Here is a 47,334-nt window from a genome sequence, read left to right as displayed (position 1 = left end):
TGGGCGGGGCGCGTTTTCCCGACCTGTCGGGGGGTTCGCCCCACCGCCGGGGGCTATTTTAACCCCCCCGGGGGGCGCCCCCGCCCCCCCCGCGGGGGGGGGGGGGGCCCCCCACCGGGGGGCCCCCCCCCCCCCGACGGAACCGGCCTCAGGAGGTCAGCGAGGTCTTGCGGGTCGAGATGATCTGGTCCACCAGGCCGTACTCCAGGGCCTCCTCGGCGGTCAGGATCTTGTCGCGCTCGATGTCCTCGCGCACCTGCTCCACCGGCTTGTTGGAGTGCTTGGAGAGCATCTGCTCCAGCTGCTCGCGCATCCGGAAGATCTCCTTGGCCTGGATCTCCAGGTCGGACACCTGGCCGCGGCCGGTCTCGGTGTACGGCTGGTGGATCAGGATGCGGGCGTTCGGCAGCGCCATCCGCTTGCCGGGGGTGCCGGCGGCGAGCAGCACGGCCGCGGCGGAGGCCGCCTGGCCCATGCAGACCGTGGTGATGTCCGGCTTGACGTACTGCATGGTGTCGTAGATGGCCGTCAGGGCCGTGAACGAGCCGCCGGGCGAGTTGATGTACATCTGGATCTCGCGGTCCGGGTCCATCGACTCCAGGCACAGCAGCTGCGCCATGATGTCGTTCGCCGAGACGTCGTCGACCTGCGAGCCGAGGAAGATGATGCGCTCCTCGAACAGCTTGGCGTACGGGTCGTACTCGCGGATGCCCTGCGTGGTGCGCTCGACGAAGCGCGGGACGATGTAGCGACCCTCGGCGCGCATGTCCTCGACGCGGGCCTTGGCGGCCGACAGGCTGGGGATGTTCATGGGGGTTCTTGTCCTCCGGGGCGTTGTGGCTGTGGTCTCGTGGGCCGGGCCGAGGCTCAGGCGCCCGTGCCGCCGCCGCCGGGGACGTCCGCGGCGCTGTGCATGATCGCGTCGATGAGGCCGTACTCCAGGGCCTCCTCCGGGGTGAACCAGCGGTCGCGGTCGGAGTCCCGGGTGATCTGCTCGAAGGACTGGCCGCTGTGGAAGGCGATCAGCTCGGACATCCGCTTCTTGGTGCGGAGCAGCTGCTCGGCCTGGATGCGGATGTCCGTGGCGGAGCCGCCGAGGCCCGCGGAGGGCTGGTGCATCAGGATGTTGGCGTTCGGCAGCGAGAAGCGCTTGCCCTTGGCGCCGGCGGTCAGCAGGAACTGACCCATCGAGGCGGCCATGCCCATGGCGATGGTGACGACGTCGTTCTTGATGTACTGCATGGTGTCGTAGATCGCCATGCCCGCCGAGATCGAGCCGCCCGGGGAGTTGATGTAGAGGAAGATGTCCTTCTCGGGGTCCGCGGCCAGCAGCAGCAGCTGCGCGGTGATCTTGTTGGCGATGTCGTCGTCGACCTGCTGGCCGAGGAAGATGATCCGCTCGTTGAGCAGCCGGTTGTAGACCTGGTCACCCAGGCCGCCGAGCACGTCACCAGAGGCGGCGTGCGGCGCCATCGGGCCCATCTGCATCTGCGGGAACGTCACTTAGCCACCTGCTCAGTCGATGTGGACGGTCGCCGGGCGGCCGTCACGGTGTCGCACAGCTTCCGGGTATCACGTCGTGATTGTTGCTGTCCAAGGACCCTAACGCGCAGGCCCGGCCGCAGAATCCCTCACGCAGAACTGTTCGCTGTGAGCGCAGGGTCGCGGGGGCACCCGGGTGCGCGGTGGGACGACGACGGGCCCGGACGCCGTAGCGGCGTCCGGGCCCGTTGCAGCGCCTCAGGGGGCTACCGGGGCACTCAGGCCTCGGTGCTCTCCTCGGTCTTCTCCTCGGCGGCGGCCTCGACGGTCTCGGCCGTCTCGTCCTCGTCGTCGAAGTTGATCTCGTTGCCCTCGGTGTCGACGACCTTGGCGGCCTCGACCACGGTGGCCAGCGCCTTGCCGCGGGCGACCTCGCCGACCAGCAGCGGAACCTGACCGCCCTGGACGACCTGCTGGGCGAACTGGTCCGGGGTGAGGCCGGAGCCGGCCGCACGGCGGATGAGGTGCTCGGTGAGCTCCTCCTGGTTGACCCCCAGCTCCTCGTTGGCGACGATCTGGTCCAGGACGAACTGGGTCTTGATGCCCTTCTTCGCCTGCTCCTCGATCTCCGCCTCCCACTCCTCGCGGGACTTGCCCTGGGTCTCCAGGTAGGTGTCGATGTTCAGACCCATCGGCTCGAGCTGGTGGTGCTCGAGGTTGTGCTTGCGGGTCTCGATCTCGTCCTTCAGGAGCTTCTCGGGGTACTCGATCTCAACCAGCGTGAGCAGCGCGTCGAGGACCTTCTCCTGGGCCTGGGTGGCCTGGTCGTACTCCTTCATGCGCTCCAGGCGCTTGCGGGAGTCGGCACGCAGGTCCTCCAGGCTGTCGAACTCGCTGGCCAGCTGGGCGAACTCGTCGTCCAGCTCCGGCAGCTCCTTCTCCTGGACGGCCGTGACGGTGACGGTGACCTCGGAGGTCTTGCCGGCCTGGGTGCCACCCTTGAGCTCGGTCTCGAAGGTCTTCTCCGCGCCGGCCGACAGGCCGAGCACGGCCTCGTCGATGCCGTCGATGAGGCGGCCCGAGCCGATCTCGTAGCTGACGCCCGTGGCGGTGCCGTCGTCCGGCACCTCGCCGTCGACCTTGGCGATCAGGTCGACGACCACGATGTCGCCCTCGGCGGCGGCGCGCTCGACGTCCTTGACCGAGGAGAAGCGCTCGCGCAGCTGCTCGAGGGACTTCTCGATGTCCTCGTCGGAGACGACGATCGGGTCGACGGTCACCTCGATGGAGGAGAACTCCGGCAGGGTGATCTCCGGGCGGATGTCCACCTCGGCGGTGAACTTGAGGTCACCACCGTCGGCGATCTTCTCGACACCCTCGATGTTGGTGATGTCGGGCTGGCCGAGGACCTCGATCTTGCCCTCGTCGACGGCCTGCGTGTAGAAGCGCGGCAGGGCGTCGTTGACGGCCTCCTCCAGCACGGCACCGCGGCCGAAGCGCTGGTCGATGACGCGAGCCGGGATCTTGCCCTTGCGGAAGCCCGGAACCGTGACCTGCTGGTTGATCTTCTTGTACGCCGCGTCGAGGCTGGGCTTGAGCTCCTCGAAGGGCACCTCGACGGTGAGTCGAACCCGGGTCGGGTTCAGAGTCTCGACGGCGCTCTTCACGGTTAGGTCTCCTAGGGGCTTGCGGTCAGGTTGTCTCCGCCCGGCCCGCACGCCCGGCCGGAGCCGGTACGGGTGGGTCGGACGAGACGGGCGATGGGCGGTTGGAGCTGCATCTCCCGTGTGGGTGGACGGTGAGCTTGACTCCTCGCCCTCGGGCGGTTGACCTGGGTTGACGCCACAGGGACTACCGCCAGCGCCCCATCCTACCGGTACCACGAAAGGCGGACGCCAGGCGCCACCGTACCGCCCGAACAGAACAGGGCCCCGCCCCGGTGGGCGAGACCCTGCCGCACTGTCGGGGTGACCGGATTCGAACCGACGGCCTTCCGCTCCCAAAGCGGACGCGCTACCAAACTGCGCCACACCCCGTGGTGCCGAGAGGAAGCGTACACGCCGGGCCTGTACGGCTCGTCGACTTATTCGGGGCACGGCGGGAGCATCGCGGAAGGGGGTGCGCGCGGAGTGCGGTGTGCACGGAAGGGACCGGAGCGGGTACGCTGTCCCCCGAACTTCCGACCGGGAACGGTCGGCGGCTTCGCGCGGGTGTAGCTCAATGGTAGAGCCCTAGTCTTCCAAACTAGTCACGCGAGTTCGATTCTCGTCACCCGCTCTTCCGGCCCGGCCCCGGTGCGCCCAGCGCACCGGGGCCGTCGGCGTTCCCGGGCCCGTGCGGCGCCTCAGAGCCCCAGCCGGGCGGCCCGGGCGGCGGCCCGGTCGAGCAGCAGGTGGACGTCGCCCTCCCGGGTGGCGGGGCGGTCGTTGTACTCGTCCGGGGAGCGCGCCGGGCGGCCGGTGGCGTGCAGCACCTCCATCAGCTGGACCCGGCCGGCCCGCACGGTCGCCGGGGTGCCGTAGCCGTACGCCAGGACGGCGGCCTGGGCGCCGAGCAGGCAGACCCGCCCGGTGGCGTCCCACATCGCGCCCTGCAGCCAGCCGTGGACGCCGATGTAGCGGGAGGCGAGCCGCAGGTGGTCGGCGGCGGTGACCGGGACGGGCCGGGCGGGGCGGCGCAGCGCCCGGTCGAGCAGGGTGGCCCGGGGCTCCGGGTGGCCGGCGTGCCAGGGGCGCAGGACGCTCCCGTAGCGGCAGACGTACGGTCCGGGGGTGCGCGCGGGGGCGGGCAGCGAGGCGAGGTAGGCCTCCACCTCGGCGACCAGGCCGGAGCCGTCCGGGCCCGCGAGCAGGTCCGCCAGGGCGGCCGGGTGGGGCACGGGGGGCGTCGGGGCGGTGCGGGCCATGCGGGCTCTCCAGGCGGGCGGCTGTCGGGTTCCGCTCCCCAAAGTGGGGCATTCCGGACAAATCCGCGACCGCAGGGAGAAGGCGTCCGCACGGTTTCCCGCACGGCGGTCGGGCCGATAGCCTCGGCGGCGTTCGAGCGCAGTTCGAGCGCGACCCGTGGCGCCGCGCTCCCGGAGTGGAGGAGTCCCGTGGGTCCGCAGGAGCGACTGGCGGTCATACAGCGCTGTGTGGTCCGGGAGATGGCACGACTGGGCCAGGACTTCCACCCGGACGGCGAGGTGGTACGCGGCCCCGGGACCACCGCGGTGGCGGTGCGCGAGCACCCCGGGGAGGACGGCGGCGCCGGGCACGTGGACCTCGGCTTCGTGCTCCACCTGGGCCGGGCGGACGCCCCGGTGGTGTGGGACTGCGCACCCGGCCTCGGCAAGACCGAGGAGGAGAAGCTCGCCAACGCGGTGAAGATGTGGGCGACCACCACCGCCTCGGTGCTGGTCGAGCTGGCCGACGGGCGCGGGATCCACGCCGACCGCCCGAACCTGCCCGAACTCCCGGGCTGGCGGGCGGTGCAGGGGCCGGCGGCGGTGTTCGGCTTCGGCAACGAGCACCTGGCGGCCTGGCTCGCCGAGCACCGGGTGCTGCCCGCGCTGGCGCCGGCCCTGGAGCGGGAGCTGACCGGGCCGGGACCGGTCGGGGTGAAGCTCTTCCTGGGCGGGAAGGCGGGCGACGACGTCGCCGAGGTCCGGGTGGGCGGCGAGGTGTCGGAGGCGGCCTCCGCGGCGCTGCGCGCGCTGGACTGGCCGCGCGGCGAACGGCTGTGCTGGGCGCGGCTGTTCGTGCTGCTGACGGCGGAGCGGGCGGCACCGGCCCCGGCCGCGCCGACGGGCGCCCCGGCACCCGTGCCGGCGCGTGCCCCGGCCCCGGCGGCGACGCGCCCCCGGGGACTGTTCGCCCGCTGGCGGGAGGCCCGGAGGGCCGGCCGGTAGCTGCTGCTCGCCCGCTCGCCTCCGGGGCGCGAGGGATCCGTCCGGCCCGGCCGGGTCAGCCCCCCGTGATGCTGGAGATGCTGTGCGCCAGGTTGGCCAGCAGGGAGTTGATGGAGGTCGCCATCGTGGTCTCGTGCAGCATGAAGCCGAACAGGGCGGCGACGATCGCGTGCGGGATCTTCAGCTGCTTGTTCCGGATGAAGATGATGCACAGGATCGCGAACAGGACCAGCGCGGAGACGGAGAGTGCCACCCGGACTCACTTCCTCGTTTCATAGCGTGGCGCCGCCGCCCGGCGGCACCTGCGAAGCCGGACCCCGGCCTGTCCGACGGTCCCGAGGCGGAATCGCGGACCGTCCGGCACAGCGCCGGCCGAGGAACGCGCACCGGCCCGCTGTCTGGTGTGCCGCACGTGTCGCCCCCCATCCCCCGAATCCTGAACAGTCCCGCCCGGACTCAGTGTGGTCGACCGTGCCGATTGCGTAAAGGTCTGACAGTCGGCCCGACGTCGACATCCTGCGCTGCGGGACGAGTTTCCGCCGACCGGGACGATAGCGGAGCCGTTCTGACGAATCGTCGGCGGGGCGCTGCTGAGCGGCCGGGAAACGCCCGGGGACGTGGAGCGGAGGTCGCGGATCCGCTCAGCCGACGGGCCGTCCGATATGGCCGAAGATCAGCTGCCAGGCTTGACACGACGGCCCTGCCGGTGGCACATGACGCGGACAGCCGCCTCAGTCGCGCCAGAGCAGCAGTACGGCCCGGTCGTCGTTGATGTCCCGGGCGACCGTCTCGATCAGCGCGCCCGCCGCGCCCGCACCGCTGCCGGGGGCGCCGCCGGGGACCAGCCGGTCGGCCTCCCCCATCAGCCGGTCCATGCCCTCGGCGAGGTCCCGGCCGGGCTCCTCGACCATGCCGTCGGTGCACAGCATCAGCACGTCGCCCCGGTTCAGCCGGCCGCGCACGCCGTCGAACTTGGCGCCGTCGTAGATCCCGAGCAGCGGGCCCTCGGCCTCCTTGATCTCCCAGCGCCCCTCGCCGGCCAGCCGCTGCATGCCCGGCAGGTGCCCGGCCGAGAGCAGTTCGTACTCGCCGCTGTCCAGGTCCAGCACCAGGTGGACGGCGGTGGCGAAGCCCTCCTCCCAGGACTGGCGCAGCAGGTAGCCGTTGGCGGCGGGCAGGAAGTCGTGCGCGGGCAGCGAGCCGACCAGGCCGCCGAAGGCGCCGGACAGCAGCAGGGCCCGCGAGCCCGCGTCCATGCCCTTGCCGGAGACGTCCGCGAGGACCACCTCCAGCAGCCGCTGGCCGGGGCCGGTGCGGGCGGCCACCACGAAGTCGCCGGAGAAGGACTGGCCGCCGGCCGGGCGCAGCGCCATGTCGGCGTGCCAGCCGGCCGGCAGCTCGGGCACCCGGCTCTGCACCCGCAGCCGCTCGCGCAGGTCGAACAGCATGGTGGAGCCGCCCCACCAGGGGACGCCGACCCGGGCCCGGAACTGGGCCAGCAGCAGGCCGCCGACCCCGGCGGCGCCGACCACCAGGGCCGCGCCGGGGGTGACGCCGTAGACGTAGGCCTCCGGGTTGTCGCTGGCGACCCGCTGGCCGGTGTGGATCACGGACTCGGCGGACAGCCCGAGGGCGGCCAGCGCGTACAGCACCACCAGGGAGCCGGGGCGCAGCAGCAGCGCGCCGGCCAGGATCGGCAGGACCAGGGTGGTGGGCGGGGCCCAGTCCGGGATCCAGATGTTGAGCAGGATCATCAGCGGGACGAGCAGGGCCAGCGCGCAGAGCACCGGCCAGTCGGCGGCGCCGCCGCGGAAGTAGTCGACACCGGCCGTGCGCAGCCTTCGGCGGGCCCGGCGGAGCCTCTTGCGCAGCCGGGCCGTCACGGGCTCGGACGCCGGGGCGGCGCCGGGCCTCGTCGCAGTCGTCTGGGGCGGTGCGCCCGGCGGTCTGCCAGCCATGGGGTCCGACCCTATCCACGGGTGCGGCCCGGCGTCGACGGTCCGGGGGCGGGCGGCGGCCCCGGCGCGCGGGCCGCTCAGCGGGTTTCGGCCGATCGGGCCGGTGGCGGGCACGCCGTCAGGAGGCGTGCGCCGGTTGGGCGTACGGCGCCGGCGGGCGGCGCGTGCGCCCCGCGTGCGCAGCTGCGGGCGCGCGGGCGCCTGTGGCCGACGACACAGCCGCCGGGGGCCGCGCGGACGGCGACGGCCGGCCGCACGGGAGGGTGCGGCCGGCCGTCGGTGGCGGGTGGATCAGCCCTGGGGGTGGTGGGCCGGGATCGGCGGGAGCTCGCCGGTGGTCTCGTACTCGCTCAGCATCTCGATCCGGCGGGTGTGCCGGGCCTCGCCGCTGTAGGGGGTCTTGAGGAAGACCTCGACGAACTCGGTGGCCTCGTCCTCGGTGTGCATCCGGCCGCCGATGGAGATGACGTTGGCGTTGTTGTGCTGACGGCCGAGCTCGGCGGTCTGCACGCTCCAGGCCAGCGCCGCACGGACGCCCTTGACCTTGTTGGCGGCGATCGCCTCACCGTTGCCCGAGCCGCCGATCACGATGCCGAGGGCGTCCGCGTCGGCGGCGGTGCGCTCGGCGGCGCGCAGGCAGAACGGCGGGTAGTCGTCCTCGGCGTCGTAGATGTGCGGCCCGCAGTCGACCGGCTCGTGGCCGGCCCCCTTGAGCCACTCCACGAGGTGGTTCTTCAGTTCGTATCCGGCATGGTCGGAGCCCAGGTACACGCGCATGCCATGAGTGTGGCATGCGGGTGCGCCCGGGCCCGACAACGGGGGGTCCGGGTCTCAGCGGCGGCCGAGCAGCTTCCAGGCGAGCGGCAGCGCGCCGGCGGCGAAGGCGGCCTTGAGCGCGTCGCCGACCAGGTACGGGTAGAGGCCCAGTTCGGCGGCGCGGGCCAGCGGGACGTGCAGGCTGAACGCCAGGTACGGGACGCCGACGGCGTAGATGGCCAGGCTGCCCAGCGCCATCGTCACCGCGGTGTTCAGCGGGGAGCGGTCGGCGCCGCGGCGGGCCAGCGCGCCGGTCAGGGCGGCGGCGAGGACGAAGCCGAGCACGTAGCCGAAGGACGGCATGGCCCAGCCGGAGGTGCCCTCGGCGAACCAGGGCAGGCCGGCCGCGCCGGCCAGCAGGTAGAGCGCGAGCGAGGCGACGCCGCGGCGGGCGCCCAGCGCGGTGCCGACCAGCAGGGCGGCGAAGGTCTGGCCGGTGACCGGCACCGGCGAGCCGGGCACGTTGACCGACAGCTGGGCGGCCACACCGGTCAGCGCGGCGCCGCCGACCACCAGGGCGAGGTCGCGGACCTGGGTGCCGAGGCGGGTCGAGGCGGCGGGCAGCAGGTCGGCGAGGACGGCGCGACGCGCTGTCGGGGTGGTGGCAGTGGCCATCGGGGTTCCTCCGTGAGGTCCAGGTGAGTGAACACCTGTGAACCTACGCGGTGATCCACCGCGCCGATGCCACGGTTTCGGACAAAGCACCGCCCACGAAGCTTGTCGGAACCGGCTCCGGGCGACTCTCGGCGAACCGGCCGCCACGCACGGTGACCACCCGGTCCGCATGGTGGGCCCGCGGCGGACATCGTTGGCAGGAACAGCGGGGTCCCCGGATATTGGACAGCTCATGCCGCATTCCGCACAGTCTGGATCCACCCCTATGGCCCCCACCTCCGCGCCCCAGGCGCCCGGGACCACCGAGGCTCCCCCGCCGTCCGGTGGCCAGCAGCTCAGCCACGGACTCAAGCAGCGCCACCTGTCGATGATCGCCCTCGGCGGCGTCATCGGCGCCGGCCTGTTCGTGGGCTCCGGCGCCGGCATCGCGGCCGCCGGGCCGGCGATCATCCTCGCCTTCACCCTCTCCGGCCTGCTGGTCATGCTGATCATGCGGATGCTCGGCGAGATGTCCGCCGCCCGCCCGGCCTCCGGCTCCTTCTCGGTGCACGCCGAGAAGGAGATCGGCCCCTGGGCCGGGATCACGGCCGGCTGGATGTACTGGGTGATGCTCTGCTGCGGCGTCGCCGCCGAGGCCACCGCCGCCGGGAAGATCGTCAACGGCTGGGTCCCCGGGGTCTCCGCCTGGGTCTGGGTCGCCCTGTTCATGGTCTTCTTCTGCGCCAGCAACCTCACCGCGGTGAAGAACTTCGGCGAGTTCGAGTTCTGGTTCGCCACCGTCAAGGTCGCCGCGATCATCGCCTTCCTGGTCATCGGCGGGCTCGGCGTCGCCGGCGTGATCGGCCCCGGCGCCCCCGGCAGCACCAACCTCACCGGCCAGGGCGGCTTCCTGCCCACCGGCGTCAGCGGGCTGATCGTCGGCCTGCTCGCCTCGGTCTTCGCGTACGGCGGCCTGGAGACGGTCACCATCGCCGCGGCCGAGTCGGACGACCCCAAGAAGAACGTCGCCAACGCGGTGCGCACCGCGGTGTGGCGGATCGCGATCTTCTACATCGGCTCGATGGCCCTGGTGGTCACCCTGGTCTCCTGGAAGGACCCGTCGGTCGTCGCCGACGGCCCGTACGTCACGGTGCTGCGCCACCTCGGGGTGCCCGGGGCCGGGACGATCATGGAGGTGGTGGTGCTGATCGCGCTGCTGTCCGCGATGAACGCCAACATCTACGGCGCCTCCCGGATGGCGTACTCGCTGGTCGGCCGCGGCCAGGGCCCCAAGGCGCTGGCCAAGGTGTCCGGCGGGGTGCCGCGCCGGGCCGTGCTGGCCTCCTGCCTGTTCGGCTTCGGCGCCGTGCTGGCCGCCAAGTTCTGGCCGGACACCGTGTTCACCTGGCTGATGAACACCACCGGCGTCGCCATCCTGGTGGTCTGGCTGTTCATCTGCGTCGTCCAGCTGCGGATGCGCCGCCGGCTGGAGCGCGAGGCGCCCGAGCTGCTCACCGTGAAGATGTGGGGCTACCCGTACCTGACCTGGGTCGCGACGGCCGCCGTGGCCGGCATCCTCGCCCTGATGACCACCACCGAGGGCAACCGCCAGCAGCTGTACGCGGCCGGGGTGCTGGTCGTCCTGCTGAGCGGGGCCGGGCTGCTCAAGCAGCGCCGGGACGCGGCCGCGGCACGCTGACGGACGGCTGACGGACGACGGCGAAGGCCCCGTACGGCGAAGGCCCGGTACCCACGGGGTACGGGGCCTTCGCCGTGCCCGCCCGGGCCTACTCGAAGGACGGGCCGGCCGTGCGGGTGCGCTTGATCTCGTAGAAACCCGGGGTGGAGGCCACCAGCAGGGTGCCGTCCCACAGCCGGGCCGCGGCCTCGCCCTTGGGGGCCGGGGTGACCACCGGGCCGAAGAAGGCGACCCGGTCGCCGTCCGCGCCCTCCACCGCGATCACCGGGGTGCCGACGTCCTCGCCGACCAGGGTGATGCCCTCCTTGTGGGAGGCGCGCAGGGCCTCGTCGTACGCGTCGGTGCCGGCCGCGTCCGCCAGCTCGACGGGCAGGCCCGCGGCCACCAGGGCGGCCTCGACGGTCTCCCGGTTCTGCGGCAGGCCCTGGTTGTGGAAGCGCAGGCCCAGCTCGGTGTACAGCCGGCCCAGCACCTCGTCGCCGTGCTCCTGGGCGGCCGCGACGCAGACCCGCACCGCGCCCCAGGCGTTGTCCAGCAGCTCGCGGTAGCTCTGCGGCAGGTCGCGGTGCTCGTTGAGCACCGACAGGCTCATCACGTGCCAGCGCACGTCGACCGGACGCAGCTGCTGGACCTCGATCAGCCAGCGGGACGTCATCCACGCCCACGGGCAGGCCGGGTCGAACCAGAAGTCGGCGGTCTTGCGCTCAGCGGCAGTCGTCACTGGGTCTCGTCCTTCGTGAGGTGTTCCGAGGCAGGGGATGTCGCCCCCACCCGGACCCCAACACCCGCGCGCCGCCGCTGATTCCGGCCCCGGACGCGACGGGCTGTGCAATGGTACCGGCCGGGGCGGGCGTGAAAGGATGCCCCTGCGTGCGCGATGCACACCGCGCACCGATCCGCACCATCCACGCACGCACCACCGTGCGGGCCGGACAAAGGAGTACCGCCGTGCCGGGCAAGAACCTGAGCCGCGAGGAAGCACAGCAGCGAGCCGGCGTCCTGGCCGTCGACGGCTACAGCGTCCGGCTGGACGTGAGCTCGGCCCCCGACCCGGCGGCCGCCACCTTCCGCTCCACCACCACCGTCGCCTTCCGCTGCGACCGGCCCGGCGCCGCCACCTTCCTCGACCTGCTGGCCCCCGCCGTCCGCTCGGTCACCCTCAACGGCCGCGCCCTGGACCCGGCCACCGCCTACGACGGCGCCCGGGTGCACATCGACGGGCTGGCCGCCGAGAACGTCCTCACCGTCGAGGCCGACTGCGCCTACAGCCGCACCGGCGAGGGCCTGCACCGCTTCGTCGACCCCGCCGACGGCGAGACCTACCTCTACACCCACTACGAGCCGGCCGACGCCCGCCGGGTGTTCGCGACCTTCGAACAGCCCGACCTCAAGGCCCCGTTCACCTTCACGGTGACCGCCCCCGCCGCCTGGGACGTGCGCTCCAACGCCGTGCACGAGAACGTCACCGCCCAGGGCGACACCCGCACCTGGGAGTTCGCGCCGACCAAGCCGATCTCCACCTACCTCACCGCCGTGGTGGCCGGCCCCTACCACGTGGTCACCGACCACTACAGCCGCGAACTCGCCGACGGCACCACCCTGGAGATCCCGCTCTCCGCGCTCTGCCGCCGCTCGCTCGCCCCGCACTTCGACGCGGAGGAGATCCTCGGCGTCACCAAGCTCGGACTCGACTTCTTCCACGAGGAGTTCGACTACCCGTACCCCTTCGGCAAGTACGACCAGGCCTTCGTCCCCGAGTACAACATCGGCGCGATGGAGAACCCGGGCTGCGTGACCTTCAAGGAGGAGTTCGTCTTCCGCTCGAAGGTCACCGACGCCGCCTACGAGTCCCGCGCCAACGTCGTCCTGCACGAGATGGCGCACATGTGGTTCGGCGACCTGGTCACCCCGCGCTGGTGGGACGACCTGTGGCTCAAGGAGTCCTTCGCCGACTTCATGGGCTCCTACGGCCTGATCGGCGCCCGCACCCGCTACTCCTCCGCCTGGGTCACCTTCGCCAACCAGCGCAAGGCCTGGGCCTACCGGCAGGACCAGTTCCCCACCACCCACCCGATCACCGCCGACATCCGCGACCTCGAGGACGCCAAGCTCAACTTCGACGGCATCACCTACGCCAAGGGCGCCTCCGTCCTCAAGCAGCTGGTCGCCTACGTCGGCTCGGAGGCCTTCTTCGAGGGCGCCCGCCGCTACTTCAAGCGGCACGCCTTCGGCAACACCGAACTCGGCGACCTGCTGGGCGTGCTGGAGGAGACCAGCGGCCGCGACCTCAAGAGCTGGGCCGCCGCCTGGCTGCAGACCGCCGGCGTCAACGCGCTCACCCCGCAGGTCACCACCGACGCCGAGGGCCGGATCACCGAACTCGCCGTCCTCCAGGACGGCGATGTCCTGCGCCCGCACCGGATCGCCGTCGGCCTGTACGACCGGGACGCCGACGGCGCCCTGCTGCGCACCGAGCGGATCGAGCTGGACGTCACCGGCGCCCGCACCGTCGTCGCCGAGGCCGTCGGCCGTCAGCGCCCCGACCTGGTCCTGCTCAACGACGAGGACCTCACCTACTGCAAGATCCGCTTCGACGCCGACTCGCTGGAGGCCCTGCGCACCGGCCTCGGCGACATCCGCGACGAGCTGGCCCGGGCGCTCGCCTGGTCCGCGGTCTGGAACCTCACCCGGGACGGCCTGATGCCGGCCCGCGACTACGTCGCCCTGGTGCTGCGCTTCGCCGGCCAGGAGGGCAACATCGGCGTGCTGCAGTCGCTGCACGCCCAGGCCAAGACCGCCGTCGACCTGTACGCCGCCCCCGAGTGGCGCGCCGAGGGCGCCCGCCGGCTCGCCGACGGCGCCCTGCGCGAGCTGCGCGGGGCCGTCCCCGGCAGCGACCACCAGCTCGCCTGGGCCCGCTTCCTGGCCCAGACCGCGGGCGGCGCCGAGCACCTCGGCCTGGTCCGCGGGCTGCTGGCCGGCAGCGCCCGGATCGACGGCCTGGAGGTCGACCAGGAGCTGCGCTGGGCGCTGTGGCTGGCCCTGGCCGCCGCCGGACAGGCCGGCGACGAGGAGCTCGCCGGGGAGCTGGCCGCCGACAACACCGCCGGCGGCAAGCGCCAGTACACCCAGTGCCTGGCCGCCCGGCCCACCCCGGAGGCCAAGGCCGCCGCCTGGTCGGCCGTGATCGACTCGGACGAGCTGCCGAGCGCCCTGGTCGAGGCCAACAGCGCGGGCTTCGCGATCCCCGCCCAGCGCGACCTGACCGCCCTCTACGCGGCGCCGTACTTCAAGCTGCTGGAGAAGGTCTGGGCGGAGCGGACCATCGAGATCGCGATGCGGATCGTCGGCGGCTTCTTCCCGATCGCCCAGACCGACGAGCACACCCTGGCCGAGGCGGACACCTGGCTGGACGGCCACCCGCAGGCCGCGCCGGCGCTGCGCCGGCTGGTGCTGGAGCGCCGGGACGACCTGGCCCGCGCCCTGCGCGCCCAGGCCTGCGACCGGGCCTGACACCACTGCGGTGGGGCCCGCCGACCGCGTGTCGGCGGGCCCCTCCGACGTACCGGTCGGCGCCGGGACCGGCCCCGGCCGGGTCGGTCCCGGGCGGCGGTCCCGGAGGTCGGCCCCCGGGGGTCAGTCCCGGCGCAGGCCGCGGTCGAGGGCGGCGATCGCGCTGCCCTTGGCGTCGTCGCCGTCCAGGGACCAGACCATCACCCCGGCCAGGTCGTTCCAGCGCGCGTAGCGGGCCTTCTCGGTGAGCACCTCGGCGGTGTCGTAGCTGTAGAAGGTGGAGCCGTCGTACTTCCAGGACGCGCCGTGGTCGCGGTCCACGTACACCTTGCCGGGCAGCGCGTTGAGCTCGGCGTAGGAGTGGTCCGGGGCGGCCGCGGTGGCGCTCTGGTGGAGGCCGCCGCGCTTGCCGGGGGCGACGCCCGTCCAGCCGTGGCCGTACAGCGGGGCGCCGAGGACGAGCTGCCGGGAGGGCAGGCCGCGCTCCTGGTAGTGGGTGGCGGCGGCGTCCGCGCTGCGCTGCCGGGCGTCCGGGTCGGCGGGGTCCGAGTAGAGGTTGGCCTGGTGGTCGGTCGGGCCCTTGCCCTCCCAGGGGCCGTGCAGGTCGTAGGCCATCAGGTTGAGCCAGTCCACCGACCGGCTCAGCTCGGGCAGTTCGAGCCGGTCCGCGACCGTCTCGTTGGCGGCGACCGCGGCGGTGAGCAGGTAGTGCTTGCCCTTCCGGCCGCTCAGCGCGTCGAGCTGGCGGCGGAACTCGGCCATCAGCAGGGTGTAGTTGCGGCCGTCCTCGGGACGGACCACGTTGCCGGCGTCCCCGCCGCCGCCCGGGTACTCCCAGTCGATGTCGATGCCGTCGAAGACGCCGGCGGCCGCGCCCGCGCCGCCCTCCGGGGAGCCGGGCAGGACCGGCAGGTCGCCCTTGAGGTAGAGGTCGATGCAGGAGGAGACGAACTTCTTGCGGGTGGCGTCGGAGGCGGCCGCGTCCGAGAAGTACTTGGACCAGCTCCAGCCGCCCAGCGAGATGACGGTGCGCAGCTGCGGGTTCTTCGCCTTGAGCTTGCGCAGCTGGTTGAGGTGGCCCTTGAGCCGTTGGCCGGGGGCGTCGGCGACGCCGTCCACCGACTCGGCGGCGGAGAAGGCGCGTTGGTAGTCGTTGTGGGCGTCGCCCTGGCCGGAGTCGTTGCTCTCGAAGCAGGTGCCGTCCGCGGAGACGTTGCCGAAGGCGTAGTTGATCACGGTCAGCCTGGCGGCCTGGCCGGAGTCCTGGACGCGCTTGGCGGAGCTGTCGGCGCCCCACTGGGTGAAGTAGCCGACCCGCTGGCCCTTCAGGGCGGGCCCGTGGTGGCCGCTCTCCGCGGCGTTCGCGGCGGTGGGGGCGACGAGCAGGGCGGCGACGGTGGTGGCGGCGAGCAGCGCTGAGGCGCGAGTGGGCATACCGGACCCGTTCTCTGAGGCGGCGTCAAATGGTCTGGACCAGATGGCACAGAGGTTTAGTCCATGGACCGGGGAACGCACAAGAGGACGTCCGCTTCCGGCGCGGTATGCAAAAGGGGCCGGACCGCGGTGTGCGGTCCGGCCCCCTCAGTCACTCACCCGGGCTCAGCCGATGAGCGAGCGCAGCACGTACTGCAGGATGCCGCCGTTGCGGTAGTAGTCCGCCTCGCCGGGGGTGTCGATGCGGACGACCGCGTCGAACTCCTTGCCGGTCCCGTCCGCGCCGACCGCCTTGACCTTGACGGTCTTCGGGGTGCGGCCCTCGTTGAGCTCGGTCACGCCGGTGAAGGAGAAGGTCTCCTCGCCGGTCAGGCCGAGGGACTCGGCGTTCTCGCCCTCCGGGAACTGCAGCGGCAGGACGCCCATGCCGATCAGGTTCGAGCGGTGGATGCGCTCGTAGGACTCGGCGATGACGGCCTTGACGCCGAGCAGCGCGGTGCCCTTGGCGGCCCAGTCGCGGGACGAGCCGGAGCCGTACTCCTTGCCCGCCAGGACGACCAGCGGGGTGCCGGCGGCCTGGTAGTTCTGCGAGGCGTCGTAGATGAACGACACCGGGGCGTCGGCCTGGGTGAAGTCGCGGGTGTAGCCGCCCTCGGTGCCCGGCGCGATCTGGTTGCGCAGACGGATGTTGGCGAAGGTGCCGCGGATCATGACCTCGTGGTTGCCACGGCGCGAGCCGTAGGAGTTGAAGTCACGCTTCTCGACGCCGTTGGCGGTCAGGTACTGCGCCGCCGGGGTGCCCGGCTTGATGTTGCCGGCCGGGGAGATGTGGTCGGTGGTGACCGAGTCGCCCAGCTTGGCCAGGACGCGGGCGCCGGCGATGTCGGTCACCGGGCTCGGGGTCTTGGCCATGCCCTCGAAGTACGGGGGCTTGCGGACGTAGGTGGACTCGGCGTCCCACTCGAAGGTGTTGCCGGTCGGGACCGGGAGCGACTGCCAGCGGTGGTCACCGGCGAAGACGTCCTGGTAGCCCTTGTCGAACATCGCCTCGTCGATGGAGCCGGCGACGGTGTCGGCGACCTCCTGCTCGGTCGGCCAGATGTCGGCGAGGAAGACGTCGTTGCCGTCGGCGTCCTGGCCCAGGGCGTCCTTGGTGATGTCGATGTTCATGTTGCCGGCGAGGGCGTAGGCGACCACCAGCGGCGGGGAGGCCAGGTAGTTCATCTTGACGTCGGGGTTGATCCGGCCCTCGAAGTTGCGGTTGCCCGAGAGCACCGAGACGACCGCGAGGTCGGACTCGTTGACGGCGGCCGAGACCTCCTCGGGCAGCGGGCCCGAGTTGCCGATGCAGGTGACGCAGCCGTAGCCGACCAGGTTGAAGCCCAGCTTCTCCATGTACGGGAGCAGGCCGGCCTTCTCGTAGTAGTCCATGACGACCTTGGAGCCGGGCGCCAGGGTGGTCTTGACCCAGGGCTTGACCGACAGGCCCTTCTCCACGGCCTTCTTCGCCAGCAGGGCGGCGCCCAGCATGACGGAGGGGTTGGAGGTGTTGGTGCAGGAGGTGATCGAGGCGATCACGACCGCGCCGTTGTCGATCTCGTAGGTCGAGCCGTCGGGGGCGGTGACGGCGGTCGGCTTCGAGGCCTCGGCGGAGTAGGTCGGCAGCGCCTCGGCGAACCGCTCGGCGGCCTCGGCCAGGATCACGCGGTCCTGCGGGCGCTTCGGGCCGGAGATCGACGGGACGACGGTGGAGACGTCCAGCTCCAGGTACTCCGAGTAGGCCGGCTCGTGCGCCGGGTTGTGCCAGAGACCCTGCTCCTTGGCGTACGCCTCGACCAGGGCGAGCTGCTGCTCGTCGCGGCCGGTGAGCTTGAGGTAGTTGATGGTCTCGGCGTCGATCGGGAAGATCGCGCAGGTCGAGCCGAACTCCGGCGACATGTTGCCGATGGTGGCGCGGTTGGCCAGCGGGATGGAGCCGATGCCGTCGCCGTAGAACTCGACGAACTTGCCGACCACACCGTGCTTGCGCAGCATCTCGGTGATGGTGAGCACCAGGTCGGTGGCGGTGGTGCCGGCCGGCAGCTCGCCGGTCAGCTTGAAGCCGACGACGCGCGGGATCAGCATGGAGACCGGCTGGCCGAGCATCGCGGCCTCGGCCTCGATGCCGCCGACGCCCCAGCCCAGCACGCCCAGGCCGTTGACCATGGTGGTGTGCGAGTCGGTGCCGACGCAGGTGTCCGGGTAGGCCTGGCCGCCGCGGACCATGACGGTGCGGGCCAGGTGCTCGATGTTCACCTGGTGGACGATGCCGGTGCCCGGCGGGACGACCTTGAACTCGTCGAAGGCGGTCTGGCCCCAGCGCAGGAACTGGTAGCGCTCCTTGTTGCGGCCGTACTCGATCTCGACGTTCTGGGTGAACGCGTCCTTGGTGCCGAACTTGTCGGCGATGACCGAGTGGTCGATGACCAGCTCGGCCGGGGCCAGCGGGTTGATCTTGGCCGGGTCGCCGCCCAGCTCCTTGACGGCCTCGCGCATGGTGGCCAGGTCGACCACGCAGGGGACGCCGGTGAAGTCCTGCATGATCACGCGCGCGGGCGTGAACTGGATCTCCTGGCTCGGCTGGGCGTTCTCGTCCCAGGCGCCGAGCGCGCGGATGTGGTCGGCGGTGATGTTCGCGCCGTCCTCCGTGCGGAGCAGGTTCTCCAGCAGCACCTTGAGGCTGTAGGGCAGCCGCTCGGAACCCTCGACGGCGGAGAGCTTGAAGATCTCGTACGACTCGTCGCCCACCTGCAGCGAGCTGCGGGCGTCGAAGCTGTTCGCGGACACGACTGACTCCTTCTGGGTGCTTCGTGCGATATCCGGCCGCCACGCTGGTAAGGTCAGCCTTACTTAGGCTTACCTTGCCGCATCGCCGGCGAGCGCCTCTCGGCAAGTATCTTGATGTCGAGATATATCGTAAGGGGCAGTTATCTCGATGTCGAGATAAACCATAGTGCATGCCGCCGCGATCACCACCGCAGGCATGCCCCGGTGCGTTTCGACGCAGGTCAGCGGCCGGTCAGCGGCCCCACGACCGACCGGGCCCCCGCGCGGCCGAACCCCGCGGGTGTCCCCGGCGGCCCGGCCGCGTTAGCAGGGTGACCGTCGCCCTGCCCGTGGAAGGCCCCGACCGATGCCCGCTCCGCTCGCCTCCGCCCTGCTGCCGCTGGCCCTGCTCGCCCCCGCCGCCCCACCGGCCTCCGTCGTGGAGGCGGCCTTCGACCCGGCGACCGCCTTCGTCCCGCCGGCCGCGATCAGCTACGCCCAGGACCTGGTCCCGTACGGCTCGCACGCCCGGATCGTCACCGACCGCTCGGAGCCCGGGCGCACGGTGCTCACCCTGACGGCCACCGGCCTCGCCCCCGACCACACGTTCCCGGTGCACCTGCACACCGGCACCTGCGGGGCCGACCCGGCCGCCTCCGGGCCGCACTACCAGGACGCGGTCGACCCGGTGCAGCCGTCCACCGACCCGGCGTACGCCAACGAGCGCAACGAGCTGCGGCTGGTGCTGCGCACCGACGCCGGGGGCGCGGGCACCGCCACGACCGCCGTCGACTGGCAGCCGCGGCCCGGCGAGGCGCGCTCGCTGGTGCTGCACGCGGGCACCCCGGCCGGCCCGCACGCGGCGGGCGACCGGGTGGGCTGCGTCAAGCTGGAGCGGTAGCGCCCGCCCCTCACGACCCCAGGGTGGCGACCAGGACGGCCTTGATGGTGTGCAGGCGGTTCTCGGCCTGGTCGAACACGATGGAGTGCGCCGACTCGAACAGCTCGTCGGTGCACTCCAGCTCGGTCATCCCGGTCGCCTCGTACATCTGCCGCCCGACCACGGTGCCGAGGTCGTGGAAGGCGGGCAGGCAGTGCAGGAACTTCACGTTCGGGTTGCCGGTGGCCCGGACGGTGTCCATGGACACCTGGTACGGCCTGAGCAGCGCGATCCGCTCGGCCCACACCTCCTTGGGCTCGCCCATCGAGACCCAGACGTCGGTGTAGAGGAAGTCGGCGCCGGCCACGCCCTCCGCCACGTCCTCGGTCAGCGTGATCCGGGCACCGGTGCGCCCGGCCAGCTCCTGCGCCGCCTTCTGCACGTCCTCGGCGGGCCACAGGGCGCGCGGGGCGACGATCCGGACGTCCATGCCCAGCAGGGCGCCGGTGACCAGCAGCGAGTTGCCCATGTTGGAGCGGGCGTCGCCGAGGTAGGCGAGGGCGACCTCGGTGAGCGGCTTCGCGGTGTGCTCCGTGACGGTCAGCACGTCGGCCAGCATCTGGGTGGGGTGCCACTCGTCGGTCAGACCGTTCCAGACCGGGACGCCGGCGTGCTCGGCCAGCTCCTCGACGATCTCCTGGCCGTGACCCCGGTACTCGATCCCGTCGAACATCCGGCCGAGCACCCGGGCGGTGTCCTTGACGGACTCCTTGTGGCCCATCTGCGAACCGGACGGGTCCAGGTAGGTGGTGGTGGCACCCTGGTCGTGCGCGGCCACCTCGAAGGCGCAGCGGGTGCGGGTGGAGGTTTTCTCGAAGATCAGCGCGATGTTCTTCCCCCGCAGCCGGGGCTGCTCGGTGCCCGCATACTTGGCGGCCTTGAGCGCGGCCGCGAGGTCCACCAGGAAGCGGAACTCCTGGGGCGTGAAATCGAGCTCCTTGAGGAAGTGCCTGTTCCGGAGGTTGAAGGCCATGCCGGGCTCCTGGGGTGACGGGGCTTGGGGGAAAGTGGCAAGTGTATACGATGCTCGGAATTTCTATACAGACTGGCGGTGAAGGAGGGGAAGCCCCCGGTGGGACTTCCCCTCCCGTGCCCGGTCCCGCGGCCCTACCGGCGCGGTCCTACCGGCGGTTCCACCGGCGCGGTCCTGCAGGTGCGGTCCTACAGGCGCGGGTCGACCGGCTCGGACTCCAGGGCCAGCACCGCGAACACCGCCTCGTGCACCCGCCACAGCGGCTCCCCCGCCGCCAGCCGGTCCAGCGCCTCCAGGCCCAGCGCGTACTCACGCAGCGCCAGCGACCGCTTGTGGCCCAGCGAGCGCATCCGCAGCCGCTCCAGGTGCTCGGTGTAGTCCGGGCCGTAGACGATCCGCAGGTACTCCCGCCCGCGGACCTTCACACCCGGCTGCACCAGGCCGCCCGGACGGCCCTCGCCCCGCACCGTCCGCACCACCGAGGCCAGCGGCTTGACCACCATGCCCTCGCCGCCCGCCGCCGTCAGCTCCTCCCACCAGGCGGTGGCGGCCGCCACCGAGGCCTCGTCCCCGGTGTCCACCAGGACCCGGCCGGTGCGGTGCAGCACCGGCGCCACCCGGTCGCCGGCGGCCCCGTCGGCGGCCTCGCCGGCAGCCTGGTCAGCCGCCTCGGCGTCGGCCGCGACCAGGCGGTCGATCAGGGCCAGGTGCTCGTCGTGCGGGCGCACCGCCAGGTTCGCCCCCTCCGCGGCCAGCAGCTGGAACGGCGCCAGCCGGATGCCCGACAGACCCTCGGTCGGCCAGCAGTAGCGCCGGTACGCCTCGGTGAACGCCCGGGCGTCGGCGACGCGGCGGCGCTGGCGGGCGGTCAGCCCGCCGAGCTCCAGCCCGCGCGCGGCCGCCTGCTCCAGCGCCGACAGCACCTCCGGCAGGGCGGCGCCGGCCGCCGCGCCGACCGCGGCGTACTGGCGGCGCAGCAGCTCCACCGCCTTCAACGACCACGGCATCAGCTCGGCGTCCAGCAGCAGCCAGTCACTGCCCAACTCCTCGAACAGGCCCGACCGTTCGGCCGCCGCCCGGACCCTGCCGAGCACCGCGCCGGTCAGCTCCTCGTCGTCGAGGAAGGCCCGCCCGGTCCTGGTCCAGATCGCCCCCGGACCGGCCACCCCGAAGCGCCGCTCCAGCGCGGCGGTGTCCCGGGCGACCAGCAGCACCGCGCGCGAGCCCATGTGCTTCTCCTCGCACACCAGGTGCCGGACCCCGTCCGCGCGGTAGGCGGCGAAGGCCTCCTCCGGGTGCTCCAGGTAGCCCTCCCGGCGGGAGGTCGGGCTCGGCGCCATGGTCGGCGGCAGGTAGGCGAGTAGCCGCGGGTCCAGCGCGAAGCGGCTCATCACCTCCAGCGCGGCCGCCGCGTTCTCCTCCCGCACCGCCACCCGGCCGTGCAGGGCGGTCTCCACCACCCGGCGCCCCGCCACGTCGGCGAGGTCCAGCGGACGGCCCTCCCGGGCGCCCGGCGCGTCGGTCCGCAGCGGACGCACCGGGGCGTACCACTCCCGCTCCGCGTCGACGCTCACCAGCTCGCGCTCCGGGTAGCGCAGCGCGGTCAGGCTGCCGCCGAAGACGCAGCCGGTGTCCAGGCAGATGGTGTTGTTGAGGAAGCTCGCGCTCGGCACCGGGGTGTGGCCGTAGACCACCAGCGCCCGGCCCCGGTACTCCTCCGCCCACGGGTAGCGCACCGGCAGGCCGTACTCGTCGGTCTCGCCGGTGGTCTCCCCGTACAGCGCGTGCGAGCGCACCCGGCCGGAGGCGCGGCCGTGGTAGCGCTCCGGCAGGCCGGCGTGGCAGACCACCAGGGCGCCGCCGTCCAGCAGGTAGTGGCTGACCAGGCCGCGCATGAAGGCCCGCACCTCGGCCCGGAACTCCTCGCTCTCCCCGGCCAGTTGGTCCAGCGACTCCTGGAGGCCGTGCGAGACGGTGACCTTCTTGCCGTCCATCGCCCGGCCCAGCTTGTTCTCGTGGTTGCCCGGCACGCAGATCGCGTGACCGGCCGCCACCATGCCCATCACCAGGCGCAGCACACCCGGGGTGTCCGGGCCGCGGTCGACCAGGTCGCCGACGAACACGGCCGTGCGGCCCCGCGGGTGGACGGCGTCCACCGGGCGGCCCCCGGCGTCCCGGGCCAGCGTGTAGCCGAGGCGGGTCAGCAGGGTCTCCAGCTCGGAACGGCAGCCGTGGATGTCGCCGACGACGTCGAACGGGCCGGTGAGGTGGCGCAGGTCGTTGTAGCGCTTCTCCGGCTCGATCACGGCGGCCGCCACCTCGGCCTCGCCGCGCAGCACGTGCACCTTGCGGAAACCCTCGCGCTCCAGGCCCTTGAGGGACCTGCGCAGCTCGCGGTGCTGGCGCGGGACGACGTGGGCGGGCAACTGCCGGTCCGGGCGGGCGCGGTTGCGCTCGGCACACACCCCCGGCGGGACGTCCAGCACGATCGCGATCGGCAGCACGTCGTGCGCCCGGGCGATCGCCACCAGCTGACGGCGGGCCTCCGGCTGCACGTTGGTCGCGTCCACCACGGTGAGGCGCCCGGCCGCCAGGCGCTTGCCGACGATGTAGTGCAGGAGGTCGAAGGCCTCGGCGGACGCCGACTGGTCGTTCTCGTCGTCGGACACCAGGCCGCGGCAGAAGTCGGAGGAGACCACCTGGGTGGGCAGGAAGTGGCGGCGGGCGAAGCTGGACTTGCCCGCGCCGCTGGTGCCGATCAGGACGACGAGGGAGACGTCGGTGACGGGCAGGCGGCGGGGGGCGGGGGGCTGGTCAGGGGTGGGGGCCTCGTCGGGGGTGGGGGCCTCGTCGGGGGTGGGGGTCGCGTCCTCGGTCATCGGGTCTCGCCTCCTCCGGGCGTGGTGGTGGTCGTGGCGGCATCGGTGGCGTCGGTGGCGGTGCGGAAGAGGGCGAGCTGGGTCGGCGGGCCGACCTCCGGGTCCTCCGGGCCGACCGGGCGCAGCTCCACCGTGTAGCCGTACGCCGCCGCGACCTTCCCCGCCCAGGCCCCGAACTCGGCGCGCGACCACTCGAAGCGGTGGTCGGCGTGCCGGGCCCGGCCAGCCGGCAGGCTCTCCCACCGGACGTTGTACTCGACGTTGGGCGTGGTGACGACCACCGTCCTCGGGCGGGCCGCCCCGAACACCGCGTACTCCAGGGCCGGCAGCCGCGGCATGTCCAGGTGCTCGATCACCTCGCACAGCACCGCCGCGTCGTACCCCTTCAACCGGGCATCGGTGTACGTCAGCGCACCCTGCGCCAGCGTCACCCGCGCCGCCAGCCGCTCGGGCAACCGCTCCAGGTGCAGCCGGCGCTTCGCCGCCTGCAACGCCCGCGCCGACACGTCCACCCCGAGGATCTCGGTGAACCGGGCGTCCTTCATCAGCTCACCGATCAACTCGCCCTGGCCGCAGCCGAGATCGGCGACCCGGGCGGCGCCGCCGTCGCGCAGGGCGGCCAGGATCGCGGCGCGGCGCCGCTCGGCGAGGGACGGCGGCCGGGGCTCGTGCCGGTCCTCCTGCCCGTCCGGGGCGGGCCCGGCGGCCTCCCGCCCCTCCTCCTCGGGCCGGTCGTCGACCGCGTTGTCGATCTCCTCGACCTCGCGGTCGTCCGCCTCGGCCAGCCGGGCCAGCTCCAGCCGCTCCATCGCGGCCCGGGTCAGCGACCAGCGCCGGGACAGGTAGCGGCGGGCGATCAACGCCCGCTCCGGGTGCGCCGCCAGCCAGCCCTCACCGGCGGCGAGCAGCTTGTCCACCTCGTCCGGGGCGACCCAGTAGTGCTTCGCACCGTCCAGCACCGGCAGCAGCACGTACAGCTGCTGGAGCGCCTCGGCCAGCCGCACCGACTCCGAGGCGAGCACGACCCGCACGTAGCGGGACTCGCCCCACTCCGGGAAGGCCTCGTCCAGCGGGACCGCCGTCGCCTCCACCCGCCAGCCCAGCGGCTCGAACAGCCGGGCCACCATCGCCGGACCGCCACCCTCGCCCGCACCGTTCGCGGGCACCGCGGGCAGCTCGATCCGCAGCGGGCGGACCAGCGCCGGCAGCTCCGGACGGGCCAGGCAGTCGCCCTTCATCGCCGACCGGAACACCGTCCGCAACGCCACCGCGAGCAGCGAGGACGCCGCGTACGGGCGGTCGTTGACGTACTGGGAGAGCGCGAAGTCGGGCAAGCCGCCGCGCCCCCTGCCGTCGCCCCGGCCCTTGCGGACCAGCGCGATCGGGTCGATGTCCAGCAGCAGCGCCGCCGTGCAGGCCTCGTCGTCCGCCCGGGGGTAGAAGACGTGGGCCGCACCGTGCGACGTCGTGAACCGCTGGACCTTGCCGGGATGCTTGTGCAGCAGGAACCCGAGATCCGTCGCCGGGCTCTCGGCGCTGCCGGTAGTGGAAATCGACATGAACACCCGGCCGAGTATTGCCCAGCGGGAGACGTCCGGGCACCGGGTTTTCCCACCCCGCGCAGCGCTGGCCTGCGGGTCCGCCCGCCTGTCCGGACGATGGGCGTGTTCGGCAGCCGGGCCCCCCATTGGTTAACGTGCACGGTGTGACTGCTGAATCCACCTCGCCCGAATCCACCACCCCGGCGACCGGCGCCGTGGCCACCGGTCTGGCCACCATCGCCGCCGACGGCACCGTCCTCGACACCTGGTACCCCGCCCCCGCCCTGGCCGCCGAGCCCGGCCCGGCCGGCACCGTGCGCCTGACCTCCGAGCAGGCCGAGGCCGAGCTCGGCGCCGGCGCCGCCGAAGCGCTGCGCGCCGACGCCCGCCGCGGCGTCGAGGTGGTCGCCGTGCGCACCACCATCGCCTCGCTCGACGAGAAGCCGCTCGACACCCACGACGTGTACCTGCGCCTGCACCTGCTCAGCCACCGGCTGGTCCGGCCGCACGGCCAGAACCTGGACGGCATCTTCGGCCTGCTCGCCAACGTCGCCTGGACCAGCATCGGCCCCGTCCCGGTCGACCGGGTCGAGCAGGCCCGCCTCGCCGTCCGCGCCCAGGGCGGCCAGCTGGCCGTCTACGGGATCGACAAGTTCCCGCGGATGACCGACTACGTCGCCCCCGGCGGTGTGCGCATCGCCCACGCCGACCGCGTCCGGCTCGGCGCCCACCTCGCCGCCGGCACCACCGTGATGCACGAGGGCTTCGTCAACTTCAACGCCGGCACCCTCGGCACCTCGATGGTCGAGGGCCGGATCAGCGCGGGCGTCGTCGTCGGCGACCACAGCGACATCGGCGGCGGCGCCTCGATCATGGGCACCCTGTCCGGCGGCGGCAAGCAGGTCGTCTCCGTCGGCGAGCGCTGCCTGCTCGGCGCCAACGCGGGCATCGGCATCTCGCTTGGCAGCGACTGCGTCGTCGAGGCCGGCCTGTACGTCACCGCCGGCACCCGGGTCACCACCCCGGACGGCACGGTGGCCAAGGCCGTCGAGCTGTCCGGCCAGGACAACCTGCTGTTCCGCCGCAACTCGCAGACCGGCGCGGTCGAGGTCATCGCCCGCTCCGGCTCCTGGGGCGGCCTGAACGCGGACCTGCACGCCCACAACTGACCTGTGGGGCAAGGCCGTCGAGGGGCCCGGCGCGGGTGCGCCGGGCCCCTTCGGCCGGTACGGCCCCGGAGGCTACGGGCGACCCCGCAGGCTAGGGGCGGCCCCGGAGGCTAGGGGCGGCTCCGGAGGACGACGAGCTCACGGGTCGCCCTGGTCATCGCGACGTAACGGTCGACCGCACCCTCGACACCGTCACCGAACGCCTCCGGGTCGACCAGGACCACCAGGTCGAACTCCAGCCCCTTGGCCAACTCCGGGGTGAGCGAACGGACCCGCGCCCGCTCCCGGAACCCCGGATCGCCGATGACGCAGGCGACGCCCTCGTCGTGCTCGGCGAGCCAGGAATCCACCACGGCCGGCAGCTCCGCCACCGCACCGTGCCGCACCGGAAGGCCGCTGCTGCGCACCGAGGTCGGCACGTTGGCGTCCGGCAGCGCCGCCCGGACGACCGGCTCGGCCTCCGCCATCACCTCGGCCGGCGTGCGGTAGTTGATGCTCAGCGAGGCCATCGTGGTGCGGTCGAAGCCGACCCGGTCGAGCCTCTCCTGCCACGACTCGGCGAAGCCGTGCCTGGCCTGGGCCCGGTCCCCGACGATGGTGAAGCTCCGGGACGGGCAGCGCTGCAGCAGCATCTGCCACTGGGCGTCGGTCAGCTCCTGGGCCTCGTCCACCACGATGTGGGCGAACGGGCCCGCGAGCGGCTCCGCGGCGGCGGCGGGCAGCGCGTCCTCGTCGACCAGGGTGTCCTGGAGGTCCCGGCCGCGCAGCATCGTCACCACGCCCTCACCGTCGTCGTCGGCCTGGATCAAGTCGCCGATCACGTCCGCCATCCGCTCGCGCTCGGCGGCGGCCGAGGCACGCCGACGCTGCCGGCGCAAGGTCTCCTCGCGGTCCCCGAGCCGCTGGCGGGCCGCGTCCAGGAGCGGCAGGTCGGAGACCGTCCATGCCTGCGGGGCGTGCTTGCGCTGGAGCGCACGGACCTCCTCCGGGGTGAGGTGCGGCGCGCACATCCGCAGGTAGGCGGGCACCGACCAGAGGTCGCCGACCAGCTCCGCCGCCTCCAGCAGCGGCCACGCCCGGTTGAGCGTGCCGACCAGCTCCCGGTCCTGCCGCAGCGCGCGGCGGAACTGCTCGGGCGAGACCTCCTCCTCGTCGTCCTGCTCCAGCCTGTCCAGCAGGATCGCCACCAGTTCGTCCCAGATCTGCTCGCGCGCCTCGTTGTGCGGGGTGCCCGGATCCGGGGCGTCGAAGGCCTCGGCCCAGTCCGCGGCGCTCAACCGCAGGTCCGCCCAGGGAGTGCCGACCAGCAGCTCCTCGACCGGCGGCTCCTCGTAGATCCGGACGGCCTTGTCGATCGCCCGCACCAGCTCCACCGAGGACTTGAGCCGCGCCACCTCCCGGTCCGCCTCCTCCGGCGCATCCGCGCCCTCGGGCACCAGGTCCCGCAGGGTGCAGGTGCGCACACCCTCCTCGCCGAGGCTGGGCAGGACGTCGGCGACGTAGTTCAGGTAGGGCTGGTGCGGGCCGACGAACAGCACTCCGCCGCGGCGGTGGCCGAGGCGGGGGTCGGCGTACAGCAGGTAGGCGGAGCGGTGCAGGGCCACCACGGTCTTGCCGGTGCCCGGGCCGCCGTCGACCACCAGGGCGCCGCGCGAGCCGGCCCGGATGATCGCGTCCTGGTCGGCCTGGATGGTGGCCAGCACATCCCGCATCCGGGCCGAGCGGTTGCCGCCCAGGCTGGCGATGAAGGCGGACTGGTCGTCCAGCGCGGCGTGCCCGGCGAGGCCCTCCGCGGTGAACACCTCGTCCCAGTAGTCGGAGATCCGGCCGCGGGTCCAGCGGTAGCGACGGCGGCTCGCCAGGCCCATCGGGTCCGCGTGGGTCGCCGCGAAGAACGGCTCGGCGGCGGGCGAGCGCCAGTCGACCAGCAGCCGCCGGCCCTCGCTGTCGGTCAGCCCGAGCCGGCCGATGTACAGCGGCTCGGCACCCTCCTCGGCGACGATGCGCCCCAGGCACAGGTCCAGACCGTAGCGGCGCAGGGCGCGCAGCCGGCCGCTCAGCCGGTACACCTCGATGTCGCGGTCCATCGCCGCCTGCCCGGCACCCCCCGGAGCGCGCCGCACGACGTCGAGCTGGTCGGAGAGTTCGGCGATCACCCGTTCCAGGCTCTCCGCGATCGCCGCGAAGTGCCGCTCGTCGGCCGCGACGAGCGCCGGGTCGGCCTTGGCGGACAACCGCTCGGGGAGGTCGAAAGCGCTGGTGGTCGGGGGGTTCATGGCATCAGCTCCGATCTGAGGCCTGCGATTGTGCGCCCTCCAGGGGGCCTTGCCGCAAGACCCCCCTTGCGCTATATGTTGAGAGTGGCAAGGGGTGGGTTCTCCCCCTTCCGCTCTCTTCTCCGGGCGCTCGCGGCGGCCCTCTGCTGCTCTTCGGGCGCCCGGCGCGGCGTCGGCGCCGCGCCGGGCGCCCTGCTCCTGTTCCTCACCGGTTCTCTGGGGCCCGCCCCCTCCCCCCTCCCCCTCCCTCCCACCCACCTCCACCCGCCCACCGCCCACCGCCCACCGCCCACCGCCCACCGCCTCCGGCGTCCTCCACCCTCCTCAATTCGCGCCCCTAGCCGAGGCCGTGTTGCAGCGGCAACCCCGGATCACCCGAGAGGCTTACGGCGTACCGGAGTTGGACCGCATCGGGTGGTGCGCGGTGACCGGCTGCGGGAACGGTTCGTTGGTCGGTGCGGCACACCGCACCACCGATCCGAAGAGGTCCCCGTCATGTCCGAACCCTCTGCCACGCCGCCGTTCCCGAGCAGCCCCACCGGCTCGGCCACCGGTGACTCGGCCGGACCCGCGACCCCCAAGACCCTGCTCGAGCAGATGCAGGAACTGCTCGCCTCGGTGACCGCGGACCTCGCCGCGCTCCAGTCCGACACCCGGGACATCGCCCCGGCTTCCGCCTATCCCGCCGTCAACGACACCTCCGACTCCGTGTCCGGCACCCGGTAGTCCGGCGCCCGCTCCTCCTCCGTCGGCCCGCCCGCACCCGGCGGGCCGAGCCGGACCACCAGTAACGGCGCCCCTTGACCGTCCGGCTCCGGCTCCGGTTCCGCGCCACCGAGCACCGACCGCTCCACCGCTTCGCCCCGCCCGGTCGCCGCGCGCAACCGCGCGGCCACGTCCTTGCACTCCGACACCGCATCGACCCCGTCGATGCACGTCCAGTACAGGCTCTCGGTGTCCGCCCCGCAGGCCAGCACCACGAGCGTCTCCCCGACCTCCCGCAGGAGTTCCTCCAGCGCCCCCAACGTCGCCGCCGTTTCGCCGAGTTCGGTAAGCCGCCCGGCCCTACCACCGCCCACCAGGGCGTTCGTGGCGACGGACCGCTCCAGGCAGACCGCCGCGTGGGCGCCCGCCTCGGAGAGCTGCTGGCCGAGGCCCGTCAGCTCGTCCCCGTCCGACTCCGCCAGCCGAGCGCCCACCGCCTCGGTGAGCAGCGCCGCCTGCCGCGCCTCGGCCAGCACGTCGGGTACGTGCCTGGCCTCGGCCAGGGCGTGCCGGGCCGTCTTGATCAGCCGCAGTGCCTCCATGGCCCCCGCTCCTTCCGCTCGTCGTCGCCGTCGACCAGCACCGCCGCCGGGGCGGCGGGGTGGTCACGGGGAGAGCGTGCGGGGAGGGCGGGGTGGGACGCATCCGCCCTTTCGAAAGCTGTGGAAAACCCGGGAGCTGTGGATAACTTCCGTCCCTCACAAGGGTGATCAGCCCTTGTTCGGATTGACGTCAGCCCCTTCGCCCGGCACCGGGAAGCGGCGCTCGTTGCGCTCGATCTTGGCCGCGAGCGCCTCCAGCGGGTCCACCCCGACCGCCGTGCAGAACTGCACCAGGTACGCCAGCACGTCCGCGACCTCGTCGCGTACCCGGTGGGCCCGTTCCGGGTCCGTCATCACCGCGGCGGCCTGCTCCGGCGTGAGCCACTGGAAGATCTCCAGCAGTTCCCCGGCCTCCACGCTCAGCGCCGCCGCCAGGTTCTTCGGCGTGTGGTACGGCTCCCACCGCCGGGCCGCCGCGAACTCCACCAGCCGCTGCCGCAGCCCCTCCAGCGTCGGCTCCCCGGGCTGCTCCGCCGGGCCTCCGGACACCACGTCGACCCCGGGCACCACATCGGCCCCGGCCGCCCCTGCCGCCCCGGCCGCCAGGTCCGCCGCCGACTCCCCCGACCTCGTCACTCGTTCGTTCACGCCCCCAGGTCTACCGCATCCGCTCCCCCGGTCACAGCGGAGCCTTCCCCCGCGCCCGCCGAGCCCTCCTCCCGATCCCCCTCCCCGCGCCCGTACTGCACCGGCACCCTGGCCGCCTCCGGCCGCAGCACCGTCGACCCCGTCGCCGGGTCCCGTCGGCACTCCACCAGCGCCACCGCCCCCGTCCGCTCCTCGCCCGCCCCGAACGCCGCCCGCGCCGCCGCCGGCTCCTGGAGCGCGGCCACCACCCGCAGCTGGTTGCGCCCCGCCATGTCCCGCGCGAGCCGCAGCAGCGAGGCGGTCTGCTCGGTCGCGAGCCCGGCCCCGAGGTCCTCGGCCAGCACGGTGAGCTGCCGGTGCGCCCATGGCACCTCGGCGGCCACGTCGAGGTCGAGCACCCCCGCCCCGGTCAGCAGCACCGCCGCGAAGGCGAGGTGGCGCAGCATCCCGTCGGAGGCCTGGTCGGCGCCGGTGCGCCCGAGCACGCCTTCGTCGAAGACGGCCAGTACCCGGCGCCCGGTCCGGCTCTCGCGCTCGGCGAGGGTGAGGCCGAGCAGCGGGTGGGGCGCGGCCTCCTGGACGGCTCGCAGCAGTTGCCCGTACCGGCGCGGGCACTCGTGGGCGAGCCGGTTGATCAGGGCCGAGATGTTGGCGGCGTTGCTGCGCAGCCGGGCCTGCGGGTCGGCCTTGGCCCAGCCGCGCATCAGGGCGGGGACGGGGTGCAGCGGGAAGACCTCGCGCAGTGCGGTGAGCAGGTCCTCGGCGGCGGCGAGGACGAGCCGTTCGCCGGTGGAGGAGCCGGCCACCCGGAGCGGCAGCTGGGCGGTGATCATGGTGCTGCTGGGGAACGGCGCCCGGATGTCCCCTTGCCGGGTGTCGTTGTGCCAGCAGACGTTGACGCGCCCGCTGCGGACGTCCTGTTCGCCGGTGTCCACCAGGGTCCGGCCGTCGAGGGTGAGCGACTCCCGGGCGATCCGGACCGCGCCGTCGGTGCGGATCACCAGGTCGAGCCGGATCCGGCCGCGCGGTGAGCGGACGGTGCAGCCGAGGATGACGGCGTCCCGTCCGTGCGGCACGCATCCGCCGAGGCCGCCGCGTACGGGCGTGGCGAGCGGTCCGGTGCGGTCGGGCAGCCCGTCCAGGGATTCGGGGATCTCCTCGCCGAGGGCGAGCCGGGACAGCACGGCGAGCGCGTCGAGGGCGTTGGACTTGCCGACCCCGGCCGGCCCGTGCAGCACGGTGAGCGGCGCGAGCGGCAGGACGGCCCGCCGGTAGGACTTGAAGGCGGTGAGCCGCAGCTCCTCGACGGTGGGGCGTGGCACTGGCGGCCGGTCGGGGCCCGGGGCGCCCGGGCGCAGTTGGGCCGGCCCGGCGGGCGCGGCGGCGTCGCGGTTCACCCGTCGGACGTTAGCCGCAGCCCGGCGGGGCGAAACGTCCCTGCTCCCCAGATTCATCCCTACGGGGCGGGCCCGTCCCGCGCCGCTGACCCGCGGCGGTCCTCGGTTACGGCCGCCGGTACGCGGCCACCGTCACCGAGGCGGTCACCTCGACCGGGTCGGGCAGTTCCTCCAGGGCGGCGGCGAGCCGGTCGGGGTCGGTGTGCCAGGCGCTCGGCCCCATGCCGACGACGGTCCGCACGTCCTGGGCGGAGAGCCGCAGGGTGAACTCGACCGGTTGCCGGCCGGCCGGCGTGAGGTAGGGGCCGAGCTTCTCGTCGATCCGGCGCTGCTTCTCCTCGTCGACCGACAGCAGGCCGAGGGCGGCGACGAGTTCGCGCAGGTGGCGGGCGGTGGGCGAGACCAGCAGCAGGGTGCCGCCGGGGCGCAGCACACGGCGGATCTCGGGTCCGTTGCGCGGGGCGAAGACGTTGAGGACCAGGTCGGCGCAGGCGTCACGCAGCGGCAGCGGGCGCCAGGCGTCGCAGACCACCGCGCCGACCCGGGGGTGGGCCTTGGCGGCGCGGCGCAGCGCGTACTTGGAGATGTCGAGGGCGGCGCCGACCCGGCCGGGCAGGGTGTCCACGACGTGGGCGAGGTAGTGGCCGGTGCCGGCGCCGAGGTCGGCGACGAGGCCCCCCAAGCCGTCCGCTCCCCCGCCCGCCCCGGCGTCCGCCCCATCGCCCACGGCCGCGGCGGCCGCCGCGGCCAGGGCGTCGGCGATCGGCCGGTAGTGGCCGGCGGCGAGGAAGTCGGCGCGGGCGGCGACCATCTCGGCCGTGTCGCCGGTGCCGGTGTGGGCGTCACCGGCGAGGAGGCTGACGTAGCCCTGCTTGGCGAGGTCGAAGCTGTGCCCGGCGGGGCAGCGCAGGCTGCGCTCGTGCCGAGTGAGGTCCTGCGCGCAGTGGGGGCAGGCCAGGTAGGGCTCGATGTCCTGCAGCAACGTTCCGTCTTCTCTCGCCGTTCGGCCCCGGCCGGTCGGGGGCGCCAGCCAGCCTAACCACCCGGGCCGGTGGTCGGCCGCCGCGCCGGAGCGACACCGGCCCAGCCACACCGAAGCCCGGGCCCAGCCCAGCCCAGCCGAAGCCCCGACCCGACCTACACCGGAACCCGCCCCCGCTCCGCCGCCACCCGCAGGGCGAGCCCCGCGAGCGCCTCCGGCGCCCCGGCCCGCCCGCGCGCGCCGGGGAAGGCGTTGACGTCGACGATCACCGGCTCGTCGGCCCCGTCCAGCAGGTCGACCCCGTACACCTCCAGCCCGAACACCTCGCCCACCCGCAGGGCGAGCGCGGCCCGCCGGGCGGACGGCTCCCACTCCTGCGCCGCCCCCACCCCGTCATCGCCGACGGAGAGTTCGGACCGCCGCCGAGCCGCGAAGACCTGCCCGTCGACCACCCAGAGCTTCTGGTCCCAGCCACTGCTCCGGAGGTACGGCTGGGTGACGACCTCCTCGTGCGGCCAACGTTCAGCGAGTTCCCGCAGCCGTTCCGCGCCGTCGACCAGCGCGACCAGGTCGTGGCGCCGGCTGTGCCGGCTCTTCACCACGAACGGGTACACCTGGTCGGCGAGTTCGCCCAGCGGGCCGGCCGTGACCGTCGCCGCGAACGGCAGTCCGGCGCCCCGGGCGAGCGAGGCCATCCGCACCCTGTCCTGGCAAAGCCCGGTCGCCGCGGCCGAGTTGACCACCGCGGCCCCGAGCCGCTCCAACTCCCCGGCCAGCGCCAGCGCTTGCGGCGTGCGTGCCTTGAGCAGGTAGACATCGGCGAGCACCCCCCGCGGAACACCGCCGTCGAGCGGGACGGCCTCCACCCGGCAGCCGCGCCGCTCCAGCACTCCGGCGGCCGCCGCGAGCAGCGGGTGCCCCGGGTTGCCCGTGATCAGCCCGACCCTCAACTCGCCCATCGGTCCACCCCTCGACCCGCCCCTCGACCAGCCCTTCAACTCACCCCTCAACCCGCCCTTCAACTCATCCCTCAATTCGCCCCTCAACTCGCCCTCCGGTCCGGCCCTCACCGCAGCCCACCGTCCACCAGTCCGACCCGGCCGTACTCCTCGCCACCGGCCGGAACCAGCGCGGGCACCGACACGGCCGTACCGCTGCGCGCGAGCCGCAGCACCGCCCGGGCGACCCGCTCCACCGCGTCGGGCACCTGCCGGAAGCTCGGGAAGTCGTTGACGTCCACCACCACCGGCCCGTCCGGCCCGAGCAGCACGTCGACGCCGTACAGGTCGAGGCCGAACACCTCGCCGACCTGCGCGGCTATCCGTGCGACGCTCGCGGGCAGCGGTACCGGCCGCTCGCGCACGCCCTGCCCCGGGTGCAGCGGCGATTCCCGTTCGGTCGCGAAGAGCTCGCCGTCGACGCAGTACACCTTGAGGTCCGTGCCGTTGTTGGGCACGTACGGCTGCGCGATCAGCAGCCCCTCCCCGGCGAGTTCGGGGCCGAGGCCGATCAGGTCGTCGGGTCCGGCCACCAGCCGTACGCCCCGACCGGAGCTGCCGTCCGCAGGTTTGACGACCAGCGGGTACTCGGCGGCCGGGATCTCGGCGAGCCGCTCCCAGCGGGCTGCGGCGTAGGTGACCGGGGTGGGCAGGCCGCGGGTGCGGGCGATCACCGAGGCGAGCGCCTTGTCCCGGACGCCGCGGATCGAGCGGACGTCGTTGACGGTGGTGAGGCCGACCGCGGCGGCCGCCTCCAGCAGGGTGAGCCCTGGGCCACCGGATACGGTCTTGAGCACCCAGGCGTCGTGGCTGCCGGCCCGGACCGCCTCGGAGATCGCCAGCAGCGAGTCGCCGGGGCGCAGCACGTCCACCCGGTGCCCCCAGGAGGTGAGTTGACGCGCGACGTCCAGCGGCATGCCGTCCCGCCGGTAGTGCTCCTCCACCAGAAAGCAGAGCCTCATGGGCCTGACTTCCCCCTTGCCTCGCCGAGTGCGGATGTCCGCCGTCCCCCTCGGCAGAGCTGTGAAGGCATCAGCTTGCCCGGCGTACACGCACAAGATCGCCGCGAGCGGGTAAGCGTTCGGCAACAATCGAACGCCGGTCCGCCGCACAAACCGGTGGCGCTCCACTCCGGCCCCTGCTTGGATGCACGCCGTGACTTCTGCTGATCATGTTCCGGACCCCGCCCTGCTCGACGGCATCGAGCGTTACTACGACGCCGTGCCCCGCAGCGCCGCCACCGCGGAGGACTTCGGCCCGCTGACCCTCTTCGTCCGCCGCGGCGAGACCGGCTGGCACTACTACGCCCGCCCGACCCCCGGCCACGGCGGCCCGGCCGCCACCGCCGAGGACGTCCGACGGGTGCTGGAGCGGCAGCGGGAGCTGGGCCTGCCGGAGGCCTTCGAGTGGGTGGCCGAGCAGAACCCCGAGCTGCGCGCGGCGGTGGAGGCGGCCGGCCTGGCGGTGCACGAGCACCCGCTGCTGGTGCTCGGCCCGCAGGACGGGACGGCCCCGGCGCCGGCGCTCCCGGAGCGGGTGGAGGTGCGGGTGCTGGCCGCGGACGCTCCCGAGCTGGCCGACGCGGTGGCCGTCCCGCACGTGGCTTTCGGCGCCCCGGGCACCGCCACCGGCGGCGCGGGCGCGGCCGAACTGGCCGTGAGCGCCGCGACGTTGACGTCCGAGGGCGGGGTGGCGCGGATCGCGCAGCGGATCACCGACGGGGTCAGCGTGCTGGCGGCCGCGTTGGAGGGCGGCGACGTGCTCTGCGCGGGCCAGCACAACCCGGTGGGCTCGGTCACCGAGGTGGTCGGGGTCGGGACGCTGCCCTCCGCCCGGCGCCGCGGGCTGGCCCTGGCGGTCACCGCGGCCCTGGTGGCGCACGCCCGCGCCAACGGCGTGCGGACGGTGTTCCTGTCCGCCGCCGACGAGGACGTCGCCCGGATCTACCGCCGGGCCGGCTTCCGCCCGTTCGCGACGGCCCTCATCGCGGAGCCCGTCGCCGCGGACCCTCAGGCCTAGACCGGCGCGGCACCAGCCCAGGCACCCGCCCAGGCACCGGCACCGGACGGGGACGCGGCTCAGTCGTCGTCCTCGTCCTCCTCCTCCGCCCCCGTGACGCCCTCCCCCTCGGCCTCGTCGACCACCCAGGCCGACAGCCGTTCGGCGACCCCGGACACCCCCAGCCGCCCTTCCCGGATGGCCCGGGAGAGGCTGCGCACCTCGCGGGCGGTGGTGGCGACGGTGCAGCCGCTGGCGACGAGGTAGGCGTAGGCGACGGCGGTCGCGAAGAGCTCGTTGGTCTTCTCCAGGGCCGGCACCCGGATCAGCTGGTGCATCAACGCGGCCGCGCGGTCCTGGGGTTCGGGGTAGACGGAGATGTCGAAGATCTCGGCCTGGTGCCGGGTGACGGCCGCGAGCAGCGAGCCGTAGTCGGTGACCTGCGGGTCACCGGGCGTGTACTGCTCGGCGGTCATGAGCAGCCACGAGAGGTCGACCTCCAGTTTCAACGGCGCACGTCCTGGAGCTCGCCCGACTCCCCGAACTCGGCGAGGAACGCCGTCTCGTACTCCTTCATGAACTGTGCGGCGGCGTCGATGAAGGCCCGTCCCGATTCACCCATGTCCTGCTGGACCAGGCGTTCGATGTACTGGTTCATGCTGATCCCCTGCTGCTCCGCCCGTTCCCGGGCCATCTCCGCGGTCGTGGCGTCCACTCGGACGTTCAGCTGCTTCTTGCCCATGCCGTTCAAGCTAGCGCTGAAGTGCTAGCACAACAAGGGCGCACGCACACCGCCCGCACACCTGCCGCACGCCCCCACGCAACCCCTCCGTCACCGAAGCGCCAACCGAAGCGCCACCCGGACCACCGACCGAACCACCGACCGAACCGCCCGGCGGACGCCGCCGAGCCGCTCACCCATCCGCTCCCTACCCCGTCACGCCCTCCGCCACCCGGCCCCGTCCGTGCCCGCCCCCGAGAGACCCCGCCCCCGCACGGGCCCGGCACGGACCCCCGCCCCGACCGGGCCTGACTTGAAGAGTCCTGCACCATCCGGGACTCTGAACTCTCCTGAGCGTTCCCCGAGCGGCACCGACCGGTTTTGTGGAGGCCGGCAATGACAGCCATGTTCGACCAGGAGCTGCGCGAGCAGCTCGCCCAGGCCCGGCAGGACCTCGCGGCGGCCCGGGCCGAAGGGGACGCCGACGGCGTCCAGGCGTACGAGGGCCGGATCGCCTCGCTCCTACGGCTCGCCGCCCAGCACGGCATCGACCTCCCGCACAGCGCCGACGAAGAGGAGCACAACGAGTAGCGCGCGCCCCGCACGCAGGCGCGGAAGCAGCCGCCGCAGCAGCCCTGGAAGCACCACCCGCCCGCCCCGCCCAACGCCGAGGAGGCGGCACCCCGTGACGCACGGGGTGCCGCCTCCTCGGCCGTTACAGCAGGCTCGGACTCAGGCCCCGGCCGGCTCCAGGATGGCCACGCACTCGAAGTGGTGGGTCATCGGGAACAGGTCGAAGGCCCGCAGCGAGACCGGCCGGTAGCCGCCCTCGCGGAAGAACTCGAGGTCCCGGGCGAGCGCCGCCGGGTCGCAGGCGACGTACGCGATCCGGCGGGCCTCCAGGCCGACCAGGTGCGCGACGGTCTCGCGTCCGGCGCCGGCCCGCGGCGGGTCCAGCACGATCAGGTCGGTGGCGGTGATGCCGGTGCGCGGCAGCAGCGTCTCGACCCGGTCACACTCGATCCGCACGTTGTCCAGCGCGGCCAGGTTGTGCCGGGCGTCGACGACGGCCTGCTTGGCCGACTCGATGCCGAGCACCGCGCCGTCCTCGCCGACCCGGTCGGCCAGCGCGCCGGCGAACAGGCCGACGCCGCAGTACAGGTCGAGCGCGCTCTCGCCCCACTGCGGGTCCAGACCGTCCAGCACCGCGTCGACCAGGGTGTCCGGCGCCTCCGGGTGGATCTGCCAGAAGCCGCCGTTGCTGATCCGCCAGGTGCGCCCGGCGGCCCGCTCGCGGACGAAGCCGCGCCCGTGGACCTTGTGCGCGTCGCCCTGGTCGTCGATCCGGGCGATCGACACCGGCTTGTCCAGCTCGACCAGCGGCAGCTGGGCGCCGTCGCGCGGGGTCAGCACCACCTGGCGGTCCGAGGAGCCGCTCGCGGCGATCGCCTCGACGCTCGCCACCCCCGGCCAGTCCCGGGACTCGATGCCGAGCTCGGTGACGCCCTCGGCGGCGATCAGGCAGCGGTCGATCACCTGGACGTCGTGCGAGCGGTGCTTGCGCAGACCGACCTTGTCGCTCTCCGCGTCCACCGTGTACTGCACCCGGGTGCGCCAGGCCGACACCTGCCCGGGCGGCAGCTTGCCGCCGACCGGCTCGACGCTGCCGTCCCAGCCGGCCTCGGCCGGGGTCAGCCCGGCGAGCTTCGCCAGCTGCTCGGTCAGCACCGCGGCCTTGAGCTTGCGCTGCCCGCCGGGGGTGACGTGCTGCCAGTCGCAGCCACCGCACTTGCCCGGACCGGCGAACGGGCAGGGGGCCTCGATCCGGTCCTTGGCGGGCTCCAGCACCTCCACGGCGTCCGCGCGCAGGAAGCGCGAGGTGGTGGTGCCCTCGGTCACCTGCGCGACCACCTTCTCGCCGGGCAGCGCGTGCCGGACGAACAGCACCCGCCCCTCGTGCCGGGCCACGCAGTGCCCGCCGCCGTGCGCGACCGGGCCGACCTCGACCTCGTAGCGCTCGCCGACCAGCGGGTCCCCGGACGGGGCCTGCGCCCGCTGCGGTCGCGGCGCGGCCGCGCCGCGCAGCGCCTTCGGCGGCCGCACCGCCTGCTTGCGCGGCGCCTTCCGGGCGGCCCCGTCCGCGCCCTTCCCGTCCTGGGCGCCCTTCCCGTCGCGGGCCGGCTTCTCACCCCGGGCGCCCTTCCCGTCGCGGGCGGGCTTCTCACCCCGGGCGGGCTTCTCGCCCTGGGCCGGCTTGGCGGCCCGCACGGGCTTCTCCTCCGGGGCCTCCCCCGGCACGACCGGCGCGGTGCGCGCCGTCAGCCCCTCACGGTCGGTGGCTTCCGGCCGGTGCGGCTTGCCCCAGCGCGGCCGGGCCACCTGCCCGGGCTGGGAGCCGCCCCGACGGGCGCCCTTGCCCTTGCCGGAGGCGCCGGAGGAGCGGGGCGGAGTGTTGCGCGTCACTGGGAGGAGTCCTTGCTGCGGTCGGGAGTGGCACCGGTGTCGGCACCGGTACGGGCGGAATCCTTCGACTTTACGGCCTTCGGCGCCCTCGGCTCGCCACGACGGACGGATCCGGGCGCCGACCAGGCCTTCTGCGGCCTGCGCCGCTCCGAGGACTCCAGCTGCCACGGCACCGAGGTGACCATCACCCCGGGCTTGAACAGCAGCCGCCCCTTGAGCCGCAGCGCGCTCTGGTTGTGCAGCAGGTGCTCGTACCAGTGGCCGACCACGTACTCCGGGATGTAGACCGCGACCACGTCCCGCGGGCTGCTGCGCCGCAGGTTCTTCACGTAGTCCAGGACCGGCCCGGTGATCTCGCGGTACGGCGAGTCCAGCACCTTGAGCGGCACCTCGATGCCGCGCTCGTCCCACTCCCGCCGCAGCGCCGCCGTGTCCGCCGGGTCGACGTTGACGGTGACGGCCTCCAGGGTGTGGGCGTGGGCCAGCCGGGCGTACGCGAGGGCGCGCAGCGCGGGCTTGTGCAGCTTGGAGACCAGCACGATGGCGTGCACCCGGGTGGGCAGCACCACGTCGTCCGGCTCCTCGGCCGCGATGAGCTCCGCGGAGACCCGGTCGTAGTGGCGCCGGATCCCCTTCATCATCACGAACAGCACCGCCATCGCGGCGATCGCGATCCAGGCGTGGCCGATCTTGGTGACCAGGACGACGATCAGCACGGCCATCGTCATCACCAGGCCGAAGCCGTTGATCGCCCGGCTGCGCTGCATGTGGCGCCGCTTCGCCGGATCGGTCTCGGTGCGCAGCAGCCGGGTCCAGTGCCGGATCATGCCGGACTGGCTCATGTTGAAGGAGACGAAGACGCCGACGATGTAGAGCTGGATCAGCCGGGTCGGGTCCGCGTCGAAGGCGATGATCAGCAGGATGGCGGCGATGGCCAGCAGGATGATGCCGTTGGAGAAGGCCAGCCGGTCGCCGCGGGTGTGCAGCTGGCGGGGCAGGTAGCGGTCCTGGGCGAGGATCGAGCCGAGCACCGGGAAGCCGTTGAAGGCGGTGTTGGCGGCCAGCACCAGGATCAGGCCGGTGACGGCGGCGACGAAGTAGAAGCCGGGCGTGAAGTTGTTGAAGACGGCCTCGCTGATCTGCGCCAGCGCGGTCTTCTGGTGGTAGTCGGGGCCGGAGCCGACCAGCTGCTCGGCCGGGTTCTCGGCCATCTGCACGCCGGTGAGCCGGGCCAGCCAGATGATGCCCATGAACATCACCACGGCGATGCTCGCCATCATCAGCAGCGTGGTGGCCGCGTTCTTGCTCTTCGGCTTGCGGAAGGCGGGCACGCCGTTGGAGATCGCCTCCACGCCGGTGAGCGCGGCGCAGCCGGAGGAGAAGGACTTGAGCAGCAGGAAGACCAGCGCGATCCCGCCGAGCGAGTCGTTGCCGGGGATGGCGGCGAGGTGGAAGCCGGAGCTCTCGGCGGGCATGGACTGGCCGAGCACGAAGTGCCGGAAGACCCCGTAGCCGACCATGCCGATCACGCCCGCCATGAAGGCGTAGGTGGGCACCGCGAAGGCGGAGCCGGATTCGCGCACCCCTCGCAGGTTCATGCCCATCAGCACCACGACCACGACCACCGAGACGATCATCTCGTGGCCGCGCAGCGCCGGGACGGCGGAGACCACGTTGGCGACGCCGGAGGTGGTGGACACGGCGACGGTGAGCACGTAGTCGACCATCAGGGCCGCGGCGACGACCAGTCCGGCCGCCGGGCCGTGGTTGACGGTCGCCACCTCGTAGTCGCCGCCCCCGCTGGGGTAGGCGTGCACGTTCTGCCGGTAGGAGGCGACGACGGCGAGCATCACGACCGCCACCACGAGGCCGATCTGCCAGGAGAAGTGGATCGCCGAGACGCCCGCGATGGAGAGCGTGAGCAGGATCTCCTCAGGGGCGTACGCGACCGAGGAGAGCGCGTCCGAGGCGAAGACGGGCAGCGCGATCCGCTTGGGGAGGAGCGTCTCCCCCAACTTGTCACTGCGCAGGGCGCGCCCGATCAGAAGGCGTTTCGGAAGGTCAGTCGGCATAGGCACGTTAAGGAATCGTAGGGGTATCCCGACGCGGCTTGCGCCGTTTATCCCCCCCTTCGTCGCGACTGTGTTCGGTGGACCGGCTAGCGTGTCGGATACGAGTCGGTGGGCAACACTCTGGTTGTCGAGCGGAGTCCGGCCGACGCCCCACGAGAACCCTCGCCCCGGAACGTCCGGGCGGGAAAGGGAGATGAACGGTGTTTGCGCAGGTCAAGACCCCTTCGGGACGGGTGAGGTAGCGCCGGTGCACATCGTCATCATGGGCTGCGGCCGCGTGGGCTCGGCCCTCGCGAGAACGCTGGAGAAACAGGGCCACTCGGTGGCCGTGGTCGACCAGGATCCGACCGCATTCCGCCGGCTGGGCGCCGGGTTCAACGGGCGCCGGGTGACCGGGGTCGGTTTCGACCAGGACACCCTGCGCGAGGCGGGCATCGAGGAGGCCGGCGCCTTCGCCGCCGTCTCCAGCGGCGACAACTCCAACATCATCGCTGCCCGGGTCGCCCGGGAGACCTTCGGCGTCGAGAACGTCGCGGCCCGGATCTACGACCCCCGCCGCGCCGAGGTGTACCAGCGCCTGGGCATCCCGACCGTGGCGACGGTCCGCTGGACCGCCGACCAGATGCTGCGCCGACTGCTGCCGAGCGGCGCCGAGCCGCTGTGGCAGGACCCGAGCGGCAGTGTGCAGCTGGCCGAGGTCGCGTACCACCCGGACTGGGTGGGGCAGCGGATCGGCCGCCTGGAGGAGGCGTCCGGCGCCCGGGTGTCGTTCGTCACCCGGCTCGGCGAAGGGATGCTCCCCTCGCCGCAGATGGTGGTGCAGGAGGGCGACCTGGTGCACGTGATGCTGCGCCGGGCCGACCTGACGGCGGTCGAGGCCGCGTTCGCGCAGGGGCCGAAGGAGGAGGGTCACTGATGCGGGTCGCCATTGCCGGGGCCGGTGCCGTGGGTCGCTCTATCGCGGGCGAGCTGCTGGAGAACGGTCACGAGGTCCTTCTGATCGACAAGAACCCGAACGCCATCTCGGTGGAGCGGGTGCCCATGGCGGAGTGGCTGCTGGCCGACGCCTGCGAGATCACCTCGCTGGACGAGGCGGCGCTGCAGCGCTGCCACGTGGTGATCGCCGCGACCGGTGACGACAAGGTCAACCTGGTCGTCTCGCTGCTCGCCAAGACCGAGTACGCGGTGCCGCGGGTGGTCGCCCGGGTGAACAACCCGAAGAACGAGTGGCTCTTCAACGAGTCCTGGGGCGTGGACGTGGCCGTCTCCACCCCGCGCCTGATGTCCGCGCTGGTCGAGGAGGCCGTCAGCGTCGGCGACCTGGTCCGCCTGATGCGGTTCAGCCAGGGCAACGCCAACCTGGTCGAGCTGACCCTGGCCGGCGAGGCCGAGCTGGTCGGCACCCGGGTGGGCGACGTCACCTGGCCGCCGGACACCGCGCTGGTGAGCATCATCCGCGAGGGCCGGGTGCTGGTGCCGGCCAAGGACGACACCCTGGAGGGCGGCGACGAGCTGCTCTTCGTGGCCGCGCAGGAGCGCGAGGAGGAGCTGGAGCAGCTGCTGTCGGCGACCTCCGGCGCCCAGTAGGCAGGCGCACGGCGAACGCGCCGCAGCGGACGCCCAGCGGCGAACGCGAGTACGGCCGAGGGCCCGCATCCCCGTCAGGGGGTGCGGGCCCTCGGCCGTACGGTGCGCAGGTGCGCCGTGCAGTGCGGTGCGTTCGCCGTGCGGGCGACCGGCGGGAGCGGCTACTTGGCCGACTCCTCCTCCTCGTCGTCGACCGGCGCCTTGATCGGCGGCGGCGCCTTGAGCAGGATCTGCCAGGTGACGTACATCGCCAGCAGCAGCGGCGGGATGCCGAGGGCGACCTTCAACCAGCCGAGCAGGTTGACGTTGTGGGTGAAGTACAGCGGGAAGAGGATCACCGGCTTGAGGCCCATGATCACCACCCAGGCCCAGGTCGCCTTGGTGTAGGCGGCGAGCCGGCCCGGGTTCTCCTTGCGCCAGGTGAACATCTCGCCGGTGATCGGGCCGAGCATCACCCCGATCATCGGCCAGCGCACCACGGCGGAGACCGCGAGGGCGGTGCAGTAGCCGACGCTCCAGAGCAGGCCGGGCAGGTAGAAGTCCTCGGCCTTGCCGCTCTTCATCGCGATCCAGGCGCCGAGGGCGACGCCGAACACGCCGCTGAAGGCGTGCTGGATGGTCTCCCGCCGGGCCAGCCGCGCCACCACGAACAGGGCGCTGAGCCCGAGCGCGGCCCAGGCGGCGGCGCTGACCTGGTGGGTGAGGTTGTAGGTGACGATGAAGACCAGGCCGGGCAGCGTCATGTCGATCATGCCGCGCACGCCGCCGAAGGCCTGCAGGATCGTGTCGGCGGCCTCCTTGGAGGCGGCCTTGCGGGCGGCCTCGGCGGCCGCCGGGTCGAGGGGCCGCTCGGCGGCCGGCGCGGTGCCTTCGATCGACTTGGCCAGTCCGTCCGCGGCCTCGGCGGCGGCGGCGTCCTGCCAGGCCGCCACGTCGGCGGCGTCCAGGTCGATCCGGGCAGTGGCGTCTCCGCCGGGGTGGTTGCTCACGCTCATTCGCTCCCGTGTCCGACCGGACGCAGTTCGTAGCGGGGGTTGAACAGCACGCGGCGCCCGCGTGCGTGACTGATCCGGCCGCTGGCGACGAGCCGACGGCCCGGTTCTATGCCCGCGATCGAGCGACGCCCCAGCCAGACGACCTCCAACGCCTCGGTGCCGTCGAAGAGCTCGGCCTCCAGGGCCGGCACCCCGGCCCGCGGTCGGAGCGTCACCGTGCGCAGCGTGCCCGCGACGGTGACCAGCTGCCGGTCGGCGCAGCCGGCGATCGGCGTGCAGCCGGACTCGGCGGCGATCTCCTGGCGCAGGTCCTCGGCGTCCAGTTCCTCGGCCGAGGTGGTCAGCCGACTGAGCATGCGGCGGAACCGCCCCGGCGGCTGGCCACTGCTGTTGTCACCACTCATGTCGGCAGGGTACCGGTTTCGGTGCCCCCGGCGGCAGGCGTCGCCCCCGCCGGGAGGCTGCCGAGGGGCCGCCGGGGAGCCGCCGGTCAGCTCTCGAAGCGGTAGCCCATGCCCGGTTCGGTGATGAAGTGGCGCGGGTGCGAAGGGTCGCGTTCCAGCTTGCGGCGCAGCTGGGCGAGGTAGACCCGCAGGTAGTTGGTCTCGGTGCGGTAGGCCGGGCCCCACACCTCCTGGAGCAGCTGGGTCTGGCTGACCAGCCGCCCGGCGTTGCGGACCAGGACCTCCAGGAGGTGCCATTCGGTGGGCGTGAGGCGTACGTCGGTGCCGTCCCGGTTGACCTTCTTGGCGGCGAGGTCGACGGTGAAGCTCTCGGTGACGACCAGCGAGTCGTCCTCCCCGGCGACCGGCTCGGCCCGGCGCACGGCGGCCCGCATCCGGGCGAGCAGTTCGTCCATCCCGAAGGGCTTGGTCACGTAGTCGTCGGCGCCGGCGTCCAGGGCCTCGACCTTCTCGTCGGAGGCGTGCCGGGCCGACAGCACGATGATCGGCACCCGGGTCCAGCCGCGCAGGCCGCGGATCACCTCGACGCCGTCCATGTCGGGCAGGCCCAGGTCGAGGACGACGACGTCGGGATGGCGGGCGGCGGCGAGTTCCAGCGCGCTCGCCCCGTCATGGGCCGCGTCGACCTCGTACTTGCGGGCCTTGAGGTTGATCACCAGTGCGCGGACGATCTGCGGTTCGTCGTCCACGACGAGGACCCGGGTCATTTACGGACTCCGCCTTTCGGGCTGTCGGATCTTACGGACTGTTGTCTCGGCTGTGCGTGCGGCGCGGTTCCGCCGGGTCTCAGGTGATCAGTTCGGAGAGCGGGTCGTGGCCCTCGCCGCCCGGCGTGTCCGGGCCGGGCCGCTCCGGCGGCCGTTCCGCGGCGGGCAGGCTGACGACCATGGTGAGGCCGCCGCCGGGGGTGTCCTCGGCGGTGACGGTACCGTCCATGGCCTCGACGAACCCGCGCGCCACCGCGAGGCCGAGGCCGACCCCGGCGCCGCGCGGCGCGTCCCCGTAGCGCTGGAAGGGGGCGAAGATCCGCTCCTTGGCGTCCTCGGGGACGCCCGGTCCGCGGTCCACGATCCGCAGCTCGACCCGGCCCGGCCGGCCCGGCGGTTGCAGGGCGTCGGCCTTGACCAGCACCTTGACGCCCTCCGGGCTGTACTTGACGGCGTTCTCGACCAGGTTGGCCAGCGAGCGCTCCAGCAGTCCGCCGTCGGCACGGATCATCGGCAGCGTCTCCGGCACGTCCAGGCGCACCGACTCCGGCGGGACTCCGCCGAGCGCGTAGGGCACCACCTCGTCCAGGTCGGTCTCCTGGATCAGCGGGGTGACGGTGCCGGTCTGGAGCCGGCTCATGTCCAGCAGGTTGTTGATCAGGTGGTCGAGGCGGTCGGCCCCGGCCTCGATGCCGGCCAGCAGTTCGGCCTCGTCCTCCGGGTCCCACTGCACGTCGGCCGAGCGCAGCGAGGTCACCGAGGCCTTGATGCCCGCCAGCGGGGTGCGCAGGTCGTGCGAGACGGCGGCCAGCAGGGCGGTGCGGATCCGGTTGCCCTCGGCCTCGCGGCGGGCCGCGGCGGCCTCCCTGGCCAGCCGGCGGCGCTCCAGCACCACGGCGGCCTGGGCGGCGAACGCGCCCAGCAGGCGGCGGTCGGTCCCGGGCAGCACCCGGCCGCGCAGCACCAGGGCCAGGCTCTCCCCGACCGGGACGTCCACGTCGGCCTCCTCCGGGCGCCCGGGCGGGCGCGGCCCTGCGGTGGCGACCGGCACCCAGCCGCCGGTCGGCTCCGGGCGCTCCAGCAGCGCGGCGCTCTCCTGCCCGAAGGTCTCCCGGACCTGCTCCATCAGCGCGGTCAGCACGCCGTCCCCGTTGGGGGCGCCGCGCAGCACCGTGCCGGCCAGCGCGCTGAGCGTCTGCGCCTCGGCCTGGGCGCGGGCCGCCTGGTGGGTGCGCCGGGCCGCCAGGTCCACCACGGAGGCGACCGAGCAGCCGACGATGGTGAATATCGCCACCGCCATGATGTTCTGTGGCTCGTTGATCGAGAAGGTGTGCAGCGGCGGGGTGAAGTAGAAGTTCAGCACCGAGGAGCCGACCAGCGCCGAGCCGATGGACGGCAGCAGCCCGCCGACCAGCGCCGCGCACACCGTCAGCGACAGGAACAGCAGCATGTCGGTGGACAGGCCCAGCCCGCCGATGGTGGTCAGTACCAGCGCCAGCACCGGCGGGCCGACCAGCCCGACCAGCCAGCCGGCGACGGTCCTGGTCCGGCCCAGGTCGGTGACCCGCCGCACGGGTATCTTGTTGCGCCGCCCGTGCCCGGCGTGCTCGTGGGTGACCATGTGGACGTCGATGTCCCCGGCCTTCTGGGTGACCAGGGTGCCGACGCCGGGCCCGTACAGGTACTGCCAGCCGGGGCGGCGGCTGGTGCCCAGCACGATCTGGGTGGCGTTCACCCCCCGGGCGAAGTCCAGCAGCCCCCCGGCCGGGTCGTCGCCGAGCACGTTGTGGAAGGAGCCGCCGAGGCTCTCCACCAGCGCGCGCTGCTCGATCAACGTCTGCGGGGAGCCGGTGCCGGCCAGCCCGTCGGACCGGGAGATGTGGACGGCCAGCAGCTCGCCGCCGGAGACCCGGGCCGCGATCCGGGCGGCCCGGCGGATCAGCGTCGCCCCCTCGGGACCGCCGGTCAGGCCGACCACGATCCGCTCCCGGGCCTGCCAGGTGCCGACGATCCCCTGCTCGGCGCGGTACTTCTGCAGGTACTCGTCGACCCGGTCCGCGGTCCACAGCAGCGCCAGCTCGCGCAGCGCGGTCAGGTTGCCCGGCCGGAAGTAGTTGGCGAGCGCGGCGTCGATCTTCTCCGGCATGTAGACGTTGCCGTGCGCCAGCCGCCGCCGCAGAGCCTGCGGGGACATGTCCACCAGCTCGATCTGGTCCGCCCGGCGGACCACCTCGTCCGGGACGGTCTCGCGCTGGCGCACCCCGGTGATGCCCTCGACGGCGTCGCCGAGCGACTCCAGGTGCTGGACGTTCACGGTGGAGATCACGTCGATCCCGGCCGCGAGCAGCTCCTCGACGTCCTGCCAGCGCTTCTCGTTGCGGCAGCCGGGCACGTTGGTGTGGGCCAGCTCGTCCACCAGCGCCACCTCCGGGCGGCGGGCCAGCACGGCGTCCAGGTCCATCTCGGAGAACCGGGCGCCCCGGTGCACCACCTGCTGCCGGAGCACGACCTCCAGCCCGGCCACCAGGTCCGCGGTCCGTCGCCGGCCGTGGTCCTCCACGAACGCCACCACGACGTCCGTGCCACGCTCCTGCCGCCGGTGTGCCTCGGCGAGCATGGCGTACGTCTTGCCGACCCCGGGGGCCGCCCCGAGGTAGATGCGCAGCCTGCCTCGTCCCATGAGCACCATTCTTGATCCGGCTCTGCCCGGGAGCCACCCCCGGACACCTGTTCCCCCTGCCTTCGAGACTACGGCGTGGGCGGCGGTATTCCGCTGATCAGTCCACTGATCATGCGGTTTTAGCGGCATATTGACGGAGGAGCAGCCACTCGGCGGGGGTCGGTCGAGGGCCTCCCGGGGCAGCCCCGTCCGCTTTCCGCCGGTTGTCCCGGAAATGCGAAAAGGCCCACCCGGTCACCCGGGCGGGCCTTCTCTGAATGATTGTTCGGCGGCGTCCTACTCTCCCACAGGGTCCCCCCTGCAGTACCATCGGCGCTGTGAGGCTTAGCTTCCGGGTTCGGAATGTA

Annotated in this window: 39 protein-coding genes, 2 tRNA genes and 1 rRNA gene; 11 read left to right on the top strand and 31 right to left on the bottom strand. The window is 73.2% G+C overall.

Annotation, left to right across the window (positions count from 1 at the left end; translation table 11 throughout):
- Positions 1 to 148: 148 nt before the first annotated feature.
- The 4 genes from ACFY2K_RS39470 to ACFY2K_RS39455 form a co-directional block, all read right to left on the bottom strand.
- Entirely contained in the window at positions 149 to 811 is a 663-nt protein-coding gene (locus ACFY2K_RS39470) for an ATP-dependent Clp protease proteolytic subunit (RefSeq protein ID WP_375893090.1), read from the bottom strand.
- 56 nt (positions 812 to 867) lie between these two features.
- Positions 868 to 1,482 carry an ATP-dependent Clp protease proteolytic subunit gene (locus ACFY2K_RS39465; RefSeq protein WP_329931219.1) on the bottom strand — a complete coding sequence of 205 codons (615 nt, stop codon included), beginning with the start codon at positions 1,480 to 1,482 and terminating at the stop codon, positions 868 to 870.
- A 278-nt stretch (positions 1,483 to 1,760) separates the two neighbouring features.
- The gene (gene tig / locus ACFY2K_RS39460; RefSeq protein ID WP_380403547.1) at positions 1,761 to 3,149 is read right to left on the bottom strand and encodes a trigger factor; all 1,389 of its coding nucleotides are present in this window, start codon (positions 3,147 to 3,149) and stop codon (positions 1,761 to 1,763) included.
- Positions 3,150 to 3,444: 295 nt separating this feature from the next.
- Positions 3,445 to 3,518: transfer RNA gene (locus tag ACFY2K_RS39455), tRNA-Pro, on the bottom strand.
- Between the two features lie 170 nt (positions 3,519 to 3,688).
- Between ACFY2K_RS39455 and ACFY2K_RS39450 the strand changes: the two genes are divergently transcribed.
- Positions 3,689 to 3,759 (top strand) — tRNA-Gly (locus ACFY2K_RS39450).
- A gap of 67 nt (positions 3,760 to 3,826) precedes the next feature.
- Here ACFY2K_RS39450 and ACFY2K_RS39445 read toward each other — a convergent pair.
- A complete protein-coding gene (locus tag ACFY2K_RS39445; RefSeq protein WP_380524789.1) occupies positions 3,827 to 4,387 on the bottom strand; it encodes a hypothetical protein in 561 nt (186 codons plus the stop codon).
- Positions 4,388 to 4,627: 240 nt separating this feature from the next.
- On the opposite strand from ACFY2K_RS39445, the gene ACFY2K_RS39440 reads away from it, so the two are divergent.
- Positions 4,628 to 5,371, top strand: a complete 744-nt coding sequence (locus ACFY2K_RS39440) for a DUF6348 family protein (protein WP_375893084.1) — start codon at positions 4,628 to 4,630, stop codon at positions 5,369 to 5,371.
- Between the two features lie 55 nt (positions 5,372 to 5,426).
- Here ACFY2K_RS39440 and ACFY2K_RS39435 read toward each other — a convergent pair whose 3' ends face one another.
- The 4 genes from ACFY2K_RS39435 to ACFY2K_RS39420 all read right to left on the bottom strand — a co-directional run bounded on the left by ACFY2K_RS39435 (position 5,427) and on the right by ACFY2K_RS39420 (position 8,760).
- Positions 5,427 to 5,624, bottom strand: a complete 198-nt coding sequence (locus tag ACFY2K_RS39435) for a hypothetical protein (protein WP_188304780.1) — start codon at positions 5,622 to 5,624, stop codon at positions 5,427 to 5,429.
- A 478-nt stretch (positions 5,625 to 6,102) separates the two neighbouring features.
- The gene (locus ACFY2K_RS39430) at positions 6,103 to 7,329 is read right to left on the bottom strand and encodes a PP2C family protein-serine/threonine phosphatase (protein WP_375893082.1); all 1,227 of its coding nucleotides are present in this window, start codon (positions 7,327 to 7,329) and stop codon (positions 6,103 to 6,105) included.
- A gap of 291 nt (positions 7,330 to 7,620) precedes the next feature.
- Positions 7,621 to 8,106, bottom strand: coding sequence for a ribose-5-phosphate isomerase (locus ACFY2K_RS39425; RefSeq protein WP_375893080.1), 486 nt, complete (start codon positions 8,104 to 8,106; stop codon positions 7,621 to 7,623).
- Positions 8,107 to 8,160: 54 nt separating this feature from the next.
- Positions 8,161 to 8,760 (bottom strand): biotin transporter BioY, encoded by a 600-nt coding sequence (locus ACFY2K_RS39420; protein WP_380524786.1) that lies wholly within the window; start codon positions 8,758 to 8,760, stop codon positions 8,161 to 8,163.
- 265 nt (positions 8,761 to 9,025) lie between these two features.
- On the opposite strand from ACFY2K_RS39420, the gene ACFY2K_RS39415 reads away from it, so the two are divergent.
- Positions 9,026 to 10,438 carry an amino acid permease gene (locus ACFY2K_RS39415; protein WP_375893076.1) on the top strand — a complete coding sequence of 471 codons (1,413 nt, stop codon included), beginning with the start codon at positions 9,026 to 9,028 and terminating at the stop codon, positions 10,436 to 10,438.
- Positions 10,439 to 10,526: 88 nt separating this feature from the next.
- Here ACFY2K_RS39415 and ACFY2K_RS39410 read toward each other — a convergent pair whose 3' ends face one another.
- Positions 10,527 to 11,159: a DsbA family protein gene (locus ACFY2K_RS39410; protein WP_380524784.1), complete on the bottom strand. Its 633-nt coding sequence runs from the start codon at positions 11,157 to 11,159 to the stop codon at positions 10,527 to 10,529.
- Between the two features lie 227 nt (positions 11,160 to 11,386).
- Here ACFY2K_RS39410 and pepN point away from each other — a divergent pair, with 227 nt between their 5' ends.
- Positions 11,387 to 13,951: an aminopeptidase N gene (gene pepN / locus ACFY2K_RS39405; RefSeq protein ID WP_375893137.1), complete on the top strand. Its 2,565-nt coding sequence runs from the start codon at positions 11,387 to 11,389 to the stop codon at positions 13,949 to 13,951.
- A gap of 123 nt (positions 13,952 to 14,074) precedes the next feature.
- On the opposite strand, the gene ACFY2K_RS39400 is transcribed toward pepN, so the two are convergent.
- The gene (locus ACFY2K_RS39400; protein ID WP_387717458.1) at positions 14,075 to 15,385 is read right to left on the bottom strand and encodes a glycoside hydrolase family 18 protein; all 1,311 of its coding nucleotides are present in this window, start codon (positions 15,383 to 15,385) and stop codon (positions 14,075 to 14,077) included.
- A 165-nt stretch (positions 15,386 to 15,550) separates the two neighbouring features.
- Positions 15,551 to 18,211, bottom strand: a complete 2,661-nt coding sequence (gene acnA / locus ACFY2K_RS39395; RefSeq protein ID WP_380642123.1) for an aconitate hydratase AcnA — start codon at positions 18,209 to 18,211, stop codon at positions 15,551 to 15,553.
- A gap of 346 nt (positions 18,212 to 18,557) precedes the next feature.
- Between acnA and ACFY2K_RS39390 the strand changes: the two genes are divergently transcribed.
- Complete coding sequence (locus ACFY2K_RS39390; RefSeq protein ID WP_380642126.1) at positions 18,558 to 19,091, top strand: superoxide dismutase family protein; 534 nt, start codon at positions 18,558 to 18,560, stop codon at positions 19,089 to 19,091.
- A gap of 10 nt (positions 19,092 to 19,101) precedes the next feature.
- Here the strand turns inward: ACFY2K_RS39390 and argF are convergent, their stop codons facing one another.
- The 3 genes from argF to ACFY2K_RS39375 form a co-directional block, all read right to left on the bottom strand.
- Positions 19,102 to 20,103, bottom strand: coding sequence for an ornithine carbamoyltransferase (argF, locus tag ACFY2K_RS39385; protein WP_375893066.1), 1,002 nt, complete (start codon positions 20,101 to 20,103; stop codon positions 19,102 to 19,104).
- Between the two features lie 188 nt (positions 20,104 to 20,291).
- Positions 20,292 to 22,982 (bottom strand): polynucleotide kinase-phosphatase, encoded by a 2,691-nt coding sequence (locus tag ACFY2K_RS39380; RefSeq protein ID WP_387717455.1) that lies wholly within the window; start codon positions 22,980 to 22,982, stop codon positions 20,292 to 20,294.
- A complete protein-coding gene (locus ACFY2K_RS39375; protein WP_387717453.1) occupies positions 22,979 to 24,547 on the bottom strand; it encodes a 3' terminal RNA ribose 2'-O-methyltransferase Hen1 in 1,569 nt (522 codons plus the stop codon). The genes ACFY2K_RS39380 and ACFY2K_RS39375 overlap by 4 nt, the downstream gene beginning before the upstream one ends.
- Positions 24,548 to 24,687: 140 nt before the next feature.
- On the opposite strand from ACFY2K_RS39375, the gene dapD reads away from it, so the two are divergent.
- Positions 24,688 to 25,692 (top strand): 2,3,4,5-tetrahydropyridine-2,6-dicarboxylate N-succinyltransferase, encoded by a 1,005-nt coding sequence (gene dapD / locus ACFY2K_RS39370; protein WP_375893061.1) that lies wholly within the window; start codon positions 24,688 to 24,690, stop codon positions 25,690 to 25,692.
- A 110-nt stretch (positions 25,693 to 25,802) separates the two neighbouring features.
- Here dapD and helR read toward each other — a convergent pair whose 3' ends face one another.
- Positions 25,803 to 27,968, bottom strand: a complete 2,166-nt coding sequence (gene helR / locus ACFY2K_RS39365; protein WP_387717451.1) for an RNA polymerase recycling motor ATPase HelR — start codon at positions 27,966 to 27,968, stop codon at positions 25,803 to 25,805.
- 495 nt (positions 27,969 to 28,463) lie between these two features.
- Here helR and ACFY2K_RS39360 point away from each other — a divergent pair, with 495 nt between their 5' ends.
- Positions 28,464 to 28,694: a hypothetical protein gene (locus ACFY2K_RS39360; protein ID WP_375893058.1), complete on the top strand. Its 231-nt coding sequence runs from the start codon at positions 28,464 to 28,466 to the stop codon at positions 28,692 to 28,694.
- Here the strand turns inward: ACFY2K_RS39360 and ACFY2K_RS39355 are convergent.
- The 6 genes from ACFY2K_RS39355 to ACFY2K_RS39330 form a co-directional block, all read right to left on the bottom strand.
- Entirely contained in the window at positions 28,646 to 29,275 is a 630-nt protein-coding gene (locus ACFY2K_RS39355; protein WP_380531732.1) for a DUF6099 family protein, read from the bottom strand. The two genes, ACFY2K_RS39360 and ACFY2K_RS39355, sit on opposite strands and share 49 nt — an antisense overlap.
- 168 nt (positions 29,276 to 29,443) lie before the next feature.
- On the bottom strand, positions 29,444 to 29,785 hold the full coding sequence (locus ACFY2K_RS39350; protein ID WP_387717465.1) for a nucleotide pyrophosphohydrolase: 342 nt from the start codon (positions 29,783 to 29,785) through the stop codon (positions 29,444 to 29,446).
- A gap of 134 nt (positions 29,786 to 29,919) precedes the next feature.
- Positions 29,920 to 31,320: an AAA family ATPase gene (locus ACFY2K_RS39345; RefSeq protein ID WP_387717448.1), complete on the bottom strand. Its 1,401-nt coding sequence runs from the start codon at positions 31,318 to 31,320 to the stop codon at positions 29,920 to 29,922.
- Positions 31,321 to 31,426: 106 nt separating this feature from the next.
- Positions 31,427 to 32,302: a putative RNA methyltransferase gene (locus tag ACFY2K_RS39340; protein ID WP_380531738.1), complete on the bottom strand. Its 876-nt coding sequence runs from the start codon at positions 32,300 to 32,302 to the stop codon at positions 31,427 to 31,429.
- Positions 32,303 to 32,457: 155 nt separating this feature from the next.
- Positions 32,458 to 33,261 (bottom strand): RimK family alpha-L-glutamate ligase, encoded by an 804-nt coding sequence (locus ACFY2K_RS39335; RefSeq protein WP_387717445.1) that lies wholly within the window; start codon positions 33,259 to 33,261, stop codon positions 32,458 to 32,460.
- Positions 33,262 to 33,368: 107 nt separating this feature from the next.
- Positions 33,369 to 34,262: a RimK family alpha-L-glutamate ligase gene (locus ACFY2K_RS39330; protein WP_380531743.1), complete on the bottom strand. Its 894-nt coding sequence runs from the start codon at positions 34,260 to 34,262 to the stop codon at positions 33,369 to 33,371.
- Between the two features lie 184 nt (positions 34,263 to 34,446).
- Here ACFY2K_RS39330 and ACFY2K_RS39325 point away from each other — a divergent pair, with 184 nt between their 5' ends.
- Positions 34,447 to 35,319, top strand: a complete 873-nt coding sequence (locus tag ACFY2K_RS39325) for a GNAT family N-acetyltransferase (protein WP_387717443.1) — start codon at positions 34,447 to 34,449, stop codon at positions 35,317 to 35,319.
- A gap of 59 nt (positions 35,320 to 35,378) precedes the next feature.
- On the opposite strand, the gene ACFY2K_RS39320 is transcribed toward ACFY2K_RS39325, so the two are convergent.
- Together ACFY2K_RS39320 and ACFY2K_RS39315 are read right to left on the bottom strand one after the other, a co-directional pair.
- Positions 35,379 to 35,807 (bottom strand): fic family toxin-antitoxin system, toxin component, encoded by a 429-nt coding sequence (locus tag ACFY2K_RS39320; RefSeq protein ID WP_375893049.1) that lies wholly within the window; start codon positions 35,805 to 35,807, stop codon positions 35,379 to 35,381.
- Positions 35,804 to 36,040 carry a toxin-antitoxin system HicB family antitoxin gene (locus ACFY2K_RS39315; RefSeq protein WP_270146936.1) on the bottom strand — a complete coding sequence of 79 codons (237 nt, stop codon included), beginning with the start codon at positions 36,038 to 36,040 and terminating at the stop codon, positions 35,804 to 35,806. The genes ACFY2K_RS39320 and ACFY2K_RS39315 overlap by 4 nt, the downstream gene beginning before the upstream one ends.
- A 375-nt stretch (positions 36,041 to 36,415) precedes the next feature.
- On the opposite strand from ACFY2K_RS39315, the gene ACFY2K_RS39310 reads away from it, so the two are divergent.
- The gene (locus ACFY2K_RS39310; RefSeq protein WP_375893047.1) at positions 36,416 to 36,610 is read left to right on the top strand and encodes a hypothetical protein; all 195 of its coding nucleotides are present in this window, start codon (positions 36,416 to 36,418) and stop codon (positions 36,608 to 36,610) included.
- Between the two features lie 141 nt (positions 36,611 to 36,751).
- Here the strand turns inward: ACFY2K_RS39310 and ACFY2K_RS39305 are convergent, their stop codons facing one another.
- Together ACFY2K_RS39305 and ACFY2K_RS39300 are read right to left on the bottom strand one after the other, a co-directional pair.
- The gene (locus ACFY2K_RS39305) at positions 36,752 to 38,104 is read right to left on the bottom strand and encodes a class I SAM-dependent RNA methyltransferase (protein WP_387717463.1); all 1,353 of its coding nucleotides are present in this window, start codon (positions 38,102 to 38,104) and stop codon (positions 36,752 to 36,754) included.
- A 374-nt stretch (positions 38,105 to 38,478) separates the two neighbouring features.
- The gene (locus ACFY2K_RS39300; RefSeq protein WP_375893046.1) at positions 38,479 to 40,560 is read right to left on the bottom strand and encodes an APC family permease; all 2,082 of its coding nucleotides are present in this window, start codon (positions 40,558 to 40,560) and stop codon (positions 38,479 to 38,481) included.
- A 241-nt stretch (positions 40,561 to 40,801) separates the two neighbouring features.
- On the opposite strand from ACFY2K_RS39300, the gene ACFY2K_RS39295 reads away from it, so the two are divergent.
- Both ACFY2K_RS39295 and ACFY2K_RS39290 read left to right on the top strand, forming a co-directional pair.
- The gene (locus tag ACFY2K_RS39295; RefSeq protein ID WP_375893044.1) at positions 40,802 to 41,470 is read left to right on the top strand and encodes a potassium channel family protein; all 669 of its coding nucleotides are present in this window, start codon (positions 40,802 to 40,804) and stop codon (positions 41,468 to 41,470) included.
- Positions 41,470 to 42,141, top strand: coding sequence for a potassium channel family protein (locus ACFY2K_RS39290; RefSeq protein WP_375893042.1), 672 nt, complete (start codon positions 41,470 to 41,472; stop codon positions 42,139 to 42,141). The genes ACFY2K_RS39295 and ACFY2K_RS39290 overlap by 1 nt, the downstream gene beginning before the upstream one ends.
- A 161-nt stretch (positions 42,142 to 42,302) precedes the next feature.
- Here ACFY2K_RS39290 and ACFY2K_RS39285 read toward each other — a convergent pair whose 3' ends face one another.
- The 5 genes from ACFY2K_RS39285 to rrf form a co-directional block, all read right to left on the bottom strand.
- Positions 42,303 to 43,130, bottom strand: coding sequence for a DUF3159 domain-containing protein (locus tag ACFY2K_RS39285; protein ID WP_375897301.1), 828 nt, complete (start codon positions 43,128 to 43,130; stop codon positions 42,303 to 42,305).
- Positions 43,131 to 43,132: 2 nt separating this feature from the next.
- Positions 43,133 to 43,540: an OB-fold nucleic acid binding domain-containing protein gene (locus ACFY2K_RS39280; protein WP_360245819.1), complete on the bottom strand. Its 408-nt coding sequence runs from the start codon at positions 43,538 to 43,540 to the stop codon at positions 43,133 to 43,135.
- A gap of 86 nt (positions 43,541 to 43,626) precedes the next feature.
- A complete protein-coding gene (locus ACFY2K_RS39275) occupies positions 43,627 to 44,307 on the bottom strand; it encodes a response regulator (RefSeq protein WP_033351413.1) in 681 nt (226 codons plus the stop codon).
- A 79-nt stretch (positions 44,308 to 44,386) separates the two neighbouring features.
- Positions 44,387 to 46,987, bottom strand: a complete 2,601-nt coding sequence (locus tag ACFY2K_RS39270; RefSeq protein ID WP_380532863.1) for an ATP-binding protein — start codon at positions 46,985 to 46,987, stop codon at positions 44,387 to 44,389.
- A gap of 263 nt (positions 46,988 to 47,250) precedes the next feature.
- Positions 47,251 to 47,334: ribosomal RNA gene (gene rrf, locus ACFY2K_RS39265) — 5S ribosomal RNA — on the bottom strand; the annotation flags it as partial.

Source organism: Kitasatospora sp. NPDC001309 (assembly GCF_042896295.1).
Lineage (GTDB): Bacteria > Actinomycetota > Actinomycetes > Streptomycetales > Streptomycetaceae > Kitasatospora.
Note: the sequence above shows the minus strand (reverse complement) of the source record. Positions and strands in the feature narration are given on the sequence as shown.

Coding starts and splice junctions, on each gene's coding strand:
- ACFY2K_RS39275 (WP_033351413.1), bottom strand. CDS start 44,307: ATGACCCGGGTCCTCGTCGTGGACGACGAACCGCAGATCGTCCGCGCA.
- ACFY2K_RS39315 (WP_270146936.1), bottom strand. CDS start 36,040: ATGGGCAAGAAGCAGCTGAACGTCCGAGTGGACGCCACGACCGCGGAG.
- ACFY2K_RS39380 (WP_387717455.1), bottom strand. CDS start 22,982: ATGACCGAGGACGCGACCCCCACCCCCGACGAGGCCCCCACCCCCGAC.
- ACFY2K_RS39390 (WP_380642126.1), top strand. CDS start 18,558: ATGCCCGCTCCGCTCGCCTCCGCCCTGCTGCCGCTGGCCCTGCTCGCC.
- argF (WP_375893066.1), bottom strand. CDS start 20,103: ATGGCCTTCAACCTCCGGAACAGGCACTTCCTCAAGGAGCTCGATTTC.
- ACFY2K_RS39400 (WP_387717458.1), bottom strand. CDS start 15,385: ATGCCCACTCGCGCCTCAGCGCTGCTCGCCGCCACCACCGTCGCCGCC.
- ACFY2K_RS39470 (WP_375893090.1), bottom strand. CDS start 811: ATGAACATCCCCAGCCTGTCGGCCGCCAAGGCCCGCGTCGAGGACATG.
- ACFY2K_RS39415 (WP_375893076.1), top strand. CDS start 9,026: ATGGCCCCCACCTCCGCGCCCCAGGCGCCCGGGACCACCGAGGCTCCC.
- ACFY2K_RS39420 (WP_380524786.1), bottom strand. CDS start 8,760: ATGGCCACTGCCACCACCCCGACAGCGCGTCGCGCCGTCCTCGCCGAC.
- ACFY2K_RS39430 (WP_375893082.1), bottom strand. CDS start 7,329: ATGGCTGGCAGACCGCCGGGCGCACCGCCCCAGACGACTGCGACGAGG.
- ACFY2K_RS39335 (WP_387717445.1), bottom strand. CDS start 33,261: ATGGGCGAGTTGAGGGTCGGGCTGATCACGGGCAACCCGGGGCACCCG.
- ACFY2K_RS39355 (WP_380531732.1), bottom strand. CDS start 29,275: ATGGAGGCACTGCGGCTGATCAAGACGGCCCGGCACGCCCTGGCCGAG.
- ACFY2K_RS39465 (WP_329931219.1), bottom strand. CDS start 1,482: ATGGGCCCGATGGCGCCGCACGCCGCCTCTGGTGACGTGCTCGGCGGC.
- ACFY2K_RS39330 (WP_380531743.1), bottom strand. CDS start 34,262: ATGAGGCTCTGCTTTCTGGTGGAGGAGCACTACCGGCGGGACGGCATG.
- ACFY2K_RS39280 (WP_360245819.1), bottom strand. CDS start 43,540: ATGAGTGGTGACAACAGCAGTGGCCAGCCGCCGGGGCGGTTCCGCCGC.
- ACFY2K_RS39440 (WP_375893084.1), top strand. CDS start 4,628: ATGGCACGACTGGGCCAGGACTTCCACCCGGACGGCGAGGTGGTACGC.
- ACFY2K_RS39310 (WP_375893047.1), top strand. CDS start 36,416: ATGACAGCCATGTTCGACCAGGAGCTGCGCGAGCAGCTCGCCCAGGCC.
- ACFY2K_RS39290 (WP_375893042.1), top strand. CDS start 41,470: ATGCGGGTCGCCATTGCCGGGGCCGGTGCCGTGGGTCGCTCTATCGCG.
- ACFY2K_RS39325 (WP_387717443.1), top strand. CDS start 34,447: ATGCACGCCGTGACTTCTGCTGATCATGTTCCGGACCCCGCCCTGCTC.
- ACFY2K_RS39445 (WP_380524789.1), bottom strand. CDS start 4,387: ATGGCCCGCACCGCCCCGACGCCCCCCGTGCCCCACCCGGCCGCCCTG.
- ACFY2K_RS39270 (WP_380532863.1), bottom strand. CDS start 46,987: ATGGGACGAGGCAGGCTGCGCATCTACCTCGGGGCGGCCCCCGGGGTC.
- ACFY2K_RS39360 (WP_375893058.1), top strand. CDS start 28,464: ATGTCCGAACCCTCTGCCACGCCGCCGTTCCCGAGCAGCCCCACCGGC.
- helR (WP_387717451.1), bottom strand. CDS start 27,968: ATGAACCCCCCGACCACCAGCGCTTTCGACCTCCCCGAGCGGTTGTCC.
- ACFY2K_RS39425 (WP_375893080.1), bottom strand. CDS start 8,106: ATGCGCGTGTACCTGGGCTCCGACCATGCCGGATACGAACTGAAGAAC.